The following is a 57,671-nucleotide window of genomic DNA, read 5'->3' as shown; positions in this document are numbered from 1 at the left end:
CATCGGGACAAGCCCCAACTGTTAGATATGCCCTTGTAAACAGTCGCAAATTTAGTATCTCGCTTTCAAGTTTGCTCAATATTGACTATGAATAAGTCACCGTTTTCGTAAATTAAAGACTTCAAAATGAAGCGCATGCCCATAAAACGCAATAGCAATACCGCACAAGCCGCCATCCGCAGCAATCAAACAGCCAGCGGCTTTAGCCTTAGCATTTGCGCGCACGTTTTCATGGCTAGCCCTTCAACACCTGCATCTGCCGCATCATGGCTGACTATCTTGTCAGCATGCGCCGATACCCCCTTCACCACCGCAGGATGCAAGCAATGGCCATAACACACAGCATGAATGATGAGCTTTGCACCATCTCAATCAGCGGGGAAATATCGCTTTATACGGCAAAATTAACTCAGGAAGCACTGCTAGAGCTGCTGCAATCTGAAAAGAAAATTAACCTCGATTTATCAGAAGTGCATGAAATTGATAGTGCAGGCATTCAGCTATTAATCAGCTTAAAAAAATATGCCTATGCAAAAGACATTGCACTGCAATTTCATGGGCATAGCCAGTGCGTACTAGATGTGATTGATCTTTACGATATTGCCGCCGAACTGGGTGACCCCTTAGTGCTCACCCAGCGTTAGGAGTAAAGCATGGATTTAGATAGCGCCAGAGGAGCACTCATCGAAGAAGCACGTGATTTACTCAATTCGATGGAATCTGCCCTACTCACAATTGAAGGCAATAACGCCAGTAGCGAGGAGATTGACGCGCTTTTCCGTGTAGCACACACCATTAAGGGCTCCGCAGCACTGTTTTCACTCGACTATATTGTTATCTTTACCCATAGCATGGAAAGCTTGCTTGATTTAGTCAGAAGTAAAGAAATCGAGATCAATGAAAAAATGATTTCTATGCTGCTCGATTGTAAAGATTATCTCAGTTTATTAATTAACTCAGTCGAAAATAGAACAGAAAATATAGACCCGGATGAAACCAATCGCGCACGCCTGCTTGGCCTGCTCGACGAATATTTATTAAAATCAACCGAAGTGCAAACAATTGCCTCAAGTGACCGGATTGAAAAAGACGAAAAAAAACATCATGGCGACACCCACTGGCACTTATCCTTGCGCTTTAATAAAAATAATTTAATCAATGGCATGGATCCCTTTGAATTTATCCGCTATTTAGGTACGCTGGGTGAAATAAGCTATATCTACACCATAACCGATAAAATACCGCCTCTGGATGAAATTGATAGTGAACAATGCTATTTAGGATTTGAAATTGATTTAGAATCATCCCAAGACAAAGAAGCAATAGAAAGCGCTTTCGATTTTATTCGCCAAGACAGCACCATACGCATTTTACCGCCGCACGCTAAAATTCAAGAATATATAGATCTTATTAATTCTCTGCCTGAGCCCCCTCAACTATTAGGCGAAATCCTTCTAAAAGGCGGATCAATCACGCCTTTAGAGCTAAAAGAAATATTGCACATTCAAAAAGAAGACCCCAGCCGGCAACTCGGTAGTATTTTTGTAGAAGAAAAAGTAGTGGCGGCCCCAGTTGTAGCCGCTGCGCTCAAAAAACAGAAACAAAGCGAAGACAAAAAAAATAATGAACTAAAATTTATAAAAGTAGAAGCAGGCAAGCTGGATACCTTAATTAATATGGTAGGCGAGCTTGTCATTGCTGGCGCTGCGGCCAATTTGATTTCCAAAAGAAATAGTGACCCTAGCATGAGTGAAGCATGCGCTACACTCTCTGATCTGGTGGAACAAATCAGAGATAGCGCACTTAATTTAAGAATGGTGCAAATCAAAGAAGTGTTTGAGCGCTTTCCTCGTGTGATACGTGATGCAACTAAAGATTTAAACAAAAAAATAAACCTTAAGCTAATAGGAACAGAGACCGAACTAGATAAAAGCATGATAGAAAAACTAAGTGATCCCTTAATGCACATTGTACGCAATGCAATTGATCACGGCATTGAAACACCACAGGATAGAATAGCCAAAGGAAAGCCCGCCCAGGGCGAGATCATATTGAATGCTTTTCATGATTCTGGCAGTGTTGTGATAGAAATAAGTGACGATGGCGCAGGTTTAAATAAAGAGCGTATTATAAAAAAAGCCGTAGAAAGAAACCTAATTAGTCCGGATGCCGTATTAAGTGAATATGAGATATACCAGCTTATTTTTGAGGCGGGCTTTTCAACTGCAGAAAAAGTCACTCACTTATCAGGCCGGGGTGTTGGTATGGATGTTGTAAAACGCAATATTGAGCATTTACGCGGCGAAGTGGAGGTGATCTCAGAAGAAGGCACTGGCAGTATTTTTAGAATCAGACTTCCCCTCACCATGGCCATTATTGACGGCTTCCAAGTCATGGTGGCCGATTCTACTTTTGTAATTCCTCTCGATCTGGTCCTTGAATGCACTGAACTAACTTCGAATGATGAGCAACACAATTTTGTTAATCTTCGTGGCAAGGTATTACCTTTTGTTCGCTTGCGCAGCCTGTTTGATCTTCCTGAGCACAGCATAAGCAAAGAAAATATTGTTGTTATCCAATACGGGCAAAACCGTGCCGGACTGGTTGTTGATAAGCTGATTGGCGAATTTCAGGCTGTCATTAAACCACTAGGCCCTTTATTTAAAGACTTAAAAGGAATTAGCGGATCAACCATTTTAGGAACCGGGCAGGTTGCTTTGATTTTAGATGTAGCACAGCTTATCCAATATGCGTATAAAAAAACAGATCCTTTATATAAAGGAAACAGCCTTTTTAAAGCAACGCTTCCTCCTTCTGCTTCTATTTCAGCAATAACAAGCAATACCCTTGGGGGATAAAATAATGGACTGGATTAAAAATTCAAAAATAGGTAGCAAACTCATTCTATCGTTTATCATTACTGCAAGCTTTACTCTATTAATTGGCGTATTGAGCATCAATAAAATCAACCAGCTTAATTCTCTTTTAAAAGAAATGTATAGTGATCAGCTAGTGCCAATCAGAGACAATGCAAATGCCCATATACAGGCGATTTATATTACAAGACGGCTCAGTTTTTACGTATTCGCTAACGATAAAAATATGCACAAGGAAATCATCAACGAGATAAATGGCTACGAAGAAAAAATGTTTGATCTAATTGGAAAATTTAACGACACCCAGCAAACAGAAGACGCAAAAAAAATAATAAATGAGCTACCAAGTTACTGGCATAATTTTACTTTAGCCAAAAAGAAACTTATTGATTCCGTAGATCAGGGCAAAGAAACTGAGGTTTCAAAATTAATCATTATCAACGAGGTCCGCCCTACATTTCAAAAATTTGATGATGCTCTCAGCGCATTGCTCGACATCAAAGAAGTCAACAGTAACAAAACATTTGAGCGCGCAAATAGCATAGCATCACAAATAGTTGCGCTTATGTCATCTATTATTTTTGTTTCTTTTGTTTTGTCCATCTTCATCGCTTTTTTTATTACCCGGCAAATCACCCGACAAATCGGTGGGGAACCCAGCTTTGCCGTGAATATTGCAAATAAAGTAGCATCAGGCGACTTAACCATTAATGCTTCATTAATGAAAGGTGATGAATCAAGTATTATTTTTTCATTACAAAGAATGGCGCACACCCTCAATCAGGTAATGGGTGATATTTATTCCACATCCAACTCGCTGGCTAGTTCCTCCGAGCAAGTCAACGCATCATCACAAAACCTGTCTCAAAACGCGTCCGAGCAAGCGGCCAGCATTGAGGAAACCAGCTCGTCCCTTGAAGAAATCACCGCAACGGTTTCACAAAACAGTGAAAACGCAAAAGTCACCGAAGGCATCGCCAGCAAAGCATCACACAAGGCCTCCGAAGGCGGTACGGCGGTTAAAGCCACTATCCTCGCCATGCAGCAGATCGCCGGTAAAATCAAAATTATCGATGACATTGCCTATCAAACCAATCTGCTGGCACTTAACGCGGCGATTGAAGCCGCACGCGCGGGCGAGCACGGCAAAGGTTTTGCTGTTGTTGCGGCAGAAGTACGTAAGCTTGCCGAACGCAGCCAAATTGCAGCTCAAGAAATCAGCGAACTGGCAGGGAGCAGTGTGAATCAAGCTGCCAGTGCGGGGGAAAGGCTGGGTGAAATTGTGCCTTTAATTAAGAAAACAGCCGATTTGGTTGAGGAAATCTCGGCGGCATCTCAAGAGCAAGCCAGTGGCATTGAGCAAATCAACGCGGCAATGAGCCAAATCTCTCAAGTAACCCAAGGCAATGCCGCGGCAGCAGAGCAGCTCAATTCAACCGCTGAAGAGCTCTCTATTCATGCTTCACGCCTGCAAGAAATGATTGGTTTTTTCCAGACAGAAAAAACATCAAAAAACAACCATAAGCACTCCGCAGCGAGCGTCTCACCCCGCTTCCCGTCTTAGATACTGACTGATTTGCTGAATATTACTCAAGGAAACTCGTCATGGATATTCGTAGTCTGAGGAAAAACAAGGAAAGTCATTTGGCTGCGGCACCGGCAGAAGAAAAACAATACCTTACCTTTACATTAAACCAAGAGCTGTTTGCCGTGGTGATTCACAATATCAAAGAGATTATTGAATATGCAGGTGTCACCGAAGTGCCGCTTATGCCGCGCTTTATACATGGTGTTATCAATATGCGCGGAGCGGTTGTGCCGGTCATTGATCTGGCTGTGCGCCTAGGCAAGGGAAGCAGCCAGATTGGGCGACGCTCTTGTGTTGTGATTTTGGAGGTATTTTTTGCCAATGAATATCATGATATTGGCGTGCTGGTTGATTCCGTTAACGAAGTGATCGAAATTGCTGCGGCAAAAATAGAGTCTCCTCCTGAATTTGGCGCTAAAGTGCGCAGTGAGTTTATAGCGGGCATTGGCAGCATCAATGAACAATTCGTCATTATCCTCGATGTAAACCATGCCCTTTCTTTGGGTGAAATGGCCGAGCTGGTTGATGAGCCATTAAAATTATCGCTGGAACACTACCCTACTCATGATATGCATGAGCAATAAACGCCTGATCATGGCAGGCAAACGCATTATCTTGCTGCCGGGGGACGTTCGCTTTGCTCAAGCGCCCGATCAGCTCTGCACACTGCTAGGCTCCTGCCTTGCCATTACCGCATGGCACCCACAACGCCAGCTTGGCGGCATGTGCCACTTTCTCTTACCCCAAGCACACCGGCCTTCTGCTCCGGATGGGCGCTATGGCAGCGACGCCTTTAAGCTCCTTTGCCAACTGATGCAGCAGCATGCCTCCGCTCCCGATCAATACCACTATCAAATTTATGGTGGTAGCCAGATTTTGCAGCCAAACAGCAAAGAATCCTCAATTGGCAGCAGAAATATCAAAGCGGCCAAGCAACTATTGCTGAATGCCTCACTTAATATTGAATACGAAGACACGGGTGGCGGTTACTCCCGAAAAGTGATTCTTGATTTAAGCACTGGCAAAATAGGTGTAAAGCGCTTTCTGCGTTAAGTCCAATCGAATTACCCCCTTTAAAAAATAAAACCTCTTTAATATTATTTACCCGCAAAAAAAGAAACACCAAAAGCATAATCATTATTAACCCCCTATAACTAAGATTATGTCCTCTCAGCAAGGTTAAACCATGGCCATTAAAGTCATGATCGTTGATGATTCTGCGGTAGTGCGGCAAGTCATGCTCGACACGCTCTCCAAGGCCAGCGATATCGTCGTTATCGGCTCTGCACCCGACCCCATCTTTGCCCGCGAAAAGATGGAAAAAGAATGGCCGGATGTCATTGTGCTGGATATCGAAATGCCCCGCATGGACGGCCTCACTTTTCTAAAAAAAATCATGGTCGAACGCCCGACACCGGTTGTTATCTGCTCATCACTTACGGAAAAAGGAGCCGAAATCACCATGCAGGCCCTGTCCGCAGGGGCGCTCGCGATTATCACAAAACCTTCCCTAGGGGTTCGGGACTTTATTCAAGATAGCTCGGCAGACTTACTGCACGCCATTCGGGCCGCCTCGATGGCCAAGCTGCAAAGACTACGCCCCCGCACCACACCCATATCACCGGCATCACCACTACCCATTGCAAACCACACCTCAACGGGCAACGGCTCCTCCACCAGCATCATGCAAGAAAGGATGAGCTCTCCTAAATTATCAGCTGATGCCATTTTACAAGCCACAGCAGGCCAAAGCACGATTCAAACCACACAAAAAATCATTGCCATTGGCACATCAACAGGAGGCACTCAAGCACTGGAATCCATCTTGCCAGAGCTACCCAAAACATCACCAGGCATCGTGATTGTTCAGCATATGCCAGAGAAATTCACAGCCACCTTTGCGGCTCGTCTTAATAGTTTGTCGCAAATTGAAGTCCGGGAAGCCAAGAGCAATGATCGTATTCTGCCGGGGCTGGCGCTGATTGCACCGGGAGGCAAACATATGCTGGTTAAGCGTAATGGCACTCAGTATCACGTTGATGTGATTGACGGCCCTATGGTCAGCCGCCATCGCCCCTCTGTAGATGTTTTATTCCGATCGGTCGCCAATTCAGCGGGGCGTAATGCCATTGGTTTTATTCTGACCGGCATGGGGGATGATGGTGCTAGAGGTTTAAAAGAGCTCCACGACACCGGCGCCCGAACTTATGCGCAGGACGAGGCCAGCTGCGTGGTTTTTGGCATGCCTAAAGAAGCGATTAAGCTTGAAGCCAATGATGAAATCATTGCCCTTGAACGCATACCGGATGTCATTGCCAAACTTTCTAATCGGTGAATCTTATGCCATTCGAACTCAATGTTTTTATTGTGGAAGACAGCCTGATCCAAAGAATGCATGCCGCAGCCATTTGCACCGAGCTGGGGCTGCACGTCATGGGTGAAGCTTCAGATGGCAATGAGGCCCTGCTGTTATTACAAAACTCACCCCTGCCCGATGTCATGCTGATTGATTTAGAAATGCCGGGCATGGATGGTATTGAGCTAATTCAAGAGCTGGCGCACAGGTCGATACCTGTTTCTGTCATCGTTTCCAGCGCCAAAGAAGATGCTTTGATTTCATCGGTAGAAACCATGCTACAAGCGTATGGACTGCCCGTTCTCGGCGCGATCAAAAAGCCACTGACACTGCTTCAGCTCAGCAAAGCACTCGACCACTTTAAGCCCATTACCAAAGAAAACATTCAAACGCGACCAGAAGTCGTGATGGCCGCATCTGAAATCACCAAAGCGCTGATAGAGCATCAGTTTGTTGCCTACTTTCAGCCCAAAATCTCAATTAAAACAGGGGTTATTAAAGGCGTTGAAACGCTCATTCGCTGGCAGCACCCGGAAAAAGGTCTGGTGATGCCTTCGCAGTTTATTTCTATTGCCGAAGAATATGGCTTAATTAATGAATTAACCATGGAGATTTTAGATTTAGCGCTGCAACAATGCCGTCACTGGCACGAGCGTGGATTAAAAATCACCGTGGCGATTAATTTATCCATGCTGTCTTTATCCAACTCGACTTTTGCCGAGCATATCGCCCAAAAAGTAGCCAGCTACGCAATTGACCCTAGCTTTATTGTGCTGGAAATCACCGAAACCGCCGTTATGGGTGATGTGGGCAATGCACTTGGCACACTAGCAAGACTGAGGCTTAAAGGCTTTGGTTTATCGATTGACGATTACGGCACGGGGTTTTCCTCGATGCAGCAACTTTCCCGTATCCCGTTTACCGAGCTAAAACTCGATCGCTCTTTTGTCGATGGCGCGCATACCAAGCCTCACCTGCGGGCTATTTTGGCCAGCGCCATTGAAATCGCCAAAAAGCTAGAGCTCAGAAGTGTGGCTGAAGGCGTTGAATGCATAGAAGACCTTGTGGTTTTACAAGAATTAGGCTGCGATATTGTGCAAGGCTACCTCACCGCCAAACCCATGCCAGGCGATGAAATCGTACCTTGGCTCAAAAGTAACAATCAACGCCTAAGAGAGCTATGCAAGCCCGCCTCTTAAGCCACAAATACCCCATACGCCACCTTTTGCAGGTGGCGTTTATCATTATTACTCTGCTAAAAGCGGCTCAGGATCGCCCTCCAGCTTCACTTGTTCGATCTCTACAAAGCGGCGGGAAATTTTATCGCTGGTAATGCTCACCTGCTGCACATCGTCGTTCACTTGCCGGATATGCGTGGCAAGCTTTTTCATTCTGTCATCAAAGCGAGTGAATTCCTGCCCCAGCTTACCCAGCGCCTCTTTGATAATGTGCACTTGCTTGCGTGTTTCTACGTCTTTAATCACTGCTCTGGCGGTATTAAGCACGGCCATTAAGGTGGTTGGCGACACAATCCAGACGCGCTTAGTCATGGCGTGCTGCACTAGCTCGGGGTGATACGCGTGAATTTCGGCAAACACCGCTTCGGCAGGGATAAACATGACCGCGCCATCTGCCGTTTCATTCGGAATAATATATTTGCTGGAAATATCGTCGATATGCTTTTTAATATCGCCTCTGAAGGCTTTAGACGCCACCGCTCTATCGATCGTGCCATCAAACATACGATGATAATTTTCAAGTGGAAACTTGGCATCCACCGCTACCGTGCCTGTTGGCTCGGGCAGGCGCAAGATACAATCGGCGCGTGTGCCGTTGCTTAAAGTCGATTGAAATTCATACACCTGATTAGGCAACACATTACGGATCAGGTGCTCTAACTGCACCTCGCCAAACGCACCACGGCTGCGCTTGTCCCCGAGCAATTCTTGCAAGCTCACCACATTGGTGGTTAAACCATCAATTTTCTTCTGCGCTTCATCAATCGTTGCCAACCGCGCCATCACATTGGCAAAGGTTTCATTGGTCTTTTTAAACCCTTCATCTAAGCGTTCGGTGACTTTGCCAGAAATCTCGCCCAGCTTAGCGTCAGCCGTTTTGGTCAGCTCACCCACCGTGGCCGTCAGCTGGGTGGTGGTCAGTGCTAAAGCGTTTTGGATTTGCTCCATTTCGCGCACCGATTGCTCAGCCAGCATTTGCGAGAGTTTTAATAAGATTTCTTCCCGCAAGGCATCTTGCTTGCCCGAAAGCTGGCTGGAAATATCACCAAGCTGCTTAAGCACCAACTCTCGCGTTTCAGACAAAGTGGTGGTTAAAGATAGCCGCATGGTCGAGAGTGATTCGGTTTGTGCTGTTTGTAAACGCGTCAGCGATTCACGCGTTTCTTTTAGCTCATGCCCTACGCCGCTCCGTACCCGCTCAAAAGCCTCGGTCATGGTGTCGCGCAGGCGCTCGCCCGATCGCGTTACCGCATCAGAAAGCTGAGCGCCCTGCTGAGTTAAGGCAGCATGAGTGCTTTCTGTTTGCCGGCTTAAGCCCTGGTGCAGGTCAGAAAGCATCTCTCTGTGCTTGGCCTCCAAGTCTTGTGTCAGCGTATCTAAGACATCTCTTTGCGACTGAGCAAGCTGCTGCAAACGCGCAACCACCAAAGCACCCGCCAGCAAAACCACCAGCGTTGTAATTCCAAACAATAGATCTAACATAACTTTCCACTTAACCTGCGACGCCACGATTGTAGGCGATGTATGGCAATACGCCTATAATCCATTCTATGAAATCAATGCTATTTATTGCGCTGTTTGCCAGCGCCGCCCACGCCACAGATACCGCCGCCATTCAACGTGCAGCGCAACAATGGCTGGATCAATCCCTCGCCAACAGCAACGGCGTGCCCAGCTATCAGCTTAGTAAAATAGATAGCCGCATCCAGCTGCCCCCCTGCAAGCAATACGATGTGGGCCTGCCCAGCGGCTACCGACTATTGGGCAATACCATGCTTAGAGTGCAATGTGTGGATGGGGCCAGCTGGGGTATTAATCTGCCTGTGAAAGTTTCTTTACTCATCACTTACTATGTAGCAGCACGGCCCTTATCAGGCAATCAGGAAGTCGGCGCGGGCGATTTAAGCGCCCAGCAAGGCGATCTAGGCACCCTGCCTGGCAGCGTTATTCTGGACCCCGTCCAAGCAGTAGGCCGCACACTAAATACCGCAGTTGCCGCAGGCAAGCCCCTGCGCAGCGAAATGCTCAGGGCTGCAATAGTGATTCAGCAAAATCAAAAGGTACGCATTATTTATCGCGACAATGGGATCGAAGTCGCCAATGAAGGCATTGCCATGAATAATGCAGCTGAAGGGCAATCTGTGCGCGTGCGAGTGGGTACAAGGCAAATAATCCAAGGTCTTGCCACCTCCACAGGTAGTGTGGATGTGAGCAATTAAACGGCCCGATCTCCTTGTACTGCCTTTATCTATGCAGGCGGCTACAGCATATGCAGCAATAAAACAGCCAGAAACAACAGCAAATATCAGCCATATTCACAAGCGAACTGACAAATCGCTCGCTTGCCGCTACAATTTACGGCTTTGTAAAGTCCGCCCAAGCGCTTAAGCATGCAAGTTTTCAGAAGCGTTTCCAACGCTCACCTTCCCCCTACGGCCATCACCATCGGTAATTTTGATGGGCTGCACGCTGGCCACGAAGCGATGTTGTCCGAATTAAAGTCGGCAGCGGCACTGCACGGACTAAAAACCTGTGTACTGACCTTTGAGCCGCACCCGCGCGAATTTTTTGCGCCAGACGCTGCGCCCGCCCGTCTCACCAGCCTGCGCGAAAAGCTGGAGCTACTGGCAGCAAGAGAGATTGATTACGTGATTGTGCAGCGTTTTGATCGCAAATTTTCATCTTTAAGCGCGCTGGATTTTAGAGACCAGATTCTGGCTAAAGATTTAAATGCACGGCATGTGATTGTGGGGGACGATTTTTGCTTTGGAGCCAAACGCGCAGGTGATTTTGCGCTACTGCAAGACAGCAAAGACTTTAGCACCTGTAGCCTTGCCACCGTTGCGGATGGCAATCTGCGGATCTCTTCCACCGCCGTGCGCACTGCTTTAGCTGCAGGCAATATGGATTTAGCCACACATTACTTAGGACGGCCGTACTCGATTGCTGGCCGTGTGGTAGATGGCGATAAAATTGGCAGAACACTTGGTTTTCCTACGGCAAATATTCAAATCAAGCACAATCGCCCGCCTTTATTTGGCATTTTTGTGGTTGAAGTGCACGGGCTTGAGCAGCCTTATCAAGGCGTAGCCAGCCTAGGATTTCGCCCCACCATCCACGGCGGCGATCTCTATCCCAAATTAGAAGCACATTTATTTGATTTTAATCGACAAATATACCGCCAACATCTGCGTGTAGACTTTCTGCATAAGCTGCGCGATGAAGAAAAATACATTGATTTACCGACTTTAGTCGCGCAAATCGAAAAAGATTGCATCGCAGCCAAAGAATGGTTTGCGGTAAATAGATAGCCAAATAGATAAAAACCACCCTAATTACAATGATGCTTCAGCTTAAACACAGGACGCAAAATCTCGAACCACAGAGAGCACAGAGTTTCACAGAGGAACGCAATAGATTTGATACTTTTCTCTGTGGGATCGAGGTCCTCGTTTTACTCTGCGGTTCAGGGTGTAGCTCTCTATCAAGCCTCGCTAAAGAATCTTGCTAATCAGGAAAACCATTGAGAGATCACCATGTCAGAAAAACCAACTAATAAGTACCCAGTCAACTTACTCGACACGCCATTTCCTATGCGTGGTGATCTGGCTAAACGCGAACCGGCCTTTTTAAAAGACTGGCAAGACAATGCGCTCTACCAAGCGATTCGCAGCAAGGCAAAAAAAGAAAACCGCCCTCAGTTTATGCTGCACGACGGCCCGCCGTATGCCAATGGCGATATTCATATTGGCCACGCGGTTAATAAAATTCTGAAAGACATCATTATCAAAGCCAAAACGCTTGATGGCTTTGACGCGCCTTATGTGCCGGGCTGGGATTGCCACGGTCTGCCGATTGAACATCAGATTGAAAAAATCGTTAAATTTGACAAGCAAGCACTGGCTGCCAATCCGAGTATTTTTGAGCGCGTGCAAGAATATCGTAAAGCCAACGGCCTTGATCCTAAGGAAACACGTCTGCCTGCGGCATTTATCCGCGAGCTATGCCGCGATTACGCCGCCATCCAGATCGAACGCCAGAAAGCCGACTTTATTCGCCTGGGCGTTTTGGGTGACTGGAATAATCCTTACCGCACCATGGATTTCAAAACAGAGGCCGATATTGTTCGCACCTTGGGTAAAGTACACGCCAATGGTTATCTGATCCGTGGCCAAAAGCCCGTTCACTGGTGTGTAGACTGTGCATCCGCCTTGGCTGAAGCCGAAGTTGAATACGAAGACAAAGTCTCCCCTGCCATCGACGTGGGTTTCCGTGTCGTCGATAGCGCGGCCCTATCTAAAGCCTTTGGCGGCGTTAGCGTGGGCGATGTACCCGCGTTTGCGCTGATCTGGACCACCACCCCGTGGACCCTCCCCGCCAACCAAGCGGTATCAGTGCACCCTGACTTTATCTACGACTTAATCGCCACGCCTAAGGGCCTGTTGATTTTGGCGCGGGATTTGGCCGAGGCCACCATCAAGCGCTACGACATCGAAACCACCGAAGTGATCGCCCAAGCCAAGGGTGCTGCGCTGGAATTCCTACAGCTGCAACACCCTTTCTTAGAACGCGTGGTGCCGATTATTTGCGGCGACCATGTCACCACCGAAGCGGGTACGGGTTTGGTACACACCGCGCCAGCCCACGGTTTAGAAGACTATGTGGTTGGTTGCAAATATAAGCTTCCAACTGACAATCCTGTTGGCAATGACGGCCGTTTCTATAGCAACATCGAGTTTTTTGCTAATAAAACAGTTTGGGAAGCCAATCCAATGGTGCTTGCGCTCTTGGAAGAGCGTGGTGCGCTGTTTTCCAGCAAAAAACTAGAACACAGCTACCCACACTGCTGGCGTCATAAAACCCCAATTATTTTCCGCGCCACCAGCCAATGGTTTATCGGCATGGAAACCGCAGGCGTTGAGGGAAAAACCCTCAGATCGCAAGCCAATACCGCCGTTGATACAACTGAATTTTTTCCGGCTTGGGGCCGTGCACGCCTAGAAGCCATGATTAAAAACCGCCCAGACTGGTGTGTTTCACGCCAACGTAACTGGGGCGTACCAATGACTTTCTTTGTGCACAAAGAAACCGGCGAATTACACCCTAATTCGGGCGAGCTGCTCGAGATTGTTGCCAAACGCATCGAGCAAGAGGGGATCGAAGCATGGTTCAGGCTTGACGCCACTGAATTGCTCGGCAAAGACGCGGTTTATTACGACAAGCTCAAAGACACACTGGATGTATGGTTTGATTCTGGCTCCACCCACTACGCGGTATTGCGTCAGCGGCCGGAGCTGAGCTGGCCTGCTGACTTGTATCTGGAAGGCTCCGATCAGCACCGTGGCTGGTTCCAGTCGTCCTTGCTCACAGGCTGCGCAACGGCAGGCCGTGCGCCTTACAAGCAATTGCTCACCCACGGCTTTGTGGTGGATGGCAAAGGCTTAAAGATGTCCAAATCCAAAGGCAATGTGATTGCGCCACAAACCGTGATTAACCAGCTGGGCGCGGATATGTTGCGCCTTTGGACTGCATCCACAGATTACTCTGGCGAGCTAACCATTTCTGACGAGATTCTGAAACGCACCGCTGATTCCTATCGCCGCATTCGCAATACGCTGCGCTTCTTGCTGGCCAACATTTCTGACTTTGGTGCAGACAACCTGCTGCCCGCCGAAGAACTACTCCAGCTTGATCGCTACGCCTTGGTTGAGCTGGCCGCATTCCAGCAAAAAATCACCGCGCTGTACGATAAATACGAGTTTCACCTTGCGGTGCAAGAAATCCACGCTTACTGCTCTGAAGGCTTGGGCTCTTTCTACCTCGATATTATCAAAGACCGCCTCTACACCATGGGTGCCGATAGCCGTGGCCGTCGCTCTGCGCAAACTGCGCTCTGGCATATCAGCCAGGCACTGGTTCGTCTGCTTGCACCGATTTTGTCTTTCACCGCACATGAAGCATGGGGCGCGCTCAAAAACGAAGAAAACGTGTTTTTATCGGTCTGGCACACCGTGCCTGCGATCACTGATGCAGAGCAACTGAATGCCCGCTTTGTGCTGGTTCGTGAAGTTCGCGCCGCGGCACAAAAAGAAATCGAGCTGCAACGAGCAGACGGCAAACTAGGCTCCAGTTTACAGGCTGAAGTTGAAATCACCGCCGCAGGCGATACTTACACTGCATTGGCAGATTTAGGCGACGAGCTAAAATTTGTGCTGATTACTTCGCAAGCCCGCTTAGTGAAGGGCGACGCCACCCAAATCAGCGTCAGCGCGTCTACTGCAGCTAAATGTGATCGCTGCTGGCATTACACCGCCAGCGTAGGCACACACGCCGAGCACAGCACGCTGTGTAGCCGTTGCAATGACAATCTATTCAAGCAAGGCGAGGTTCGAGTCCATGCTTAAAAGCGGCTTAGGGCGCTGGCTTGCCATCGCCCTTCTGGTGCTGATCCTCGATCAAGCCAGCAAACATACGATAGAGGCGCTGTTTCAGTTTGGCGAGCAGCGCGCCATTATTCCGGGATTCTTTAACCTGACACTGGCTTATAACCCGGGTGCAGCGTTTAGTTTTCTGGCCGATGCGGGCGGCTGGCAGCGCTATTTCTTTACGGCACTGGCGCTGGGTGTATCGGTGTTTATTGTGTTTTTACTTAAAAAACACCACGCAGAAACCCGCTACGCACTGGCCATGTCGCTGATTCTGGGTGGCGCGCTCGGCAATGCCATTGATAGAATGTTACTAGGCCATGTGATCGATTTTATTCAGGTTCACTATCAGCAACGCTGGTACTACCCAGCCTTTAATATTGCGGATTCAGCGATTTGTATTGGTGCAGTATTAATGGTGATCGATTCATTCCGCCGTGAAACCCCATCGGAGAAAACAGTATGACGATGCAAATTATTTTGGCTCAACCACGGGGGTTTTGCGCAGGGGTAGACCGTGCCATTGCCATCGTTGAAAAAGCCTTAGAGAAATTCGGCGCGCCGATTTATGTACGCCACGAAGTGGTTCACAATAAATTTGTGATTGAAGACCTAAAGAAAAAAGGCGCGATTTTTGTTGAAGATCTGGCCGATGTGCCTGCTGGCAATACGCTGATTTTCTCGGCACATGGCGTTTCACAGGCGGTGCGCGCCGAAGCGGCTGAGCGTGGCCTGTCTATTTTTGATGCCACCTGCCCACTGGTCACCAAGGTTCACCTCGAAGTCAAACGCATGCGCGAGCAAGACTTCGAAATCGTGATGATCGGCCATAAAGGCCATCCTGAAGTGGAAGGTACGATGGGCCAAGCTCAGGGCGGCATGTATCTGGTAGAAGAAGTCAGTGATGTAGCCACTTTACAAGTGGCCAGTGAAAAGCTCGCTTATGTCACCCAAACCACGCTATCTGTTGATGATGCGCAAATTGTGATTGATGCATTGCGCGCAAAATTCCCTAGCATCGTTGGTCCGAAAAAAGACGATATCTGCTACGCCACACAAAACCGTCAGGATGCGGTCAAGCATTTAGCCAAAGAAGTCGATGTGGTCGTCGTCGTTGGCTCGCCGAACAGCTCTAATTCCAACCGTCTGCGCGAAGTCGCCGCCAACCTGGGGATTGACTCCTATATGGTCGACAACGCCAGCGAGCTGAAAGCCGAGTGGTTTACAGGCAAGCAAAATGTCGGGGTGACCGCTGGTGCTTCTGCGCCGGATATTTTGGTACAGCAGGTAATTGCGCAGGTAGAACAATTTGGCGCAGGCAATATTCGCCAAATGGACGGAATCGAAGAAAACGTCATCTTCTCGCTACCTAAGGGCTTGGTGTAAACCAAACCTAGGCTAAGAGCTTACATCTTTCAAAAAAGATCTGTAGGCACAGAGCTAAATAAGAACACAGAGCGCACAGAGAAAAAAATTAAGGTGGTGCAGGCTGGCTTTTACCGCTGCGTTGTAAGCAGCAACGCATCGCCAATCAAATTCACCCCCATTTCTCTGTGCTCTCGATTTGCCTCAGTGTTCTCTGTGTCTACAGATCTTAGGGTTAATGTTTTTATCATTTCTAAGGCCTCCCACGCCGCATGACCTCTCGCACCGACTGCTTCCACTGTGGCGAAACACTTAGCCCAGAATCCTTCCCGATTATTTATCGCAATATCGAGCAGCCCACTTGCTGCGCCGGATGCCAGGCGGTTGCCAATACCATTATTCAAAGCGGGCTGGAGAGCTACTACAGCCAGCGAGATCAACCTGCGGATCGTGCCAAGCCCCTGCCTGACGAGCTACTCGCTCAGCTACACCTCTTCGATGACGTCAGCTTGCAAGCCAGCTTTGTGCTCAATGTAGATGCAGATATTCGTGAAGCCTCACTCATTATTGAGGGCATCAGCTGCGCCGCCTGTATCTGGCTGAATGAGCGCCATATCCAGCGCTTACCGGGTGTGCTGTCCGCCAGCATCAACTACAGCACCCACCGCGCCCGCGTGCGCTGGGATGAGCGAGAGATTCAGCTATCCACCATTTTGCAAGCCGTTGCCGCCATCGGCTACCGCGCCCAGCCTTATGATCAAGCCAAGCAAGAAGAAGGCTGGCAGAAGCAGCGTAAAAGTGCGCTCTTCCGGCTTTGGGTAGCAGGGCTATCCATGATGCAAGTTATGATGTTTTCTGTGCCGATTTATATGTCGAAAGCGGGTGAGATTGCGCCAGAGTGGCTGTATCTCATGCACTGGGCGAGTTTAATCCTTACCCTGCCCGTAGTGCTTTACTCTGCCACCCCCTTTTATATTTCCAGCTGGCGCGATTTAAAACGCCGCCGTACCGGCATGGATTTACCGATTGCCATAGGCGTACTCGCCACATTTATTGCCAGCAGCTATTCGCTGATTACAGATCACGGCGAAATCTATTTTGATTCGGTATCGATGTTTGTCTTTTTGCTGCTGACAGGCCGCTATCTGGAAATGAGCGCAAGACGCAAAGCAGGCGCGGCAACCGAGCAGCTAGTTAAGCTGATCCCTGCTTTTGCCCACAAAATAGACGCGCAAGGCACGATTGAAGTCACCGTAAACAGTCTGCAAATTGGCGAACAGATTTTAGTTAAATCCGGCGAAACCATTCCGGTCGATGGCATTATTCGGCAAGGCTCAGGTGAAGTCAGCGAAGCGCTGCTTACCGGCGAAAGCCTTGCGATTTCCAAATCGGCAGGTATGCAGGTCACGGGGGGCACGCTTAATTTAGCCTCCCCTCTGCATATCGAAGTCAGCCAGGTTGGCGAAAATACCCGCCTTGCCGCCATTGTGCGTTTGCTCGATCAGGCCCTTGCACAAAAACCGCACCTTGCCCTCTTAGCCGAACAGGTATCTGGCTGGTTTGTCAGCATTTTACTGATCACCGCAGCGCTGGCTTGGCTGTACTGGCACTGGCACGACCCGATCCACGCCCTGCCCATTATGGTGTCGGTACTTGTGATCTCCTGCCCCTGCGCACTGGCGCTGGCTACGCCTGTAGCCCTAACTGCCACCACAGGGCACTTAGCCCAGCTCGGGCTCATGGTGGCGCGTAGCCCCGCCTTAGAGACGCTGGCGCAAATCAGCGATGTGATGCTCGACAAAACCGGCACACTCACCCACGGCGAGCCCCGTATCCAGCAATACATCACCAGCCATGCTTCAGAAGAAAACGCACGCGCCATTGCCGCATCGCTGGAAGCGGCCTCGGCTCACCCCTTAGCCCGCGCCTTTCTCATGCCAGAGGCGCCTCTCGCACAAGAAATGCAAACCTACCCTGGCGGTGGCTTAAGCGGCCTTGTAAATGGCGAGCTGTATTTTATTGGCCACCCTGATTTTGTAAACCGCCAATGCGCCATGCTGATGCCAGAGGCCATCCGGCAAGCAGAAGGCAGCATAATTGCACTCGCCAGCAGTCGCACATGGCTGGGTGCGTTTATTGTGGCAGACACATTGCGAGACGATGCAGCCGCTTCAATTCAAGCGCTACGCGATGCGGGCTTACGTTTGCACCTTGTATCGGGCGATAGCAACGCTACCGTGCAAGCTTTGGCTTTGAACATGCATATTGAAAACGCTGTCGGCAGAGCAACCCCCGGCGATAAGTTGGCTTACATCAACACCCTGCAACAGCAGGGGCGCCGAGTTTTGATGATTGGGGATGGTGTCAACGATGCCCCCGTTTTAGCAAAAGCCGATGTATCCATGGCCATGGGGGCGGGTGTCGATGTCGCCCATGCAGCAGGCGATATGGTGCTGCTTAATAATCAGCTGGATCGCCTCCCCAAAGCACTGGCTTTAGCCAAAAAGACACGCAATATTATTCGTCAGAATTTAATTTGGGCCATTGCTTACAATCTTGCCGCATTGCCACTGGCCGTTACCGGTCAGATTACTCCGTGGCTGGCCAGCTTAGGCATGGCGTGCAGCTCGCTGCTGGTAGTGCTTAATGCGCTACGCCTTAAGGGGAAATTCTAGATGGAAAGCCTTTATTTACTGATTCCGCTTTCTGTCTTACTGGTGTTTTTTATCGGAATTATTTTTTGGTGGTCAGTAAAAGGGGGGCAATTTGATGATATGGAGGGACCCGGCTGGCAGATTTTGCAAGACGATGACAGCATGCAAGCGGAAAAAACATCCAAAGACGAAAGAAAAAACAAGGAATTTAAGTCTAACGGAGTGTAAAATGCCGCGATCTGATGAAAGGCATTGATGTTCGTCAATAAGACGGCCAACTGAAGCAGCTAAAGTTCAGTCGGCATAATTACAAAAGAAATATTCACAACTAACAGTAAAGCCATTCATTGCTTACTGATGGCTATGTGCTGGCATGTTGTTCATTTTTAAAGTCACACATTTTAAAGTCCAAGCTGTTGGAGATCAATCGGAGCTCGCATGGAACACCTAGGTACATACAACTACAAAGTGGTGCGGCAATTTGCCATCATGACCGTCATTTGGGGGATTGTCGGGATGCTGGTTGGCGTGATCATCGCCGCCCAGATGTACTGGCCGGAACTTAATTTTGGCCCTTACTTTCATTTTGGCCGCTTGCGCCCATTGCATACTAACGCGGTTATTTTTGCGTTTGGTGGTAGCGGTTTATTCGCGACCTCGTATTACGTGGTTCAACGCACCTGTAATGTGCGTTTGATCTCCGACAAACTGGCCGCCTTCCATTTCTGGGGCTGGCAGTTAGTGATTGTTCTAGCCGCAATCACCTTACCCATGGGTTATACCCGTGGTAAAGAGTATGCCGAGCTGGAATGGCCGATTACATGGCTGATCGCCGTGATCTGGGTTGCTTACGCGATTGTGTTTTTCGGCACGATTGCCAAGCGTAAAGTAAAGCATATCTATGTAGCTAACTGGTTTTATGGCGCGTTTATTCTAGCCGTTGCCCTGCTGCATATTATTAACGGCTTAGCGATTCCTGTTTCTGCCACCAAGTCCTACTCGGTTTATTCCGGTGCGGTTGATGCCATGGTGCAATGGTGGTACGGCCACAATGCCGTCGGCTTCTTCCTGACTGCAGGCTTCTTGGGCATGATGTATTACTTTGTGCCAAAGCAAGCGGGTCGTCCGGTTTACTCCTATCGCCTGTCTGTTGTGCACTTCTGGGCGCTGTCGTTCACCTATATGTGGGCTGGCCCGCACCATCTGCACTACACCGCGCTGCCTGACTGGACTCAATCACTGGGCATGGTGTTCTCTTTGATTCTACTGGCACCAAGCTGGGGCGGGATGATCAACGGGATTATGACGCTGTCAGGTGCATGGCATAAGCTGCGTACTGATCCAATCTTGAAATTCCTCGTGACCGCATTGTCGTTCTACGGCATGTCTACTTTTGAAGGCCCGATGATGGCCATCAAAACAGTTAATGCCCTCTCGCACTACACAGACTGGACTATTGGTCACGTTCATTCCGGCGCATTAGGCTGGGTGGCGATGATTACCATCGGCTCGATTTACTACCTGATTCCGCGCTTATTTAATAAAGAAGAAATGTATTCGGTGAAGCTGATCGATACCCACTTCTGGATCGCAACCATCGGCGTAGTGCTCTACATCTCTTCCATGTGGATTGCCGGTGTAACGCAAGGCCTGATGTGGCGCGCAGTCAATACAGACGGCACTTTAACTTATGCATTTATTGATTCAGTTAAAGCATCGTACCCGTATTACTTTATCCGTTTCTTAGGTGGCCTGTGCTTCTTGTCGGGCATGTTCTTAATGCTTTACAACGTGCTGCGTACCGCTTTTTCGGGCCAAGCCGTCGATGCCAAAATTCCGGCCATCGCCCAACACGCCTGATCGAGGGGAGAAAAAATCATGAAAAACTTTATGAACCAGCTGCAAGCGCGGGTTGAACAAAACGTTGCTTATCTGATTGTTTTAACGCTGCTAACACTCAGCGTTGCCATGCTGGTAGAAATTTTACCGCTGATGTTTAGCAACTCCACGACCAAACCCATTGCCGGGGTAAAGCCTTACACCGCACTGGCACTGGCTGGGCGCGATATCTATGTGCGTGAAGGTTGTTACAACTGCCACTCACAAATGATTCGCCCTTTCCGTGCAGAAACAGAGCGTTATGGCCATTACTCAGTAGCGGGTGAGTCGGTTTATGATCGTCCATTTCAGTGGGGCTCTAAGCGTACAGGGCCTGACCTAGCACGCGTTGGCGCTCGCTACTCTGATGAATGGCATCGTGCTCACTTGATGAACCCACGTGATGTTGTGCCTGAATCCAATATGCCCGCCTTCCCATGGTTGGCTGCAAACAAAGTGGATTCTGCCGCGCTGCCCGCCAAAATGATCGCGCTGCGTAAGCTGGGTGATCCTTACACCGATGCGGATATCAAAGGCTCGATCGCCGCAACGGAAGGCAAAACAGAAATGGAAGCAGTGATTTTCTACCTACAAGGCTTGGGTCTTGCACTCAAGAACAAGAGGTAATTCATCATGGAAATACTAAACGATCTACGCGTGCTTTCTACCGTAGCCAGTTTTATCTGCTTTGTTGGCATCATCATTTGGGCCTATAGCAAAAATAGCAAAGCATCCTTTGATGAAGCGGCCAACCAGCCGCTCCTTGATGATGATCTGCCCTCATCAAACAAGACCTCCTGATTTCTAGAGGATATAAAAAATGACAGATTTTCAAAGTATCTTTTGGAATTATTGGATCGCGATCATTGTGATCGGCGGTATTGTAGCGATGACTTTGCTCCTGATGAGCCAAGGCGTTGTTAAGCTTAAAAAAGGTGAAAACGCCGATGTAACCGGCCACAAATGGGATGACGATCTAGAGGAATACAACAACCCGCTGCCAGGCTGGTGGGTCATGATGTTCTATATGACCATTGTTTTTAGCGTAGTTTACCTTGTACTCTACCCAGGCATTTGGGGTGGCGTCTGGAAATGGACTTCCACCAATCAGTACGGCAAAGAAGTTGTACAAGCCGATTCTAAATATCAGCACTTGTACGATAAGTACTCCAAAATGCCGATTGCCAGCATTTCAAACAGCCAAGAAGCCATGGATATGGGTAAGCGCCTGTATCTGACTTACTGTATCCAGTGCCATGGCGCAGATGCACGCGGTGCAAAAGGTTTTCCTAACCTGACTGATGGCGAATGGCTGCACGGTGGCTCACCAGAAAAAATCCTGGAAACCATTGCCAAGGGCCGCCACGGGCAAATGCCTGCGTTTGGTGCTGTTTTTGGTGAAGAAAAAGTAAAAGACGCGGCCAACTATGTATTACAACTGGCAGGCAAACCACGTAATGAATTGCGTGCCAGCCGTGGCGCAGAGACATTCAAACAAGTCTGTGTGGCATGTCATGGTGTGGAAGGCAAAGGCAATCAGGATTTAGGTGCGCCTAATCTGACTGACAACAACTGGCTGTATGGCGGCTCTGAAGCCGTCATTATTGAGACCATCACCAATGGTCGCAGCAATGTGATGCCTGCCTGGAAAGAATTCCTAGGCGATGCCAAAGTGCATTTACTGGCTGGCTATGTTTACGGTCTTTCCAACAAGGAAAAAGCAAAGTAAAGAAACATCTAGGGTGGGCAGGTGTGTGTGCCCCCTGATGCTTTAAACGGGCGGGCTTATCCCGCCCGTTTTTCCTTGATCGAAATGCTTTGCGCGAGCGCTACGCTGCCGCAAGCCATTTTGCCTGGAGTAGTCAAAATGAGTAAAAAATTACGTGATATTCCCGTCACTGTGATCCAGGACGATGGTGAATATGAAGAAATCCACCTTTATAGCAAGCATAAAAAAATCTACCCTCGCTGGGTAAACGGTTTATTTAATCGCTGGCGCATTCTATTTGTTGTGATCACTCAGCTGTTTTTTTACGGCATGCCCTGGATTCAAATGAATGGCCGCCAGGCGCTGCTGTTTAATTTGAACGAACACATTTTTTACATTTATGGCTTTGTATTTCTGCCACAAGACTTTATCTACCTCACCGCCCTACTCTTAGCCAGCGCCATTGGTCTTTTTGCCTGGACCACCGCAGGCGGGCGGCTTTGGTGTGGTTACGCCTGTCCGCAGACTGTCTACACCGAGATTTTTCTCTGGATAGAAAAATGGGTAGAAGGCGATCGGATGGCCCGTATCAAGCTCGATACCGCACCGCTCAGCGCAAGAAAAATCCGTTTAAAAGTAAGCAAACACAGCATCTGGATTTTGCTATCGCTCTGGACAGGCTTCACTTTTGTTGGCTATTTCACGCCGATTATGGATCTGTGGGCAGAAGCAAGCCGGTTTAATCTCAGCGCGTGGGAAACCTTTTGGGTTTGCTTTTATGGCTTCGCCACTTATGGCAATGCCGGCTGGATGCGTGAGCAAGTCTGTAAATACATGTGCCCCTATGCGCGCTTTCAAAGCACGATGTTTGATGCAGATACCCTGATTATTTCTTACGATGCCGAACGCGGCGACCCTCGCGGCAGCCGTAAGAAAGAAACGGACTACAAAGCCGCCGGCCTTGGCGACTGCATCGATTGCACGGTGTGCGTGCAGGTTTGCCCAGTGGGGATTGATATCCGCGATGGCTTACAATACGAGTGCATCGGCTGTGCGGCCTGTATTGATGCCTGTGACGAAATTATGGATAAAATGCAATATCCACGCGGGCTGATACGCTACACCACCGAAAACGCACTGGAGCATAAATACCCGGAACGCGACATCATCAAAAAAATCACTCGTCCACGGGTAATGATGTATGTGCTGGTGCTGATTATCATTCTGGGCATTACCGTTGGCTCCTTGGTCATGCGTAAGCCGATCAAAGTGAATATCTCTCGTGACCGGGTCGCCATGGTGCGAGAAGCTGACGATGGCTGGCTGGAAAACAGCTATCGCTTACAAATTCAAAATGCCGATGAAAAAGCCCATAGCTATATCATCACCACCGATGGCTTACCCAACTCAAGAACCATTGTGGAAGGCAGCGGTCAGATCTTTGTTGAAGCCACAGCCAGCCAAGATATTGGTGTGCGCGTACAAGTAGAGCCAGGCAAAGCTGGCCCCGGCGGCCATGAAATGCACTTCATTATTACCGCAACGGATAACCCGGCTATCACGGCACGAGAAAAATCTAGTTTTATAGGAAGATAAAATGCAAGTAGAAACAATTGAACCTTGGTACAAGCACCGTCATGTATGGCTACTGATTCTTTTTCCTGCGGTGGCCGTCATCGGCGGGATCAACTTGTTTTTTCAGGCGGTACAAAGTGACGATGGCTTGGTCAGCGATGATTACTACAAAGAAGGCCAGGAAATTAACAGCCAGATTCATCGGGATAGCAAAGCAGCAGCGCTAGGCTTAAGCGGCAAGCTGATGCTGGGCGCTGATGGTAAATCAATCCGTATTCAGCTAAATAAAGCGGTCAACGATAATCTGGTACTCAAGCTGATGCACCCCACCCGTGCAGGAAAAGATCAGACCATTATCTTAAGCAAAGAAGCGCCGCAGTTTTATGTGGGCAAGCTAGAAAATGCCCTCACCCAGCCGCGCTGGCAAGTAGAGCTGGCGGATACGCAAAAGCATTGGCGCTTAAAAGCCGAATGGACCATTAGCGATGCCGAAGCCCTAGCGCTTACCCCTACTTTGTAAGCATCACCCCATAGCCCGCCTGCACCGCGGGCTATTTTTTTGCCTCCACCTGATAAGCCATTACACATTCTCCTTGCCCGCCGACAAACTATGCAAACAGGCTGTTAAATGTCATACAATTGGCCATTGTCTTTGGGCCAAGCTCTGTGCGCGAATTTATTCTTAATACTCAGTGGCATGAAATTATGGGCGTTGGCGTGCTATTTTTTGCCGCCCTGTATTTTGGCTTTGGCGCACTCACCTGGTTTTTAAGCCATCAACTGCTGCCAAAAATCGCCTATGGCCATGTGCTTGATCCTCGTCCACAAGGCCCACATCAGCTCACCCGCGAGCTAAGCCAATCAATACTCGCCATTATTTTATTTGGCACAGGGATGATTTTCCCCTGGGGCATGTTGCAACTGGGCTGGGCGCAGCTCGCCATCCATGCTTCAGGCATGCAGATAGCTACCGAAATCTTCGTCTTAGTGGTCTGGAATGAAATCCACTTCTATATTAACCACCGTCTGCTACACACCCGCTGGCTAAAGCGCTTTCATCTGCCCCATCATCGCTCGATAGTGACCACACCTTGGTCGACCTATAGCTTTCACCCTGTTGAAGCCATCATGCTGGGCAATGTGATTATGCTACCAATGCTGGTGCATGATTTCTCGATTTACTCGCTCGCTGCCGTTCCTGTTTTTAGTATTATTTTTAATAATATCGGTCATTCCAATTACGACTTTTTGCCTGATGCCGATCATGATCGCTGGTGGCTCAATGGTGCACGCCGCCATCATCTGCACCATGCCTGTTACCACGGCAATTACGGCTTTATGTTTCCGTTTATGGATCGCCTCTTAAACACCGCCCTGCCCGCTGACGCCGCCAATAAGCAGATCGAGCGCAATGCTTAGCAGTCTGCCGGATAAGCTGCTTAGAAATAAACGCGATTGGCAAAGCCTGCTCTATCTCATCTTGCAGCCGCTGCTGGTGATTTGGCTATGGCGCACTGGGCTATCCTCGCTGATCAATCAAATCCTCTTTGCCATCGTGCTGTTTCTGACCCTCGGCATTGGCGTGATTCACCACAATCACACCCATTTGCGGATGTGGCACTGTAAACGCTTCAATCGAATCAGCGATTTCTGGATCACGCTCTTGCAAGGCCACCCTACTTTTGTGTTTTATCCGGCGCATATCCGTAATCACCACCGCTATCGCCACGGCCCTAAAGATGTGGCGCGCACTTATCGCTTTGGTAGCGACAGTAATCATCTGATCGGCTATCTTTTACACCCATTGCAAGCCACGATCGTACTTTATCCACTGTTTATAGACTGGCTGCTGTGCTTAAAGCAGCGGCACGCCGGCGTGTTTTATTACTGCCTGCGTCAATACGTAATAGTGCTCTTACTCTGGGGTATTTTGGCTTGGATTAACTGGCAAAAATTTCTTATTTTTGTCTTACTGCCCCAGCTCTATGGCCTGCACTGGCTGCTGGCGACCAATTACCTGCAACATGCCCATGCCAATGGCAACTCAAATATTAATTTTGCTCGCAACTTTGAAGGCTGGGTCAACCCGCTGCTGTTTAATATCGGCCTGCATACAGCGCACCATCGCCACCCGCGTGCACACTGGTCGGCGCTCACCCAACTCCACCTGCAATACCAAGATCAAGTCGATCCGCGCCTCAATGCCGGCCCGCTACTTTGGTATATGTGCCGCAGCTATTTTCTAAGCCCCATCTGGCCACGCTGGCGTAGCCAGAGCTTGATGAGCCATACCAAGGAATCCTGATGCCTATTCAGTTTGAACATGTTTACCTTGCCGCAGCGGGGCTGCATCTACCCGGGCCAGCTATCAACAATGAAGAGATGGATGCCTTTATTGCCCCCATCAATCGTATTTCTATGCGGATCAAAAGCCGGATTCTGGCGGAGAATGGCATCCAAACACGGCATTATGGCATTGATGCACAGGGCCAGACCGTTGAAAACCACGCCCAAATGTCCGCAGCCGCAGTACATCAGTGCTTAGATCGGGCACAGACATCTCTCAGCGACGTAACTTTATTGGCCGTTGGCTCATCGGGGGGCGACGCGCTCATGCCGGGCTTTGCCAATATGATTCAGGGCGAGCTGGCTGCGCCGCCGATGCAAACTATTTCCTGCCAAGGCGTATGTGCGGCAGGCGTCAGTGCGATTGAATTTGCCGCGCAAGCCATCGAGCTTGGTTCGCACCAACAAGCGCTGGCTGTGGCCGCCGAAATGCCATCACGCATGTTCAAAAAAAGCCGCTTTGCCCCGCGTGGCTATCAAAGTGATTTTGACGCGCACTTTTTGCGCTGGATGCTATCCGATGGTGCCGGTGCGCTGCTACTCAGCCGCCAGCCCAAGGCAGGGCTAAATATCAAGCTTAAATGGATTCATCAAAAGAGCTTTTCTGGTGATTACCCAGTGTGTATGCAGCTGGGCCTGACGGAAGATCGCAGCCAGTCTTTTCTAGATTTTGCTTCTTCTAGCGAGGCCGAAGCGGCTGGCGCAATGTCGCTACGCCAAGATATCCGCATGTTGCCGCAGCTATTTGATGTGTGTATCCATGAGTATGTAAAATTGGTTGATGAAGGCTGGATTAAATCGACCGACATCGACCATTTTCTTTGCCATTACTCATCGGCCAAATTTATGCCCGTCGTCGAAGACCTACTCGCCAAAGCGGGGCTTAGCATCCCGCCAGAGCGCTGGTATAGCAATCTGGCTACACGCGGCAACACGGGCGCTGCATCTATTTTTATTATGCTGGCTGATTTCTTACAAACCAAGCCGCTTAAGGCTGGTGAAAAGATTTTCTGTTTTATCCCGGAATCAGGGCGGATCAGCGCAGCGTATATGCTATTTGAAGTAGTCGATGAGGACACCAGCAGCCCACCTATCGCTCCAGCCGCCGCCCCTACTGACACCTTCGAGCCCAATATCCCAGCGCCACATCAGGCGGAAAATGCCCCGCTTGCGCTGCAACCTCTGCTCACTCAACTCGCCAGCCTATGGCAAGATTATCGCTCGCAAGTCTGGCGCAGCCCTGTGATCTCGCAACTGGTGAGCCAGCGTTTTGATGTGGCAAGCTACCGCAACTGGACTGCCGCCTGGGTGCCGCAAGTGCGCGAAGGCAGCTTGTGGATGAGGGAAGCAGCCGCCTCGCTAAGTGGCGACTTTGCCCCGCTCGCCAGCCTGATCGAGCTGCACGCTAATGACGAGCAACACGATTTCGAAATCCTCTATCAGGACTACCAAGCTGCCGGTGGCCAGCTGCCACTCACCGCGCTCAAACGTAACCCAGGTGGCGAAGCACTTAATAGCTATCTACATGCACTCGCCGCAACACCCAACCCTATTGGCCTCTTGGGCGCAATTTATATTATTGAAGGCACAGGCCAGCGCATCGTGCCTGCGCTCTTGCCCATGCTGCGTCAGCAAGTAGCCCTGCCACCGCAAGCCTTCAAATTCTTGGAATACCACGGAGCCAACGACGAACACCATCTAGCCCGCTGGCTTGCCGCCGTAGAAATCACTCTCGCCATCGACCCCAAAGCAGCTACAGCCATACTCAACACCGCCAAACGCTGCGCACAACTTTATTTAATGCAGTTTGAGCATATTTAAAAAATGATGTTATGCCGCCAAACCCAAATCTTGAACCACAGAGAACACGGAGGACACAGCGTTTCATAGAGAAAAGCAGGCTTTGAATTAAGAGATTTTCCATTGGGTTTTAAGGGTTTTTGAAGCCCAGATAATCTGGACTTTAATCACGGCTAGTAGCATAGGGCTTAAATCTCCCCTTGAAGAACGCCGAAGCGAGGAACAAGCGGGGCGGGGTTTCTTTGATGCCTGTTTGAGCGAAGCAAGTTCCGCAGCCGCCAACTCGATTGTCCGCAGTGAGGGGATTTCGTGCTGGTCGGCGTAAAGATCAGGTAACACTTTAGTGGCGACACCACGATTGATGACGGCAAAGTGCAGCTGAACGGCACACTGGTCAGCAAAACCGCCCATGTCACCAAAGGCACCATGACACTGGGTTCGGCAGAGCGTGCTGGACACCCGTGATATGACCGTCGATGACAAGCTGTCGGGAATCCAGCGGCGCTGCTGGATTACCGGTAAACACACTAGGGGATGATGGGCCGGCCATTTGGGAAAGTTAATACAAAGTAAGCCATAAGCCATCTTACGCAGGGAGCCATACTCCCTGTTTTTACGTCAAGATCTCCTCCATGACTTGCTTGGGTTTTACCACCTTAAACACCGCCACCGCAGTTAATCCAGAGCCAATATTGATAATGAGCAAGCCAAAGCTAAACCACAGATACCAGCGGGAAGACATTAATAATTTAATCATCATGATTCCAATAGCGTACGCACGCCTGCCTTACCAGAAATAGGCAATGGCATACGAGCAAGAAAGGGGATTTATCCCGTGATGATTTATTGGGCGCGAAGCTGTAGGGCGCACTCGAAGCGTTTCGCTTAGCGATTGCGCAGCATCGAAAAGTGAGACGCGCAGTGCGCCATCAAGCTACGCCATACACGGCAAAGCCCATGCTCAAATAAGACATCAATGGATTGGGTAATACGCAGGCGTTCGTAACCTGCCAAGCTAGGAGGCTAGTGGGGTGTCATCAGAAATACATCAGCAGAGCGGGCTGCTGAAGAAAGGCTCGCACGAAACATTCGTGGATATCTCTTGTTAGGGTGAGCGGCTAATTTATCAAACTGAAAACATATCGTAAATATAATCCCAATACGTCTGAATAAGATGCACGCTTTTACAACAAAATCTTCCATCCTCGCAAAAAAAACGGACATCCGAAGGTGCCCGTTTTTACATATCAAACCAAGGAAATTTAAGCCCTCATCATAGAAAGAGTCGGTATTTATAGGATGTACAGCCGACCCTCCCTTGGCTTTCTCCGTAAAACTCCGTACTCCGTGGTTCAAGGTTTGGGTTTTACTGCGTCCCGGCAATCTCTTCTTCACTCGCGCTTTCTGCCTTAGGGATTGCAGCTTTAGGGGGCACGGGGTGCATCACTTCCGGGCTAACACCTTTGCCATCTGGCCCTACGTTTTGATTAACAGCAGGCAGGTGGTGAGCGATGCCTTTGTGGCAGTCGATACAGGTCATACCTTCAGACAGGCCTTTTTGATGGGCATTGGCCGAGCGAGTGTTTTGCTCCATATAGTCAAAATACTCGTAGTTATGGCAGTTACGGCAGGCTTTGGAATCGTTGGCCTTCATCCTTGCCCATTCGTGTTGCGCCAGCTCGATACGCTTATCCAAGAATTTCTCACGCGTATCAATATAGCCTGTGAGCTTGCCCCAAACTTCTTTAGAAGCCTCAAGCTTGCGCCACATTTTTGGGCCCCATTCATGCGGCACATGGCAATCCGGACAGGTTGCACGCACACCGGAGCGATTGGTGTAGTGCACGGTTTCTTGGTATTCCGGATACACATTACTCGCCATTTCATGGCAACTTAAACAGAATTTCTCGGTATTGGTCATTTCCAGCGCGGTGTTAAAACCGCCCCAAAAGATAATCCCCACAATAAACGCCACAATCACACCGACATAGCCAATGCGTAAGCTGCGTAATTTTTGCAGCAAGGCACAAAGACGCGCCTTCAGTGAGGGCTTGGTTTCATCGCTCATTATTCAATCCTTTTACTTAACCAAGCCATCCGCTGGCTTAAAGGTATTGCCAACCAAAGGCTTGGCATCCGTTTGCGGCACATGGCATTGCTGACAGAAATAACGGCGTGGCGAGATATTGGTAAGCTCAGTACCGCCACGGGTTTTAAAATGGGTAATCGATACCTTGGTCGCGCCGGTATCTGCCGTGCGATCCCAACTATGGCAATCAAGGCATTTATTAAACTCTTTGGTAATGAGATAGCCCTTGGTGGTGTGTGGAATCAGCGGTGGCTGCTGCACAAACTGGCGAGGCAATGGTTTGCGATCTTTTTCCCAGCGATAGTTTTCAGAAGGCGCATCGCCTTTAACCGCTTCAGTACCGCGCAAAGACTTCAAGGTTTCCGCCTGCGCCACGGGAGCGCAGAGCATACAGAAGCTCAGAAACAGCGCCAGCATCGGCATTAATTTTTTCATTTTTTTCTCCTTTGGATGAATAAATGGCCCGATCACTAAGCGCCATTTATCCCTAACCCCATTCGTAGGGCGGGTGCAACCCGCCATTTATTCCAAGTAATTTGGCGGGCTTGCACCCGCCCTACACGCCTAAGCTTTAACCACTTTTACCGCACATTTTTTGTAGTCGGTTTGCTTAGAAATCGGGCAAGTCGCATCCAGCGTCAACTTGTTCACCAAGCGGCCTTCGTCAAAGAAGGGGATAAAAATCAGCCCCATCGGCGGCTTATTCCGGCCACGTGTTTCTAAGCGCGCTTTAATATCCCCACGGCGTGACGATACTTTCACCAGCATGCCGCGCTGTAAGCCGCGTTTTTGAGCGTCATTCGGGTTCATAAACACCATCGCTTCCGGCACGGCTTTATGCAGCTCAGGCACACGACGCGTCATGGTGCCGGTATGCCAATGCTCCAAGACACGGCCAGTACAGAGCCACATATCAAAGTTAGCGTCAGGCATTTCTGGCGGGGCTTGGTAAGGCAAGGCGATAATATTGGCGCGGCCATCTTTATTGCCGTAGAAACGCACGCCCTCGCCTTTTTTCACGTAAGTATCGTAGCCTTCGCGATAGCGCCATTTGGTTTCCTTGCCATTCACCACAGGCCAGCGTAAGCCGCGTGCTTGGTGATACATATCAAAGGGCGCTAAATCGTGGCCATGGCCGCGACCAAACTGGGCGTACTCTTCAAACAAGCCTTTCTGGATATAAAAACCAGCCAGCTTGGCTTCAACATTATCAAAGCCCTTGTACTGATCGGCGGCTTTAAATTTATCTACATTGCCATTCACATACAGCACGTCGTAGAGCGTTTTGCCTTTAACCGCAGGCTGTTTGGCGATCAAATCGGCAGGCCAAACGTCTTCCACCTTAAAGCGCTTAGCAAATTGCATTAGTTGCCACAAATCTGATTTTGCTTCACCAGGTGCATTCACCTGCTGACGCCAAAGCTGAGTACGGCGCTCGGCATTGCCAAAGCCGCCCTCTTTCTCTACCCACATCGCGGTTGGCAGTACCAGATCGGCCGCCAGCGTTGATGCGGTTGGATAAGGATCAGACACCACAATAAAGGTATCCGGCCTGCGCCAGCCCGGATACAGCTCTTCATTAATATTGGGGCCCGCTTGCATATTGTTATTACACATCTGCCAATAGACTTTAATCTTGCCGTCTTTAATCGCCCGTGCCATTGCGACTGCATGCAGGCCAATTTTGGCAGGCACGGTGCCTTCAGGAATGCGCCAGATTTCTTCGGCGTGTTTGCGGTGTTCTGGATTGGCGACCATCATATCGGCAGGCAGGCGATGAGCAAAAACACCCACTTCACGCGCCGTACCACAGGCGGAAGGCTGGCCGGTCAGTGAAAACGGGCTATTACCCGGCTCGGCGATTTTGCCGGTCAGCAAATGGATGTTGTAAATCATATTGTTCGCCCAAGTGCCACGGGTGTGCTGATTAAAGCCCATAGTCCAGAACGAAGTGACTTTGATTTTAGGATCGGCGTAGAGCTCGGCCAGTGCAATCAGCCGGTCTTCTGGAATACCGCAAAGCTTGCTAACTTTATCTACCGTGTAATCGGATACAAATTTTGAAAACTGCTCAAACGAGCCGTCTTTCATATCATTCGGATTGTTTTTTGGCTTGCCCGAAGCATCAGGATAGCCATTAAATTTAGCATTCACTTCTAGCGGATTATTGGGGCGCAGGCCATAACCAATATCCGTTTCACCAATTTTGAAATTACAGTGATCTTTTACAAACTTCTGATTGACGCGGCCGGTTTTGATGATGTGATGGCAAATAAAATTCATCATCGCCAAATCGGTTTGCGGGGTAAATACCAAGCCATAGCCGATATCGGCCAACTCAAAAGAGCGGTGCTCATAAGTCGATAACACCGCGACTTTTACTTTGGGATTAGATAGGCGTCGATCGGTAATCCGGCTCCATAAAATCGGGTGCATTTCGGCCATATTAGAGCCCCAAAGCACAAAGGCATCGGCCACTTCAATATCGTCATAGCACCCCATAGGCTCATCCATACCAAAGGTACGCATAAAGCCGCCTACCGCGCTGGCCATACAGTGACGTGCATTACAGTCTAGATTGTTCGAACGAAAGCCCGCTTTCATTAATTTAACGCCGGCATAACCTTCATAAATCGTCCATTGGCCCGAGCCAAACATCGCGATGGATTCTGGCCCGCTGGTTTTAAGCGCTTCTTTCCATTTTTTTTCCATAATGGCAAACGCTTCATCCCAGCTAATTGGGGTGAATTCGCCGTCTTTATCATATTGACCATTTTTCTTGCGCAGCAAAGGCTGGGTTAAACGATCTTCGCCGTACATGATTTTGGAAAGAAAATACCCTTTCACGCAGTTCAAGCCCCGATTCACTTCTGCATCAGGGTCGCCTTGGGTCGCCACTACACGGCCATTTTGTGTGCCCACCAGCACCGCGCAACCCGTACCGCAGAATCGACAGGGTGCTTTATCCCAGCGAATAGCGCTTTTGCCCTCACCTGCCGTTGCAGGCATGGTTTTAGGTGCTGCACCGGCCAGCGGGATGCCTGCACTGGCTACCGCAGCAGCGACGGCAGATATTTTAATAAACTCACGGCGATCCAGGCTCATGATAAGCGCTCCTCAGATTTTTTTGATTTCAATAAAGGGGGTGGTGGCATTTCTTCGTCACAATATTCATAAGCCAGCGTGGCCGATGCAACATGGGGAATGTCTTGAATTTGTTTGAGTAGATCGGATGATCGAATCCCTGGCACATCCTCGATGGTGATAATCAGCCGCCCCTCATGCTCAAGATGTAACTCCACCCCTTGCACAGCGAGCACCGCCGCTTTTACTTCTTCTAAATAATCGGGCACCGCCCGAATCACTAAGCTAAAGATATTCATACTGTCAGCTCCAACAAACGAATGCTCTGGCTTGGGCACGATGCGGCGCAAGCTCCACAGCCATTACACTGATCCGGGTTTACAAAGGGACGTGCTACTTTGCCAATGGCAAGCTGAAAGCGAATCGCCTGCTCATCACAGGATTCGCCGCAAATACGGCATTCAACGCCCCGCTCTGCAAGGCAGCTTTCATTAATTTTCGCCTTGATTTGCCAAGGCGGGTTGATGCGCGAATCTAAAGCATTACTAGAGCAGGCACTCACGCAATCACCACAGAAAGTGCATTCGGCCTGAGTAAAATCCACCACCGGAAATCCGCCGTCGCCCACTTTGATAATTTGCGTGGGGCAAGCCGCCGCGCAATCGCCACAGCGCGTACAGCAATCAAGAAAATCAGGCACAGCCCAAGGCGGGCGAAGCGCCGCTGAAGCACGGCGGCGCCCAAAAAGTAAATTGCGGCGTGAAGGATCCACTACAGCGGCCAGTTTATTTGTAAGGATTTCTAAGACTAGGCTGCACAGGCAATAGATACAATGCCTCTTTAGGGGGTATACGCCACAGGCCGCGGCAACAGCTACCTACTTAGAGATAGGCGGCAGGCCGCCATGATTTGCATCAGGCAAACAGGGCATGGTGTACTACGGCGCGAAGATAAAGGCATAAAATAAAACGCAAGGAACAAGCAAGCAGCAAGAGCACTCAATACAAGCCAAGCACAAAGGCCGGGGTATAAGCCATTAGAGCCACCGACCCATGTGCATGATGCTCACACTTAGAATAATAATGATGCAGCAGGCTCGCTCTTTCCGATGGCAAGCTGTAACAAACGCATTCACAACATCATCAAAACCCGTACCCACGCGCATCCTATTTAAGCACCACGAAGGAAATTTGGAGGTAGACCGTGTTACGTATCGGAAACTCTTTCCGTGAAACATCTATTTTGCGCTTTATCGCCCATGCTTTATTGCTAATAGTGTTGCCTGCTTTTCTGGCTTTTTTAATGAGCTGGAGCAGCGTTGCAAGCTCCAGTGGTGAGGGTGCGGCCATCAATCTGGCGGGCTCCTTACGTAAGCAAGTATATTTAATTGTGGCCACCCATTACGCACCGCCCGCCCCTGTGCCAGGCAGCCGCCCTCTCTTGCAGCAAGTCATCGCCGACTTTGAACAACGCCTCTACCACCCCATCCTGCTTAGCAACCTGCCCTCAGCCGCCGATGACCCGGTGCGCGTCAGCTACAACATCATGGAAACAAACTGGCGCACCGCCATCAAAAATGATTTAGCCCAATTAAACACCGAGCGCGACGGCAATATCCTACCCAGAGCCATTCAATTTGTGGCCCTGATTGATGCCTATGTCGTGGCCATCGAAGCCCGGCACGAAAGCCGCCTGCTCTGGCTGGGGCGTATTCAATGGATCACCCTGGGTATTATGATTTTGGTGCTGATTCTGACTTTGCGATGGCTCTCCCTTCGCGTCACCCAACCCCTGATTGCGATGGCAAAAGCCGCCAAAAAAATCAGAAATGGTGATTTAAGTGTGCGCTCGCCCGAAGAAGGCGCGGGGGAGATCACCCAGCTGGGCCAAGCTATCAACCATATGGTGGCCGAATTAGCGCAGGGTATTAGCGAGCTGGAATCCCGCGTCACAGAAAAAACCAAAGCGCTCTCGCAAAACCAGCGCAGCTTAGAGCTTTTGTACCGCACCAAACAACGCCTCTCCGACCAGGAGCCCAACAAAGCCACATTCGATCAGGTTTTAAGTGATCTGGGCAGCGTGGTCGATCTGGAACACGCCGCTATTTGCATCACAGAAACAGAACAGGCCCCCTTGGCATTTCGCTTTGCCGTCATGCCTAATCGGCCCAGCGAATATTGCGACCGAAACGCCTGCCAGTCTTGCGCCTCTGCCGCCAACACGCCCCGCCAGCACCCCAGCCAAGTGGTTTTTCACCTCACTGAAGGACTCAAAAACTACGGCATTATGCCGGTTAGGCTAAAAGCCAAGCAGGAACTTGCCCCCTGGCAAAGACAATTACTGGAAGCCATTGCCCAGCAAATTGGTACGGCCCTAGCCAATGCCAAGCGTAAACAAGAGCTGCACCGCTTGGCTCTCCACGAAGAGCGCTCTGTGATTGCCCGCGAGCTGCATGATTCGCTGGCGCAATCTTTATCCTATTTAAAGATTCAAGTGGTGCGCTTACAAACACAATTTCCTGAGGAAGCACGCAGCGATACCGCCCAAGCCGCCCTGACTGAACTACGCGAAGGCCTGAGTGATGCTTACCGCCAGCTGCGCGAGCTACTCAATACCTTTCGCTTGCAAATGCACGAGCGAGGCCTAGCCGCTGCGCTTGAACAAACCGTGCAAGAATTCACTGAACGCGGCGCTCATCCTGTCATTTTAGAAAATCACTTAATGGGGGTAGAGCTGAGCGCGCACGAAGAAATCCATATTCTGCAAATTGTGCGCGAAGCCCTTGTCAATATCGAGCGCCACGCCCATGCAGAGCATGCATGGATCACCCTTGCATGGCTGAACAACACGATTCTGGTAACGATTGCCGACGACGGCTGCGGCATCGCCGATCATCCGGATAAACAGCAACATTACGGACTCAGCATTATGCGTGATCGCGCCCACAGCCTGAAAGGCCAGCTCACCTTCAGGCGCCAGACACCCAGCGGCACTTTGGTCTCTTTGCAATTCACCCCCAACACCCCATTTGCTGCTTAGCTGCCAAGATGGCCCAATACGCTCCGCCACCGCCAAAGGAAAACATAATGAGTCATAGATATACCGTCGTTGTCATCGACGATCACCCCCTATTTCGCAAAGGCGTAGTGCAGCTTTTGGCCTTGGATGAGCGATTTAATGTCATCGGCGAAGCCGCCAGCGGCGCGGAAGGCCTTGTGCTGGTTGAGGCTCAAAATCCAGATTTAGTGATCTTAGATTTAAATATGAAAGAAATGGATGGCATTGCCACGCTGCGCGCTATCAAAGAGCTTGATCTGGACTCACGGGTGGTAATGCTCACCGTTTCCGATCAATCATCCGACTTAGTCGCCGCAGTGCGGGCTGGGGCTGATGGTTATTTGCTCAAAGATATGGAGCCGGAAGAAATCGTTGCCAGCCTAGCCGAAGCGCTAGACGGCCAAATGGCGATCCCCGAACGCTTGGGCCGCGTACTCGCCCTAGCGATGCGCGAAGACGACGGCAGCGAGCGCAACGCCATGATGGCATCCTTAACCGAGCGAGAACGAGAAATACTAGGCTGCCTTGCCAATGGCTTATCCAACAAACTGGTCGGCAGGGAGCTAGGCATTGCAGAAGGCACAGTAAAAGTACACGTCAAAAGCCTACTGCGAAAACTAAACTTCCGCTCACGGCTAGAAGCGGCAATTTGGGCAGTGGAGCAGGGAATAAAACTGGGATAGTGGCTATTTCTAAAAAGTTCTGTAGACACAGAGTACGGGGAGAACACAGAGCACACAGAGAAACCCTTGTTGGCACACCGCTTTATCGTATCCATGCGGAGAACACAAACAGCGCGGGCATAAAAACTTGCCCACCCTACATAGAAGTGGCAATTTGAACCTCTATATAAAGCTGAGCCAAGAGCGCTGCAAACAAAAAAACACAGAGCACACAAAGAAAACCTAAACTCAGTTTTTTTTCTCTGTGTGCTCTGTGTTCTTATTTAGCTCTGTGTCTACAGAACTTTTAAAAACTCACCCACCCGTTTGTGACATAAAGCGGATGATTTTGCCTGGTTGCTCTTTAAACTCGTGGCGTTCTGGTTTTAGCTCGATGGCGGATTTGAGTGCGGTGAGGATTTCTGCATCGCTGGCTCCGCCTCGCAGCAACGGTGCAAATTCAAATTTTTCTTCTTGGCCCAAACACATATATAAAGTGCCATCCACGGCCAGCCGGACTCGATTACAGGTAGCACAGAAGTGTTGTGAGATGGGCGTAATAAAGCCCACTCGCCCGCTGCCGTCGCTCGTTTGCCAGTAACGCGCGGGCCCACCACCTAGCTCGGCCACTTCGGGAATTAGGCCAAACTCTGCAACCAGCTGCTCACGCACAGGGTTTAAATCTAGATACTGCGCATTGCGGCCGGTGCTGCCCATGGGCATAGCTTCGATCAGACGCAAAATAAAATCATTTTCTAGGCAAAACGCCACCATGCGGTTGATTTCGTGCTCGTTCACACCGCGCATCGCCACCATATTGAGCTTAATCGGCTCAAACCCAGCCGCCTTACCCGCCATAATCCCCGCCATAATGGCATCGAAACTATCGCGTCCCGTGATGGTATTCACACAGCCTTTATCGAGCGAATCCAAGCTCACATTAATCCGCTTCACCCCTGCGGCTTTGAGTGCTACCGCATGCTTTACTAACTGAGTTGCGTTAGTAGAGAGCGATAAATCTTCCACCCCTGGCAGCGCCGATAATCTTGCCGCTAGTTCAGGCAAATTGTGGCGCAGTAAAGGCTCGCCCCCTGTAAGGCGCACACGAGAAACGCCTGCTTGGGCAAAGATGCCCACTAAGCGCGTCATTTCATCAAAACTTAACCAGTTTGCAGGCTCTTCATAGCCATTAAAGCCTTTGGGCAGACAGTAATTACAGCGCAAATCACAGCGATCCGTTACCGACAAACGCAGGTAGCGAATCGCACGGCCAAATCGATCTTGTAAGGGAGCAATCGGTGAAGCAAACATCGGGCTTCCTTAAAACGGGGAGAGAGCAGCTTTCAATGAAGCTCATCATTAGTCGCACTATATGGTGATATATGACAGCTCAACAATGTGCATTTGTAATAAACAGCGGCATGGCGGAAACACACCCCATCTTGAGCCGCAAATGCTTGTGTAGGGCAGGCAAAACGCTTTATCTTGCCCACCCCAAGCAAAGCAACAACCCAATCATCATCTGTCACCTCCCACTATAACGCCAAGCCTGTTATTTAGCCTGTTGCATTTAGGACTACCTCTTTTGAGATAGGCCCAAATACCTGTCAGCAGAAAAGCGCAAATCCGTATACTGCCAGCATGCTTTCTGTATCCAAACTTTCAGCCCATCGCGCTGATCGCCCCCTTTTTGCCAACCTATCATTTACTCTCGATACTGGGCAATGCCTGCACCTGCGCGGCGCAAATGGCGCGGGCAAGACCACCTTGCTTAAAATGTTGGCGGGACTCAGCTCGGTGCAGGCTGGCAAAATCACTTGGCAAGGCAAGGCATTGGCGGCTTGGGGCGATGATTACTACGCCGCACTGCATTATCTAGGCCATAAAGATGGCTTAAAAGATTTGCTTAGCCCATTGGCTAATTTGCGCCTTGCAACAGATTTATCAGGGCAGGCTTTAAGCGAAGCCGCAGCACTTAAAACCCTCGCTCAAGTCGGGCTGATCCACCAATGCGATCTAGCTGTACGCTCCCTTTCGCAAGGCCAGAAAAAACGCGCGGCCTTGGCAAGACTACTCGCCATTAGCCGCCCTCTTTGGTTACTTGACGAGCCTTTTGTAGGCCTCGATCAAGCTGCGCAAAATCAACTGGGTGAGTGGATTGCCCAGCACAATCGTGACGGCGGCATCGTTATTCTTACCTCGCATCAAACACTACCCAATGCCATTCAAAACATCATCGAGCTTGATTTAAAGCAGGTAGCGCAGCATGAGTAGCGCACACTTTTTTGCAGCCATCGTTCGCCGTGATTTATTACTGGCGTGGCAGCAGCGTGGCGATTTGCTGGTCGGCGTGGTGTTCTTTGTTTTAGTCGCCTGTTTGTTCCCACTCGCCATCGGCCCCGAGCCTAAGTTACTCGCCCGCATCGGCCCCGGCGTGCTGTGGGTGGCGGTGATTCTTGCCAATTTACTCGCCCTGCCTCGGCTGTTTAATAACGATTGGCAAGATGGCAGCTTAGAGCAATTACTCATCGCCCCTGCCCCCGCCAGCGTGATGGTGGCAGGCAAGCTGGTCGCTCATTGGTTAACGACCGGCATTCCACTTACCCTAATCGCCCCTCTTTTAGGCATTCAATACGGATTAGAAAGCGACACCCTGTTCATGCTGATGGCCAGCTTACTACTCGGCACACCCACACTGAGCGCGCTGGGCAGCATCGGCGCAGCGCTCACCCTTGGCGTGCGTCAAGGCGAAATGTTATTGGCTCTTTTAGTATTACCGCTCTACGCCCCCGTGTTGATTTTTGGCAGCGGCGCGGTCGCCGCCGTGGCTGGCGGGTTATCCGGCATGGCCGAGCTATCCTTACTTGCCGCCATCCTCTGCGGAACGCTATTTTTAGCGCCTTGGCTGGCTGCGATGTCGGTGAGATTGGCTATTGAATAGCTTTGCTTAATGCTGAGAAAAGCGGATGTTTTGTAGGGCGGGTGCAACCCGCCAATATTTAATATAAAAGACGAAAACGGCGGGTTTCACCCGCCCTACGCATGGCAGCCCACACAAAGAAACATCCAGGGAAACAATGAAACCAAGCCATAACGGCCCGCGCTGGCTGAATTTATTTTCTTTTGCCTCCCCCATGCAGTTTTACCCGCTGGCTGGGCGGCTAATCCCGCTATTTATGGCTGTAGCCCTTCTGCTCTGTGCTGTGGGGCTGTGGCTAGGCTTTGCCATTGCGCCTAGCGACGCCCAGCAGGGGGAAGGCTATCGAATTATTTTTCTGCATGTGCCTACCAGCTGGATGGCGATGTTTATTTATATCGTCATGGCGGTTTGGTCGGTGATGCATCTGATTTTGCGCACACGCTTATCGGCAATGATGGCGCAAGCCTTGGCCCCAACGGGTGCTTTGATGGCGTTTCTGTCGCTCTTAACGGGCGCACTTTGGGGCAAGCCAATGTGGGGAACTTGGTGGGTGTGGGATGCACGGCTTACCTCGATGCTGCTGCTGTTTTTTCTGTATTTAGGCTTTATCGCCCTCACCCGCAGCATTGATGAGCCCGATCGCGCCGACAAGGCGGGATCAGTGCTGGCGATCGTCGGGGTATTTAATGTGCCGGTGATTTATTTCTCAGTTAAATGGTGGAATACCCTGCACCAAGGCGCGTCGATCTCGATGGAAAACGGCAGCAGCATGGCCAGTACGATGCTCATTGCGATGCTGTTGATGTCGCTGGCGGCGTGGATGTACAGCATCGCCACTTGCCTATCCCGCGTTCGCACGCTTATTTTGCAAAGAGAAAGCCGCACTCGCTGGGTAAAAGAGCGCATCGCCCAAGGAGAGAAATAATGTTCTCAACTATCTACTGGGCCAGCTTCAGCGATTTTATTCATATGGGTGGATACGGCTTTTATGTTTGGGGATCTTTCATCGCCTGTGTTTTAGGGCTGGGCATAGAGTGGCTATTGATTAAGCAGCAACGCAAGCAAGTGATTCAGCATTTAAGAAGGATGGCTTTGGCACAAGAGATGGAGGATGAGGGATATGAGCATTCATCACTATCGTAGGGCGGGTAAAACTCCATATGCGCTAGCCAAATTGTTTTTTCATTAGCAAACAGCGAAAAAGCATAACAACCACGCTCTTTGCACAGGGCTTTTAAAGTCCCCTTGAAACACGCCGGAGCGAGGAACAAGCGGGGCGGGGTTTCGGCCAGGGAGCGAGGAACGAGCCAATCCCGCCTGCCGCCGACTCGATTGTCCGCAGCGCAGGGGCTTTCGTGTTTCGTGGGGTCGCCTTCTTTGCTTACTTTCTTGGCGAAGCAAGAAAGTGAGGCCCACGCGGGGGATTCCCGCACCTAAACACTGTGCCGAAGGCACTAAAAAGGTCTTTTTGACTTTGGTTAGCACTTACGGGGTGAAACCCGCGAGCGATACTGAAAAATACGCGGGTTTCACCCGCATTACGAAAACCCATCAAGAATCATCAAGGAGAAACCCATGACACCCAGACGTAAACGTATATTTTGGATTGTGGGTGCTTTAATTACGCTGGCTTTAGTCACTTTTTTTGTAGTGAATGCTTTTCGCCAAAACTTGGTGTTTTTCTATTCCCCAACACAAATCATCAATGGCGAAGCGCCGCATGGCAGGGCTTTTAGGCTGGGCGGGATGGTGGTGGATAAAAGCCTTAAGCGCTCCAGCGATGGCGTGAGTATTCGCTTTACAGTCACCGACACCGATAAAAACATCCCCGTGCAATTTCGTGGGTTATTGCCGGATTTATTTAAAGAAGGCAAAGGCGTAGTGGCCGAAGGGAGCTGGGAAAACGGTATTTTCACCGCCACCGAAGTGCTCGCCAAACACGACGAAAACTATATGCCTCCTGAAGCACAAGATGCAGTAAACAAAGCGCATCAGAAAGCCGCGGATAAAAAGATATAAAAGTTTAAAAAGATCTGTAGACACAGAGCTAAAGGGAGAACACGGAGTACACAGAGAAAAACTTAGAGTGGGCAGGCTCTTATTCCCACAACAGGCATCACTAAAGACACAAACATAGCAAAAAAGCTGATTTCATAGGGTGTGCAAGTCGTTTTTCTTGCGTACCGTGTTCTGCGCTCCAACTGCGTCGTTGTACATCCTATGAATGGGATTAAATAGCACTCAGCAGCGAAGAATTCTTATGTTTTCTCTGTGTACTCTGTGTTCTTCATGTTCTCTGTGTCTACAGACCTTTTGCCATTAATGACCCATGCTCAGCGTTACTTCAGGAAAAACAATGATTGGTGAACTCGGTACTTTTACGCTGATTCTGGCGCTGCTGGTGGCGCTGGTGCAAGGCACGCTGGGGATTTTGGGCGGGGTTAGGCAGTGGCTGCCCGCCATGCGCATCGCTCGTCCGGCGGCGCTATTGCAATTAGCCCTCACCACCAGCGCCTTTGCGCTGCTGGCAACGGCTTTTTTGCAAGACGATTTTTCGATTCGCTATGTGGCGCGCCAATCCAATAGTTTGCTGCCAGTCTGGTTTAAATTTGCAGCCGTCTGGGGTGGGCATGAAGGCTCGCTTCTGCTTTGGGTCTTGATGCTGGCAGGCTGGGGCGCGGCGGTGGCGGTGTTTGCGCGCAATTTGCCACTTTCGGTGCAATCTTTGGTGAGCGGCGTATTGGCTTGGGTAGGCAGTGGCTTATATCTGTTTATTTTGCTCACTTCCAGCCCTTTTATTCGCCAACTTCCCGCGCCAAGCAATGGCGCAGATTTAAATCCGCTGCTGCAAGACTTGGGCCTCATCTTTCACCCGCCCTTGCTTTACATGGGCTATGTCGGCTTTTCGGTCGCTTTCGCCTTTGCTGTAGCCGCGCTGATTTCTGGTCGATTGGATGCCAGCTGGGCGCGCTGGAGCCGCCCCTGGACTGCCGCCGCATGGGTTTCACTGACGCTGGGCATTATGCTGGGCAGTGCATGGGCTTATTACGAATTAGGCTGGGGTGGCTGGTGGTTTTGGGATCCGGTTGAAAACGCCTCCTTTATGCCTTGGCTGGCCGGAACGGCGCTAATTCACTCGCTGGCAGTGGCCGAAAAACGCAATGCCTTTAAACACTGGACGGTATTGCTAGCGATTGGCACCTTCTCGCTCTCACTCTTAGGCACGTTTTTAGTGCGATCTGGCGTACTGACTTCGGTACACGCCTTTGCCACCGATCCGGCTCGCGGCTTATTTATTTTGATTTTCCTCTGCATCGTGATCGGCGTATCGCTGGCACTGTATGCCTGGCGCGCGCCCTTGCTAGAAGGTGGCGGTGCGTTCAACTGGTGCTCACGCGAGGCACTGCTGCTTGCCAATAATGTAATTTTAGTCGTCGCCTGTGCCACGGTTTTCCTTGGCACGCTTTACCCGCTACTCATCGACGCACTCGGCCAAGGCAAGCTCTCCGTCGGCCCGCCTTATTTCAACAGCGTGTTTATTCCTCTGATGATGCCCGCCATGTTGCTCATGGGTTTAAGTGGCAGCGTGCGCTGGAAAAACCAAGATGGCCACGGCCTATGGCTGGCTTATTACGGCCCAATGATTTTGGCGATTGTAGGTGGCGTCTTGCTGCCACTTTGCTGGGGGCAATGGAAATGGGGCGTAGCCGTCGCACTCGCCGTCGCCCTTTGGGTGGCAATCACCTCGCTACGTGACTGGAGCCGCCGCTTAATTAGTAACCGCCGTAATGGCAACACATGGTGGAGAGCGCTCTGCAATGTACCTGCGGCTTTTTCTGGCATGCACATCGCCCACTTTGGCATTGCGGTATTTGTAGCCGGTGTTACCGTGGTATCGAGCTATGAGCACGAAGACGACTTACGCATGGCCTTTGGCGACACGCACAATATTGCGGGCTACACCCTCCGCTTTGACTCTGTGAAATCAACCCGCGCCAGCAATTACGCTGCGCTCACAGGCCAACTTACACTTAGCCAAAACGGCAAGGCGATTAGCGTAATGCAGCCTGAAAAGCGCCAGTATTTCTCTAGCCAAATGCCGATGACCGAAGCGGCCATTCACCACACGGCAATCAAAGATATCTACGTATCCCTCGGCGAGCCGCTAGGCGATAACCCATTTACCGGCGACTGGCTGGTGCGTATCCATTACAAACCAATGGTTGGCTGGATCTGGTACGGCTGCCTGCTAATGGCCTTGGGCGGAGCCATCGCCCTATCCGACCGCCGCTATCGGCAGAAGCGCTTGGCTGCTAAGGATGTAAAACCCTAAACTTGTAGACACAGAGCTAAATGAGAACACGGAGAACACAGAGAAAAACAAACCTATCTTTGGGGTTTCTCTCTGTGCTCTGTGTCCTTCCCATTCTCTGTGTCTACAGAACTTTCACCGCTTAGGAAGTTTTAATGAAACGCTTTGCTCCTTTAATTATTTTTGCGGCACTGGCGCTGTTGCTGGCGGCGGGTTTGACGCTTAATCCGCGCGAAATACCTTCCGTGCTGATCGGCAAGCCTGCACCGCAATTTAAGCTTGATCGCTTAGACGCCACAGGGCAGTTTTCGCCTGCCAGCCTCAAGGGCCAAGCATGGCTGCTCAATGTGTGGGCCTCATGGTGCAGCGCCTGTATACAGGAGCATCCGGTGCTCAATAGCATTGCCTCAGAGCACAAAGTCACCATCGTTGGCTTGGCTTATAAAGATTTAGATAAAGACGCCAAACAATGGCTACAAAGCCGTGGCAACCCTTACAACGTAGTGGTGGCGGATAGGGATGGCCGTGTAGGCATTGATTACGGCGTATACGGCGTGCCAGAGACTTTTGTGATCGATAAAAACGGCAATATTGCTTACAAACACATCGGCGCAGTCACCCCCGACATCTTTAAAAACATCTTACTGCCTGAACTGCAAAAGGCACGGCTATGAATAACTACCGCTTATTGGCATATTTTAAAACACAAAATATTAAAACCCAGGTCCTGAACCACGGAGGACACAGAGAACACGGAGTTACACAGAGAAATCCTTGCTTTTCTCCGTGGCTCTCTGTGCCCTCCTTTTCCTCCGTGGTTCAAGGTTTGGGTTTTAGCACTCTGGCCATATGTGGATTATGGCTTGCACTGATGCTACAGCCCGCAGCGGCCAAGGTAGCTGCGCCTGCCGCCAGCGATGTGGCCGCGAATGCGCGTTTGCTTGAGCTGTCTGCCGAGCTACGCTGTCTGGTTTGCCAAAATGAAAGCCTAGCCAGCTCGCGTGCACCGCTGGCCGAAGATTTACGCCGCGAAGTGCGAGAGCGCATTGCCGCTGGCGATAGCAACCCGCAAATCATTAGCCACCTCACCGATCGCTACGGTGACTTTGTCACTTACCGCCCACCATTCAAGGCCAGAACGCTATTGCTATGGCTCCTACCGCCCCTGCTGCTCTTGATTGGTTTGTTTCTGTTGCTGCGGCAAATCCGCCGCCGCAAATCCACGCCCAGCGAGGTCGATCCAGCCCAGCTGGCCGCTTTGCGAAAAGAGTTTGATGGCACAAGCAATACTCAATAGTGCATATACAGAACAGCCAACAGGCACTTTGTAGGAGCGGCTTTAGCCGCGAAAGCTTGGCTTATTAAAAACATTCGCGGCTAAAGCCGCTCCTACGAAACGTTGCTGATAGGCCCAAACCCGCTTATCTTTTATGAAAAATACGCGGCTTGCCCCGCCCTAAGAAAGATGAAAAACAATGAACACATCGCACTTTGGCTTATTTACCCTGATCTGCGCACTGATGGTGGTCATCACACTGGCCGCGCTGGTTTGGCCTTTGCTACGGGGCCGCTCGCAAGCCGGTGATATTCGCCGCGCGCGCTATGCCCTGCACGACACGATTTTGGCCGAACTGGATGAAGATTTACACTATGGCCGTTTAAGCGAAGCTGATCATGTCATCGCCCGACAAGAAGCCGAAAGCCGCCTCATCAACGAAGTCGGCAACGCCAGCCCAACGCTCAACGAGCGATCTGCGCGCGGCTTAGTCATCACCCTATTGCTGCTACTGCCTTTAGCCGCAGGCGGGTTGTATTTCAAACTGGGCACGCCCACCGCCCTCGACCCAAGCACGCGCCAGCGCCCGAATATCGGCCCAAATGAAATCGCCGCCATGGTCAAAAAGCTTGAAGCGCGGATGGTTTTAGAGCCGAACGATCAACAAGGCTGGCTGATGCTGGCACGCAGCTATCGATCGCAAGCCCGCTACGCGGAAGCCATCAGCGCTTACGAAAAAGCATGGCCCGCCATTGAAAAAGACGCAGGAGAAATCGCCCGTTTTGCAGGCGTACTCGCCATCGAGCAGAAAAGTTTCAAAGGCAAACCAACCGACCTACTCGTTAAATCACTATCCGTCAACGCCAGCGAGCCTGATGCCCTGATGCTAGCGGGCAGCGCCGCCGTCGAGCGCGGCGACAAAGCCGCAGCTAAAGAGTGGTGGAATAAACTACTGATTTTGCTGGAAGTTGGCTCTGAGGATGAGCAATGGCTAAAAGAAGAAATCCGCTTATTGGATAAGCCTAAGGATGCGGTGAAGTAGCTCTGTTCCGTATTACAACCCAACTCTTGAACCACGGAGAACACGGAGTTTCACGGAGAAAAAAAGATTTGAACTAAGGTGCTTTATGGTGGCAAGGGTGCTGCTTTAGCCTGAAATAAAAGCTTTAGCGAAATAGAGCCAGAATCCGGCATAGCACCTTCACCGAGCACTCCAGAGCAGGAGGGCTCTGGCTTTACCCTATGCGCATCAAGCCATACTTACATCAATACCAAACCGTAGGGCGCAATAAGTCTGAGGCTTTATTCAGACGCATTGCGCCGTATGTGGCAAACCACCATGCGGCGTAATGCAGCCAAGCAAAAAACGCTTGGCTTTATTAACGCCCTACGAATTACATGATGAAATGGCTAATTGGCACATGACAAAAGCCTTAGTGATACCTATAGCTAGGGTGCTGGCCTTACCCTACCAACTGAGCGGCGGCTTGCGGCGAGTGTGAAATACCCTAAGTACATGCAATTCATTACCCACTACGCGATAGGGCACCAGCAAGGGATATCGGTCAATGATCAGCTCACGCGTACTAGGTACGCGCCCCGGCCTGCCCGATGCTGGGAAATTAGCCAAGCCTTCAACTTTGGCTTTCACATAGGCAAACATCTCGGCTGCGGCTTGCGGGTTTTGCTGCGCGATATATTCCGCCTCGGCATCCAGATTGGAGAGCGCCTTGCGCAGCCACCTAAGCCGCAGGGTGTGGGGATGATTCAAAGCGGCTGCCACTTTGCGCTTAGCTCAGCCACTTCCTCGTCACTGGCAAAATCACCTACATCGGCCTCTTGCAGCGCAGCTTTAATTTCCTTGATCTGCCAAGCTTCCTGCTCGACAAAAGCCCGGATGGCCTGCCCGGCCAGATAAGATTTGCTACGCCCGGTCGCCACAGCCAGCGCTTCCAGCTGCTGGCTTAACTCATCCGGCAAACGCATCGACATCATGCTCATGATTAAGCTCCCATGCATTGCAATGTTTTCATTGTAATACATCAACAAGCCATCACCCAAGAAAAAGCCCCAGCTCGCATACTTCAGCTCAATCACGGAGCCAAAAGCACTCCATAAATCCCCATATACAATAGCCCCCCAAAAAAAACCTAAGTATCTACACAAGTTGAAATGAATAAGAATGTATCCGTAGGGTGGGTTAGGCCAGAAAATGTATTAAATATGGGCGCTGCCCTATCTAGGCCGTAACCCACCGCAGCGCAGTGTCATGGTGGGTTACGCGCGACATAGATCAGCGCCCTAATGAGCATCAAGAGCGGCCTAACCCACCCTACGGTGACCTTTTTCTTCTACAAGACTTGTGTAGATACTTATGCCCCCAAACTAACCTTCACCCGCCCCCAAGTGATATTTCTTCACTTTGTCATACAGCGTTTTACGCGGCAGGCCGAGGGATAGGCTGGCGGCGGTGATTTGGCCTCCGGCGCGCAGTAGGGCATCTTCGATGAGGTTTTTTTCGAAGCGCTCCACCAGCGAGGGCAAATCAAGTGCGGCTTCGCTGGCGGGCAGATCATCCAGCAGCGCCAGCACAAAGCGATCAGCCACATTGCGCAGCTCACGCACATTACCGGGCCAACTTTGCAACATCAGCTCCCGCATCCGGGCAGGGGCCACGATAGGCGCGGGGCGGTGGTAGCGCAGCGCGGCTTGCAGTACAAAATGCTCAAATAAAAGTGGAATATCTTCGCGCCGCTCCCGCAAGGGCAGTAAATTTAGCGTGGCGACATTCAAGCGGTAGTAAAGATCCAGCCGAAACTGCTGCTGATCGCTTAGCAGCTTTAAATCGCTTTTGCTGGCGGCAATCACCCGGCAATTGACGGGGATGCTGACATTGCCGCCAAGGCGCTCCAGCTGCCGCTCTTGCAAGACCCGCAGCAACTTCACTTGCAGCGTTAGCGGCATACTTTCCAGCTCGTCCAGAAACAGCGTGCCGCCATTTGCGTATTCAATTTTGCCGATCCGCAGCTTGCTTGCGCCGGTGAATGCGCCTGCTTCATGGCCGAAGATTTCACTTTCAAACAATTGCTCGGGTAGCGCGCCGCAATTAAGCGCCACAAAGGGATGCGCTGCACGATAGCTGTGTTCGTGCAGGCAACGCGCCACCAGCTCTTTACCCGTGCCGGTTTCGCCTATAATCAGCACATCGGCATCGGTATCGGCGATATTCATAATGCGGCGGCGCAATTGCTCTATGCCTGCGCCGCGGCCAAGCAAGCGTCCTTCTATGCCGGATCTGCGCTCTAGTTCACGCCGCAGTTGGCGGTTTTCCAGCACCAGCTTGCGTTTTTCCTCTGCCCGCCGCACTACTTCGATCAGTTGCTCGGATGAAAAAGGTTTTTCGATAAAATCATAAGCGCCATCCCGCATCGCCTGCACCGCCATCGCCACATCGCCATGGCCAGTAATCAGCACCACGGGCAGCTCGGCGTCCCGCTGCACGCTTTTAGCCAGCAGCTGCAAACCGTCCAGCCCCGGCAAGCACACATCGCACACCACTACACCCGCAAAATCAGTTTGCAAGAGTGGTAGGGCCGATTCGGCGTCGGCAAAGGTTTCTACCTCAAAGCCAGCCAGCTCCAGCGTTTGGCTGCCTGCATGGCGAATCATCGCTTCATCGTCGATCAATAGCACTTTCATTGCTGCTCCTGAGGTACGAGCAATTCCAGTTCAAAACAAGCCCCGCCTTCAGGGCGATTGCTGGCCTGCAAATTGCCACCAAAATCACGCACAATCGATAGCGAAATCGCCAACCCTAGGCCCAAGCCTTCAGCGTCGCCCTTGGTGGTAAAAAAAGGATCAAACACATTAGACAACTGCTCTGCAGCAATGCCGGGGCCATTATCGAGTACGCTTATTTTTACTTTGTCCTGCACCTGCTGCACCGCCAGCAGAATCTGGGCATCGGGCTGATTTTTTACTGCATCTAGGGCGTTTCTGAGCAAATTAATCAGCACTTGCTCTAGCCGTACCGCATTGCACAGCACCCAAACCTGATCGGGCTGCTCGATATTTAATACCACCCTTTGCTGGCGCAAGCGTTGCTCCAGTAAAAGCAGGGCATTGGCAATGGATTGCGTCAGCAGTACCGGCTCGGCGCGATTATCGCTTTTTCGGGCAAAAGAGCGCAGCTGGCCAGTGATTTTGCCCATGCGCTCGGTTAGCTGGCTGATATACACCAGATTGCCCGCTACCTCAGTGGTATTGCCGCGCTCCAGCAGCAATTTGGCATTGTCGGCCAAGGCACGCATAGCAGTCAGGGGTTGGTTGAGTTCATGCGTTACACCAGCGACCATCTGGCCCAGCACGGCCATTTTGCCTGCTTGCACCAGCTCATTTTGCGCCGCACGCAGATCAAGCTCGGTGCGAATACGCTCGGCAATTTCGCGTTGCAACTGGGTATTGGCCCCCAGTAAATCATCAGTACGCGCAGCGACTTTTTGCTCTAGCTGATCATGGGCCTGTTTGAGTGCCTGACTGGCACGCAGATTGTCGCGAATACGCCGCCGCCTTTGCCGCCAGAATAAATACCATGCCAGCAAAGCCAATAAACCAAGGCTGGTACCGAGCAAGACGCGGCTCACGCCCTGCCGGATCGAGGTGAGATCCGTAAAGAGCACAATTTGCCAGCCCAGATCAGGCACTTGGGCGGTTTGCACCAGCAGATCGGCTTGATCGTTGCCTGTTTTAAAACGCGCCAATTGGGTATTGCCATCTAAGCGCTGCCGTTTTAGCAAACCCAGCTCTGGAAAAACATTGCGGCCATATTGGCGGCTCTCTTTAATATATCGCAGCGTATAGCTGGGCAAAGGGACTAGCGTGTGCCATTTCCAAGCCGGATCGGTGGCTAAAAATGCAATGCCGTCTTTATCACTCACCAGCATGCGCTCGCCAGTCTCGCGCCAATTGCTCTCCAGTGCATCGAGGCTCACTTTGGCCACCACCACACCCAGCACCCGCTCGCCATCTCTGATTGGATAAGATAAAAAATAACCGGGTTGTTGCGTGGTAAAGCCCACGCCATAAAAGCGCCCTGCGTAGCCCAAGCGGGCTTGCTGATAATAGGGCCGAAACGCATAGTTATTGCCGATATAGCTCTGCGGGCTATCCCAGTTACTGGATGCCAGCGCCAAGCCTTCGGCATTTAATACATAAATCGCCGAGGCCTGCGCCGCGTCGTTCACTGCTTTTAGATGGCGATTCACCCGCTCCAAGAGCATCGCATCCTGCGGGGTACGCAGTAAATCAGCTAGATCACGCTGGCTGGATAAAACAAAGGGTAGCCATGTGTAACGCTCTACCGCATTACGCAAGCTGCCGGTGTAAACATCGAGGCGATGCTGACCAGCAGTGCGCAATTGCGCCAGCGCGTTGCGCTCACTCCACTGGGCGGCCAGCCACAACAGGCTGCCCGCCAAGCAAAGTGTCGCCAATATCCAGAAATATCGCGCTGGTTTAAGCATCTTTAATCAGAGCTCGATCCGCACAGCTCGGCCTGCTGATGACGCTGCTGCTCTTCCATCACCAAGGCACCAAGCTCACGTTTAAGCGCGTTAAATTCGGCCGAGCTAGGGTCACGCGGCCTTGGAATATCCACCAGCACATCGCGCTTTACCGTACCGGGGCGATAAGTAAGCACAATGATGCGATCGGCCAGATAAATCGATTCCTCGATGCTGTGGGTGACAAACAGAATGGTTTTTTTATGCTCCTGCCATATTTTAAGCAGCTCATCTTGCAAACTGCGGCGGGTGAGCGCATCCAGCGCGCCAAAAGGCTCATCCATCAGCATAATCGGCGAATTAAGCGCCAAAATACGCGCAATGGCCACGCGTTGGCGCATGCCGCCAGACAAATCCTTAGGAAAACGCTTGCGAAACTCCACCAGCTTTAGCGTTTCTAAAAGCTCGGCCACTTTGCTATCGATCTGTTCCTGCGGCATATTTTGGATAGTCAGGCCAAAGGCAATATTCTGCTCAACCGTCATCCAAGGGAACAGCGCATATTCCTGAAACACCATGCCGCGATCTGGCCCAGTGTCTTTAATCAGCGTGCCATCCACGGTGATGCTGCCGCTTGTTGGGTGAGAAAACCCAGCCACCGCGTTGAGCAAGGTTGATTTGCCACAGCCCGATGGCCCAAGCAGGCAAACAAACTGCCCATTGGGGATCTCCAGATTAATATCCCTCAAGGCCACCACATCGTCGCCAGGCGTTTTAAAAATCTTATTTACCTGCTCTATTTTGATTTGTGCCGTCATGATTAGTGCTCCAAGCCGCGGTGCCAGCGCAACAAGTGGTTATTGAGTTTATTCATCGCCATATCGATCGCAAGGCCCAATAAGCCGATCGTCAACATACCCGCAATGATTTTGTCTGACCAAAAATACTCACGCGCTTCCAATATTCTGAAGCCCAGCCCGTTATTCACCGCAATCATTTCTGAAACGATCACCACAATAAACGCCGTGCCCACCCCAATACGTGCACCGGCCAAAATATACGGTGTGGCCGCCGGTAAGATCACTTTCAGAAACAAGGTGCTCTGGCCTGCGCCTAAATTACGCGCCGCACGCAGATAAATAGAATCGACCTGACGAACCCCGGCAATGGTATTCATCAAAACAGGGAAAAACGCACCAATTACAATCAGAAAAATCGCCGGTGCATTGCCAAGACCAAACCATAAGATAGAGAGCGGAATATAGGCAATCGGTGGAATCGGCCTTAACACCTGAATCAAGGGATTAAACCAGCTATACACTCGCGGGCTGGCCCCCATTAACAGCCCCAAAGGCAAAGCCAGCCCCGCGCCAATCGCAAAGCCCACAATTACCCGATACAGCGTGCCGATGGCATCGTGGATCATCTCCCCAGAAAACAACCAAGCGACATAGCTGCTCTGGCTGGCGTCATAGGCCTCCATCGGCAATAAATACGCATACCAGCGCACCACCACCTGCCACGGTGAAGGCAAAATCTGTGGATTTAACCAACCCGCCATCGCCGCAGCCTGCCAAAGCGCAATCAATAAAACAGGCACCCAAAGGCCGGTTGCGATACGGCCCACTATTGCTTTATTCATCGGATGGCCCTTATTTCACGTTTAAAGATTTCTTGGCCTGATCAAGCAGATCAAGCTTGACCCACTCTTTAGCCACCGGCGGTTTCACCATCTTGCCCACGCCATACTTCACCATAAAATCAGTGGTGATCTGCATATGCTCAACGCTCAGGTTGTAATAAAACGGCGAATTAGCGATGGCGTCCTGATAATCATCCACCGTAATCTGGCCTTTAAACATATTGCTACGCACATAGTTTTCGGCAAGCTTAGGATCGTCCATAAAAGCTTTGGTGGCTTGCACAAAGCATTTCATAAACTTTTCAGCCAGCGGGCGATTACTGCTGTAAAGCTTCTCGCTCATCACAAGGGTACGAATCGGCTCGCCCATCGGGCTATCGTAAGGCTTTAGCAATTCCACACCAAAACCTTTATTAATCGCTTGCGAAGCCTGTGGCTCAGATTGCGACATAGCATCAATCTGCTTTTGCATCAGCGCTTGGTTTAAATCTGCAAACGGCAGGTAAACGATTTTGACATCCTTGCCCGGCTTTTCAGACCAGCTCAGATTCGCCTTAGCCAGCTCCGCCAACAGCGCCAGCTCCTGCGCGCCGCCACGTGCCACCCCTACCGATTTACCTTTAAAATCCGCCACGTTTTTAATGGCTGAACCCGGCTGCACCACAATCCTGATGCCGCCTTTGGCAAAACCTGCCACCGCATACACCGGCACGCCGCCTGCACGCCCAGCAATCGCCGCGTCCGCCGCACTGGCCGCCACATCAATCTCGCCCGCAATAATGGCCGGCATAATATCCAGCCCCTTGGCAAACATCCGCTCCTCTACCTTAATCCCGCATTTAGGCGCGATTTCCTTGATATACGATACCGCACCGTAATGGGCGAACTTGAGATTACCAAGACGAATGACATCTTCTGCGGCATAGACAGAAAAGGAAGTCATGGCTAGTGATGCGATCAAAGTGAATTTCATCATTGCAACTCCGTAGCTAAAAGACGAGGGCAAAATCAATCAAAGCCTGATTGGCTTACGTCTAATAATGAGCAATTAGCTTGCCAGCTAGCCCATGCAAAGTAACTACATTGCAAACCCTTGCCTACAAAGAGAAAAGTAAGGCGTGCTAGAAATAGGCATGAGCTGTTTTATGGCGAAACTACAGAATCACATACAGTTTAGCGGCGGGAAACCGCCATCATTCAGAAGAAAACCCACCGCTTGCATCAGCCGACATAGGAAATACGCCAGTGGCAAAAAAAGGGCCGGATGTAGCAAGAGAAGAAGAGACAACGAAACCCAAATCAGAAAAATACCGGACCACAATAATCCAAAACGAGAGCCCCGCGTAAATTCTAAAACAACCTGGCCATAGCTGTGCTGAACATAACAAAACAGCGATTAACCACTTATTAAAATACGGTGGGCTTCCTGCCTCTGCTCAGTTAAAATAATAGCCAGAATTGAGGGCCTAAAGAAGCTATGATTTATTCACCTTCGTCACTTTGGCTTAAAGTCTGCCCTCAAGTACTGTAGTCAGTAAAGGGGGCCCAGCATTTTTACTGGGCCCCCAAAAGCCTGGAAAATGAAGGCCCAATCAAAGCAACATTTATTTTAAAAAAACATACCTTAATAGATTATGGCGAAATAGCGATGCCGAACCCTAATACATTTTGGCGTCTATTGTAATCAAGCAAGTTATCGCCATAGCCACTAAAAACTTGCACATACGCTTTCAAATTGCCCGTCAGTGGGTACGTCCAGTCCAGCTGTACCCCACCATTGCCCGTGCGAAAATTTTGACGCACCAATGCGCTTAATTCTTGTCCTGAATCAAATCGATAACGCGCAGTTACATCCCCATGGCCCATAAAATCCAGCAAATCCGGATTATCATCGGTTCCATCCTGCTCTTTGAACCGATACCATGGGCGAATTTCTAGTGAGAAATTGTTTTTTTCAAAGCCAAAATCAGCATATGCACGATTCCAGCTACGCGATAATGGATTGCTGCGTCCATTTGACTGGTGTGCCAAACCCAGATTCAAAAAACGCCATTTTATAAAGCCTAAATCTAAATCTGTTCGAATAGATAAAATGGCTTCTGGCTCATAATTTGTCTCACGAAATGGTGCAGAATAATCGCTATTATACAATTGCCAATAGCTTTTTTGCGTGTAGGCTAGCCATAGATCTGCTCTATCAGAAAAAATACTTTCCAACGCTTTTACTTTAAAACTCAATTGGAATTTAGCTTCAGCATCATTAACAGCACCTATTCCCGGCGCCAATGGAAGTTGCTCCCCTGTCGAAGCCGATGAGCTGGGATGCTGATTACGGTTGTCGCTATAACTTAGCGGTAGGAAATAATTCGTTTTATAAGTGCGTAAGGCAAAAGTGCCTTTTTTTTGATCCAGCTCCCATTGATCACCTAAAGCCGAAGGTGCCGATTGATTAATATCGGCAATAGGCGAAGGGCGTGGTTCCGAGCTTGATTTTTCGACCGCCTCAACGCTGAGCTCAGGTGCTGTTACACCTCCCCCTGCATGATCGATGCTGTCATAACAAGCCAGCCTAGCTTTGGCATCTGCGATGGCTTTGCAATGCTGCAATGTGCCCGTAGCTGCCGTAACATGGGCAGCAGTGACCGCCAAGCCAAGAGCCAGTATTTTTGAGTAATGCATAAGCAACTTTCCTTGCTAAAAATTTAATCTGCTGCATAACAAGTGACAATGACCCACTATGCAAAATAGATACAAATCAAAAGTCCAGACAAAACAATAATGTTGAATCAAATTGAAGGCGTAGTACTACTAATTACAGCAGCACATCATTTTCTATCATTTCAAGCGGTATAAGCTCATCTTTCTGCGCCGCTCTGTGCTTTTACGCAAGTTTACGCTCCCCACAAACAAACCACGGCTTTATGCAATCTCTCATTAAGCCTTCTTGCCTGTTTTTATCCGGCAGGCTTTTCTGCCAACGCTCAATATGCCAAATAAATGGCAATATAAACTGGCAAACTCTTAATCATTTTCCCCTCTATTCAGCATCACCGAAAACAGAGAAACACCGCTACTGGAATCAGCGCAGTGAGCGCAAAGGTTTTTTATTTAAAAAAATTAATCAATGCCCGCATCGCTAAAGACCAATTTATAGCGCAGGGGAAATAAAATTAAAAGCGTGTTTTTTACCGTGCAAACACGGCTACCGCTCCTGAAAGACGGTGGAAATATCGTACTGAAAGTCTCGATTGCCGCAAGGCTTAAGCAATTTAAGCGTATACAACGCATCCAAAGCCGCAGTCTGCCCTTTTACCCGCACTTGGGCTAATGATTTAAATAAGCGGCAGGTAAATCAGGTGCAGCTTGATAAAAAATACTGCTTATTTATGCCCTTGAATTTGCTTGAGTGCCTGTTGATGGCGCAGCAATTCTTCCTGCCTTTGCTGCTGATTAATACGCGAAAACTCCGACATATCCTTCCCTAACTGCTGTTGCTTAGCCGCCCCCACTCGCTGCCCTTCCAAGCTTCTCATTCTGGCCTCGTGCGTGATGCGCTCATTATCCAACTGCACCTGTTTATTCTTTTCAAGACGCTGCACATGCTCTGAATCATCTATCTTTTCTGCCGTTTGAGAAGCGGCTTTTCCATCGGCTAAATAAATCTTCCGCCAGCGCAAATAGCCCCACATTCTGTATGGCTCTAATCCAAACCATGCTTTTGAATCATGCATCAGCGTTTCAAATAGCGGCACCAGCGCTGGGATCAAGACTTCCTGATCCCATATGTATTGAATAGATGAATCCCATTGGGCCTGTTTTTCACCCTGAATCATCGTGGCCCTACTCCTTAAAAGCTCAAGCTCTTTGGCTAAATTAACATCCTCTCTTTGAAAATCATTTATATCCCGGGCCTTTGAAGAATAAAAACTATTTTGCAATTCGGGCAATAAATGAATTCGCCCTAACCTTTGCTTTCGCCAAGCCAAAAATTGCCCGTAATGCCTGCGGCTTAATACTTGAAGAGATTCACTCGGCTGCGTTTCTGTTAACCACATTCCGCCCGTGGGTTTTATTTTCGCAGCTTTTGTGCTTTCTATATATTGGTTAAATATTTTGATTGTTTCCGGATGAATCGCAAAATTACGCATTCTAATTGCCCGCAATTCTGAGGAGGGAATCAAGGGCACACCAGCAATTAAAGCTTCCCTATACATTTGAGCTAAAGGGATTTGCGATAATTTTTTACTATCACCTGTAACAGCAAATTCAGCAAGACACTTAGCCTTATCCTCTGCAGGGATGACCCCTGCGTATGGCGAGTTTTCGTCTTCAACATACAGCTCTTTTTGCGTAGCCTTTAACCTTTGTGCTGTAGCACTCTCTCCGATCGATCGCCCCTGCTCCAACGGCTCATAGCCCCCGCCCACATCAGAATGCACCCCTGGATACATCACTTCTTTATGCAGTGCGCCGCTGCCTATTGCATCCAAAGGGAAAGAGCCCCTTACCTCATGGGCCGCCACCAGATGCACGCACCTAACATCATCAGCGACTTTTAAATTTTCAGCGCTCGCCCAGCCGCTATGCCCATCTTGAGTGGGCGCAGACTGAGCCAAGCCCACCGAGGCAACCGTATCAAAAATACCTAGGAAATCAACTTTCAATTCAAGCCCGGCAATCTCTGAGCCATACGCTTGCTTTAGCCAAGTCACAAACACGCGCGCCGCAGCCGCCCCACGGGAAAAGCCAAAAACAGCAATTCTCACCCTTTTAATTTTTGGCTTACCCTGCACCCGGCCCTGAATAAATGGCGCAATAAGTGGGCGTAGTTGTTCTGATCGCTCTCTAAGCGTTTTATTGCGATCAATGCGTTGATCAAAAAGAATTCGAGCCATGGGATTAGTTAAGCGGACAACATCACTCATCGCAGCGCTTGCTGAGCTGATCATTTTCTGCGCCAATTTGCCATCCGCTTTCAGCGCGCTTGAAGGATGAGGTGAACCAAGAATGGCTTCATGCAAATGATTAGTAAGCTGCAACAAAGCCCAATTAATCCTGACTTCACCAAATAATGCGGCGACTTCACCGCCCTTATTGGAAACACGATCAACTGAATATTCAGCGACCTTGGCATACGCAGCAGAAAGCATTGAGCTTTTTTTAGCAGACGGAGTGATATCGCCTAGCTCTACAAATGGCGTACCCACGCCAGGAATATAGGTTTTTCGATAAAAACACCGCTCACCCTGCGGAACCGCCTTAGGCCAATCTTTATCTTCATCCTTCTTAATGTCCTTTAGCTTTTGCGCTTTAAGCTCC

53 protein-coding genes are annotated in these 57,671 nt (G+C 50.1%); 35 read left to right on the top strand and 18 right to left on the bottom strand.

All coding sequences use genetic code 11. The features are described from left to right. Window positions 1-126: 126 nt before the first annotated feature. From ACFQNF_RS15800 to ACFQNF_RS15765, 8 genes are all read left to right on the top strand, one after another. Complete coding sequence (locus ACFQNF_RS15800) at window positions 127-336, top strand: hypothetical protein (protein WP_380188886.1); 210 nt, start codon at window positions 127-129, stop codon at window positions 334-336. Further along, window positions 327-644, top strand: coding sequence for an STAS domain-containing protein (locus tag ACFQNF_RS15795; RefSeq protein ID WP_380188885.1), 318 nt, complete (start codon window positions 327-329; stop codon window positions 642-644). Before ACFQNF_RS15800 ends, ACFQNF_RS15795 begins: the two co-directional genes overlap by 10 nt. Before the next feature lie 9 nt (window positions 645-653). Then, window positions 654-2,858, top strand: a complete 2,205-nt coding sequence (locus tag ACFQNF_RS15790) for a chemotaxis protein CheA (RefSeq protein ID WP_380188884.1) — start codon at window positions 654-656, stop codon at window positions 2,856-2,858. A 4-nt stretch (window positions 2,859-2,862) separates the two neighbouring features. Further along, window positions 2,863-4,440: a methyl-accepting chemotaxis protein gene (locus tag ACFQNF_RS15785; RefSeq protein ID WP_380188883.1), complete on the top strand. Its 1,578-nt coding sequence runs from the start codon at window positions 2,863-2,865 to the stop codon at window positions 4,438-4,440. Between the two features lie 41 nt (window positions 4,441-4,481). Beyond that, window positions 4,482-5,048, top strand: a complete 567-nt coding sequence (locus ACFQNF_RS15780) for a chemotaxis protein CheW (RefSeq protein WP_380188882.1) — start codon at window positions 4,482-4,484, stop codon at window positions 5,046-5,048. Further along, window positions 5,038-5,517 (top strand): chemotaxis protein CheD, encoded by a 480-nt coding sequence (locus tag ACFQNF_RS15775; protein ID WP_380188881.1) that lies wholly within the window; start codon window positions 5,038-5,040, stop codon window positions 5,515-5,517. Before ACFQNF_RS15780 ends, ACFQNF_RS15775 begins: the two co-directional genes overlap by 11 nt. 133 nt (window positions 5,518-5,650) lie before the next feature. Beyond that, the gene (locus ACFQNF_RS15770; protein ID WP_380188880.1) at window positions 5,651-6,799 is read left to right on the top strand and encodes a protein-glutamate methylesterase/protein-glutamine glutaminase; all 1,149 of its coding nucleotides are present in this window, start codon (window positions 5,651-5,653) and stop codon (window positions 6,797-6,799) included. A 5-nt stretch (window positions 6,800-6,804) separates the two neighbouring features. Continuing rightward, on the top strand, window positions 6,805-8,019 hold the full coding sequence (locus tag ACFQNF_RS15765; protein ID WP_380188879.1) for an EAL domain-containing response regulator: 1,215 nt from the start codon (window positions 6,805-6,807) through the stop codon (window positions 8,017-8,019). 48 nt (window positions 8,020-8,067) lie between these two features. Here the strand turns inward: ACFQNF_RS15765 and ACFQNF_RS15760 are convergent, their stop codons facing one another. After that, window positions 8,068-9,540: a DNA recombination protein RmuC gene (locus tag ACFQNF_RS15760; protein ID WP_380188878.1), complete on the bottom strand. Its 1,473-nt coding sequence runs from the start codon at window positions 9,538-9,540 to the stop codon at window positions 8,068-8,070. A 68-nt stretch (window positions 9,541-9,608) separates the two neighbouring features. Here ACFQNF_RS15760 and flgA point away from each other — a divergent pair, with 68 nt between their 5' ends. From flgA to ACFQNF_RS15680, 16 genes are all read left to right on the top strand, one after another. Continuing rightward, window positions 9,609-10,277 carry a flagellar basal body P-ring formation chaperone FlgA gene (gene flgA / locus ACFQNF_RS15755; protein WP_380188877.1) on the top strand — a complete coding sequence of 223 codons (669 nt, stop codon included), beginning with the start codon at window positions 9,609-9,611 and terminating at the stop codon, window positions 10,275-10,277. A 171-nt stretch (window positions 10,278-10,448) separates the two neighbouring features. Next, window positions 10,449-11,369 carry a bifunctional riboflavin kinase/FAD synthetase gene (locus ACFQNF_RS15750; RefSeq protein WP_380188876.1) on the top strand — a complete coding sequence of 307 codons (921 nt, stop codon included), beginning with the start codon at window positions 10,449-10,451 and terminating at the stop codon, window positions 11,367-11,369. A 225-nt stretch (window positions 11,370-11,594) separates the two neighbouring features. Continuing rightward, on the top strand, window positions 11,595-14,462 hold the full coding sequence (gene ileS / locus ACFQNF_RS15745; protein ID WP_380188875.1) for an isoleucine--tRNA ligase: 2,868 nt from the start codon (window positions 11,595-11,597) through the stop codon (window positions 14,460-14,462). After that, the gene (gene lspA, locus ACFQNF_RS15740) at window positions 14,455-14,949 is read left to right on the top strand and encodes a signal peptidase II (RefSeq protein ID WP_046349949.1); all 495 of its coding nucleotides are present in this window, start codon (window positions 14,455-14,457) and stop codon (window positions 14,947-14,949) included. Before ileS ends, lspA begins: the two co-directional genes overlap by 8 nt. Further along, complete coding sequence (ispH, locus tag ACFQNF_RS15735) at window positions 14,946-15,869, top strand: 4-hydroxy-3-methylbut-2-enyl diphosphate reductase (protein WP_380188874.1); 924 nt, start codon at window positions 14,946-14,948, stop codon at window positions 15,867-15,869. The genes lspA and ispH overlap by 4 nt, the downstream gene beginning before the upstream one ends. A 251-nt stretch (window positions 15,870-16,120) precedes the next feature. Further along, window positions 16,121-18,523 carry a heavy metal translocating P-type ATPase gene (locus ACFQNF_RS15730; RefSeq protein WP_380188873.1) on the top strand — a complete coding sequence of 801 codons (2,403 nt, stop codon included), beginning with the start codon at window positions 16,121-16,123 and terminating at the stop codon, window positions 18,521-18,523. Then, window positions 18,524-18,730 carry a cbb3-type cytochrome oxidase assembly protein CcoS gene (gene ccoS, locus ACFQNF_RS15725; RefSeq protein WP_380188872.1) on the top strand — a complete coding sequence of 69 codons (207 nt, stop codon included), beginning with the start codon at window positions 18,524-18,526 and terminating at the stop codon, window positions 18,728-18,730. Between the two features lie 210 nt (window positions 18,731-18,940). Beyond that, window positions 18,941-20,362 carry a cytochrome-c oxidase, cbb3-type subunit I gene (gene ccoN / locus ACFQNF_RS15720; RefSeq protein WP_046349946.1) on the top strand — a complete coding sequence of 474 codons (1,422 nt, stop codon included), beginning with the start codon at window positions 18,941-18,943 and terminating at the stop codon, window positions 20,360-20,362. A gap of 30 nt (window positions 20,363-20,392) precedes the next feature. Further along, window positions 20,393-21,007: a cytochrome-c oxidase, cbb3-type subunit II gene (ccoO, locus tag ACFQNF_RS15715; protein ID WP_380188961.1), complete on the top strand. Its 615-nt coding sequence runs from the start codon at window positions 20,393-20,395 to the stop codon at window positions 21,005-21,007. A 6-nt stretch (window positions 21,008-21,013) separates the two neighbouring features. Beyond that, the gene (locus ACFQNF_RS15710) at window positions 21,014-21,181 is read left to right on the top strand and encodes a cbb3-type cytochrome oxidase subunit 3 (protein ID WP_380188871.1); all 168 of its coding nucleotides are present in this window, start codon (window positions 21,014-21,016) and stop codon (window positions 21,179-21,181) included. A gap of 19 nt (window positions 21,182-21,200) precedes the next feature. After that, window positions 21,201-22,109 (top strand): cytochrome-c oxidase, cbb3-type subunit III, encoded by a 909-nt coding sequence (ccoP, locus tag ACFQNF_RS15705; protein ID WP_380188870.1) that lies wholly within the window; start codon window positions 21,201-21,203, stop codon window positions 22,107-22,109. Between the two features lie 138 nt (window positions 22,110-22,247). Continuing rightward, window positions 22,248-23,684 carry a cytochrome c oxidase accessory protein CcoG gene (gene ccoG, locus ACFQNF_RS15700; RefSeq protein ID WP_380188869.1) on the top strand — a complete coding sequence of 479 codons (1,437 nt, stop codon included), beginning with the start codon at window positions 22,248-22,250 and terminating at the stop codon, window positions 23,682-23,684. A gap of 1 nt (window position 23,685) precedes the next feature. Beyond that, window positions 23,686-24,183 (top strand): FixH family protein, encoded by a 498-nt coding sequence (locus tag ACFQNF_RS15695; protein WP_380188868.1) that lies wholly within the window; start codon window positions 23,686-23,688, stop codon window positions 24,181-24,183. 146 nt (window positions 24,184-24,329) lie between these two features. Further along, window positions 24,330-25,082 (top strand): sterol desaturase family protein, encoded by a 753-nt coding sequence (locus ACFQNF_RS15690; RefSeq protein WP_380188867.1) that lies wholly within the window; start codon window positions 24,330-24,332, stop codon window positions 25,080-25,082. Continuing rightward, a complete protein-coding gene (locus tag ACFQNF_RS15685; RefSeq protein ID WP_380188866.1) occupies window positions 25,075-25,968 on the top strand; it encodes a fatty acid desaturase in 894 nt (297 codons plus the stop codon). The genes ACFQNF_RS15690 and ACFQNF_RS15685 overlap by 8 nt, the downstream gene beginning before the upstream one ends. Next, a complete protein-coding gene (locus ACFQNF_RS15680; RefSeq protein WP_380188865.1) occupies window positions 25,968-27,830 on the top strand; it encodes an iron-containing redox enzyme family protein in 1,863 nt (620 codons plus the stop codon). The genes ACFQNF_RS15685 and ACFQNF_RS15680 overlap by 1 nt, the downstream gene beginning before the upstream one ends. An 87-nt stretch (window positions 27,831-27,917) precedes the next feature. Here ACFQNF_RS15680 and ACFQNF_RS15675 read toward each other — a convergent pair whose 3' ends face one another. The 7 genes from ACFQNF_RS15675 to napF all read right to left on the bottom strand — a co-directional run bounded on the left by ACFQNF_RS15675 (window position 27,918) and on the right by napF (window position 33,754). Then, window positions 27,918-28,394 (bottom strand): hypothetical protein, encoded by a 477-nt coding sequence (locus tag ACFQNF_RS15675; protein ID WP_380188864.1) that lies wholly within the window; start codon window positions 28,392-28,394, stop codon window positions 27,918-27,920. A gap of 28 nt (window positions 28,395-28,422) precedes the next feature. Beyond that, entirely contained in the window at window positions 28,423-28,569 is a 147-nt protein-coding gene (locus tag ACFQNF_RS15670) for a hypothetical protein (protein WP_380188863.1), read from the bottom strand. Between the two features lie 606 nt (window positions 28,570-29,175). Beyond that, complete coding sequence (locus ACFQNF_RS15665; RefSeq protein WP_380188862.1) at window positions 29,176-29,877, bottom strand: NapC/NirT family cytochrome c; 702 nt, start codon at window positions 29,875-29,877, stop codon at window positions 29,176-29,178. Between the two features lie 12 nt (window positions 29,878-29,889). Continuing rightward, the gene (locus ACFQNF_RS15660; RefSeq protein WP_293935986.1) at window positions 29,890-30,333 is read right to left on the bottom strand and encodes a nitrate reductase cytochrome c-type subunit; all 444 of its coding nucleotides are present in this window, start codon (window positions 30,331-30,333) and stop codon (window positions 29,890-29,892) included. 129 nt (window positions 30,334-30,462) lie between these two features. Further along, window positions 30,463-33,003, bottom strand: coding sequence for a nitrate reductase catalytic subunit NapA (gene napA / locus ACFQNF_RS15655; protein WP_380188861.1), 2,541 nt, complete (start codon window positions 33,001-33,003; stop codon window positions 30,463-30,465). Then, window positions 33,000-33,281, bottom strand: coding sequence for a chaperone NapD (locus ACFQNF_RS15650; protein WP_380188860.1), 282 nt, complete (start codon window positions 33,279-33,281; stop codon window positions 33,000-33,002). Before ACFQNF_RS15650 ends, napA begins: the two co-directional genes overlap by 4 nt. Beyond that, window positions 33,278-33,754, bottom strand: coding sequence for a ferredoxin-type protein NapF (gene napF / locus ACFQNF_RS15645; RefSeq protein WP_380188859.1), 477 nt, complete (start codon window positions 33,752-33,754; stop codon window positions 33,278-33,280). The genes ACFQNF_RS15650 and napF overlap by 4 nt, the downstream gene beginning before the upstream one ends. A 431-nt stretch (window positions 33,755-34,185) precedes the next feature. Between napF and ACFQNF_RS15640 the strand changes: the two genes are divergently transcribed. Then, window positions 34,186-36,021 carry a histidine kinase gene (locus tag ACFQNF_RS15640; RefSeq protein WP_380188858.1) on the top strand — a complete coding sequence of 612 codons (1,836 nt, stop codon included), beginning with the start codon at window positions 34,186-34,188 and terminating at the stop codon, window positions 36,019-36,021. Window positions 36,022-36,068: 47 nt separating this feature from the next. After that, on the top strand, window positions 36,069-36,722 hold the full coding sequence (gene narL / locus ACFQNF_RS15635; RefSeq protein WP_380188857.1) for a two-component system response regulator NarL: 654 nt from the start codon (window positions 36,069-36,071) through the stop codon (window positions 36,720-36,722). Window positions 36,723-37,016: 294 nt separating this feature from the next. Here narL and moaA read toward each other — a convergent pair whose 3' ends face one another. Continuing rightward, window positions 37,017-38,012, bottom strand: coding sequence for a GTP 3',8-cyclase MoaA (moaA, locus tag ACFQNF_RS15630; RefSeq protein WP_380188856.1), 996 nt, complete (start codon window positions 38,010-38,012; stop codon window positions 37,017-37,019). Between the two features lie 330 nt (window positions 38,013-38,342). On the opposite strand from moaA, the gene ccmA reads away from it, so the two are divergent. The 9 genes from ccmA (at window position 38,343) to ccmI (ending at window position 46,251) form a co-directional block, all read left to right on the top strand. Beyond that, window positions 38,343-38,975 (top strand): cytochrome c biogenesis heme-transporting ATPase CcmA, encoded by a 633-nt coding sequence (gene ccmA, locus ACFQNF_RS15625; protein ID WP_380188855.1) that lies wholly within the window; start codon window positions 38,343-38,345, stop codon window positions 38,973-38,975. Continuing rightward, window positions 38,968-39,642, top strand: a complete 675-nt coding sequence (gene ccmB, locus ACFQNF_RS15620; RefSeq protein WP_380188854.1) for a heme exporter protein CcmB — start codon at window positions 38,968-38,970, stop codon at window positions 39,640-39,642. Before ccmA ends, ccmB begins: the two co-directional genes overlap by 8 nt. A 136-nt stretch (window positions 39,643-39,778) precedes the next feature. Next, entirely contained in the window at window positions 39,779-40,546 is a 768-nt protein-coding gene (ccmC, locus tag ACFQNF_RS15615; protein ID WP_380188853.1) for a heme ABC transporter permease CcmC, read from the top strand. Further along, the gene (gene ccmD / locus ACFQNF_RS15610; protein WP_380188852.1) at window positions 40,546-40,764 is read left to right on the top strand and encodes a heme exporter protein CcmD; all 219 of its coding nucleotides are present in this window, start codon (window positions 40,546-40,548) and stop codon (window positions 40,762-40,764) included. Before ccmC ends, ccmD begins: the two co-directional genes overlap by 1 nt. A 432-nt stretch (window positions 40,765-41,196) precedes the next feature. Further along, window positions 41,197-41,640 carry a cytochrome c maturation protein CcmE gene (ccmE, locus tag ACFQNF_RS15605; protein ID WP_380188851.1) on the top strand — a complete coding sequence of 148 codons (444 nt, stop codon included), beginning with the start codon at window positions 41,197-41,199 and terminating at the stop codon, window positions 41,638-41,640. A 337-nt stretch (window positions 41,641-41,977) separates the two neighbouring features. Then, window positions 41,978-43,954, top strand: a complete 1,977-nt coding sequence (locus ACFQNF_RS15600) for a heme lyase CcmF/NrfE family subunit (protein WP_380188850.1) — start codon at window positions 41,978-41,980, stop codon at window positions 43,952-43,954. Window positions 43,955-44,088: 134 nt separating this feature from the next. Then, window positions 44,089-44,607 carry a DsbE family thiol:disulfide interchange protein gene (locus tag ACFQNF_RS15595; RefSeq protein ID WP_380188849.1) on the top strand — a complete coding sequence of 173 codons (519 nt, stop codon included), beginning with the start codon at window positions 44,089-44,091 and terminating at the stop codon, window positions 44,605-44,607. A 197-nt stretch (window positions 44,608-44,804) separates the two neighbouring features. Next, window positions 44,805-45,230 (top strand): cytochrome c-type biogenesis protein, encoded by a 426-nt coding sequence (locus ACFQNF_RS15590; RefSeq protein ID WP_380188848.1) that lies wholly within the window; start codon window positions 44,805-44,807, stop codon window positions 45,228-45,230. Between the two features lie 178 nt (window positions 45,231-45,408). Beyond that, window positions 45,409-46,251 (top strand): c-type cytochrome biogenesis protein CcmI, encoded by an 843-nt coding sequence (ccmI, locus tag ACFQNF_RS15585; RefSeq protein WP_380188847.1) that lies wholly within the window; start codon window positions 45,409-45,411, stop codon window positions 46,249-46,251. A gap of 426 nt (window positions 46,252-46,677) precedes the next feature. Here ccmI and ACFQNF_RS15580 read toward each other — a convergent pair whose 3' ends face one another. The 9 genes from ACFQNF_RS15580 to ACFQNF_RS15540 all read right to left on the bottom strand — a co-directional run. Beyond that, a complete protein-coding gene (locus ACFQNF_RS15580) occupies window positions 46,678-46,980 on the bottom strand; it encodes a type II toxin-antitoxin system RelE/ParE family toxin (protein WP_380188846.1) in 303 nt (100 codons plus the stop codon). Then, on the bottom strand, window positions 46,977-47,306 hold the full coding sequence (locus tag ACFQNF_RS15575) for a CopG family ribbon-helix-helix protein (RefSeq protein ID WP_380188845.1): 330 nt from the start codon (window positions 47,304-47,306) through the stop codon (window positions 46,977-46,979). The genes ACFQNF_RS15580 and ACFQNF_RS15575 overlap by 4 nt, the downstream gene beginning before the upstream one ends. 288 nt (window positions 47,307-47,594) lie before the next feature. Next, window positions 47,595-48,908, bottom strand: a complete 1,314-nt coding sequence (locus ACFQNF_RS15570) for a sigma-54-dependent transcriptional regulator (protein ID WP_380188844.1) — start codon at window positions 48,906-48,908, stop codon at window positions 47,595-47,597. Beyond that, window positions 48,905-50,731: an ATP-binding protein gene (locus ACFQNF_RS15565; RefSeq protein WP_380188843.1), complete on the bottom strand. Its 1,827-nt coding sequence runs from the start codon at window positions 50,729-50,731 to the stop codon at window positions 48,905-48,907. Before ACFQNF_RS15565 ends, ACFQNF_RS15570 begins: the two co-directional genes overlap by 4 nt. Window positions 50,732-50,733: 2 nt before the next feature. Next, the gene (locus tag ACFQNF_RS15560; RefSeq protein ID WP_380188842.1) at window positions 50,734-51,528 is read right to left on the bottom strand and encodes an ABC transporter ATP-binding protein; all 795 of its coding nucleotides are present in this window, start codon (window positions 51,526-51,528) and stop codon (window positions 50,734-50,736) included. A gap of 2 nt (window positions 51,529-51,530) precedes the next feature. Beyond that, window positions 51,531-52,352: an ABC transporter permease gene (locus tag ACFQNF_RS15555; protein ID WP_380188841.1), complete on the bottom strand. Its 822-nt coding sequence runs from the start codon at window positions 52,350-52,352 to the stop codon at window positions 51,531-51,533. 10 nt (window positions 52,353-52,362) lie between these two features. Further along, the gene (locus ACFQNF_RS15550; protein WP_380188840.1) at window positions 52,363-53,328 is read right to left on the bottom strand and encodes an ABC transporter substrate-binding protein; all 966 of its coding nucleotides are present in this window, start codon (window positions 53,326-53,328) and stop codon (window positions 52,363-52,365) included. 656 nt (window positions 53,329-53,984) lie between these two features. Then, window positions 53,985-55,031, bottom strand: a complete 1,047-nt coding sequence (locus tag ACFQNF_RS15545; protein WP_380188839.1) for a phospholipase A — start codon at window positions 55,029-55,031, stop codon at window positions 53,985-53,987. A 701-nt stretch (window positions 55,032-55,732) separates the two neighbouring features. After that, on the bottom strand, window positions 55,733-57,671 hold a 1,939-nt coding region (locus ACFQNF_RS15540), incomplete at its 5' end, for a T6SS phospholipase effector Tle1-like catalytic domain-containing protein (RefSeq protein WP_380188838.1).

It is taken from the genome of Iodobacter arcticus (genome assembly GCF_042664895.1).
GTDB lineage: Bacteria > Pseudomonadota > Gammaproteobacteria > Burkholderiales > Chitinibacteraceae > Iodobacter > Iodobacter arcticus.
The sequence above is the reverse complement of the archived record's forward strand: the minus strand, read 5'-3'. Positions and strand labels throughout refer to the sequence as shown.

Excerpts from the sequence above, each read along its gene's own strand:
- lspA (WP_046349949.1), top strand. The coding sequence starts at position 14,455 with ATGCTTAAAAGCGGCTTAGGGCGCTGGCTTGCCATCGCCCTTCTGGTG.
- ACFQNF_RS15545 (WP_380188839.1), bottom strand. The coding sequence starts at position 55,031 with ATGCATTACTCAAAAATACTGGCTCTTGGCTTGGCGGTCACTGCTGCC.
- ACFQNF_RS15680 (WP_380188865.1), top strand. The coding sequence starts at position 25,968 with ATGCCTATTCAGTTTGAACATGTTTACCTTGCCGCAGCGGGGCTGCAT.
- ACFQNF_RS15590 (WP_380188848.1), top strand. The coding sequence starts at position 44,805 with ATGCTACAGCCCGCAGCGGCCAAGGTAGCTGCGCCTGCCGCCAGCGAT.
- ACFQNF_RS15750 (WP_380188876.1), top strand. The coding sequence starts at position 10,449 with ATGCAAGTTTTCAGAAGCGTTTCCAACGCTCACCTTCCCCCTACGGCC.
- ileS (WP_380188875.1), top strand. The coding sequence starts at position 11,595 with ATGTCAGAAAAACCAACTAATAAGTACCCAGTCAACTTACTCGACACG.
- ccmB (WP_380188854.1), top strand. The coding sequence starts at position 38,968 with ATGAGTAGCGCACACTTTTTTGCAGCCATCGTTCGCCGTGATTTATTA.
- ccoN (WP_046349946.1), top strand. The coding sequence starts at position 18,941 with ATGGAACACCTAGGTACATACAACTACAAAGTGGTGCGGCAATTTGCC.
- ispH (WP_380188874.1), top strand. The coding sequence starts at position 14,946 with ATGACGATGCAAATTATTTTGGCTCAACCACGGGGGTTTTGCGCAGGG.
- ccoG (WP_380188869.1), top strand. The coding sequence starts at position 22,248 with ATGAGTAAAAAATTACGTGATATTCCCGTCACTGTGATCCAGGACGAT.
- ccoO (WP_380188961.1), top strand. The coding sequence starts at position 20,393 with ATGAACCAGCTGCAAGCGCGGGTTGAACAAAACGTTGCTTATCTGATT.
- ACFQNF_RS15570 (WP_380188844.1), bottom strand. The coding sequence starts at position 48,908 with ATGAAAGTGCTATTGATCGACGATGAAGCGATGATTCGCCATGCAGGC.
- ccoS (WP_380188872.1), top strand. The coding sequence starts at position 18,524 with ATGGAAAGCCTTTATTTACTGATTCCGCTTTCTGTCTTACTGGTGTTT.
- ACFQNF_RS15765 (WP_380188879.1), top strand. The coding sequence starts at position 6,805 with ATGCCATTCGAACTCAATGTTTTTATTGTGGAAGACAGCCTGATCCAA.
- ACFQNF_RS15785 (WP_380188883.1), top strand. The coding sequence starts at position 2,863 with ATGGACTGGATTAAAAATTCAAAAATAGGTAGCAAACTCATTCTATCG.
- ccmA (WP_380188855.1), top strand. The coding sequence starts at position 38,343 with ATGCTTTCTGTATCCAAACTTTCAGCCCATCGCGCTGATCGCCCCCTT.
- ccoP (WP_380188870.1), top strand. The coding sequence starts at position 21,201 with ATGACAGATTTTCAAAGTATCTTTTGGAATTATTGGATCGCGATCATT.
- ccmC (WP_380188853.1), top strand. The coding sequence starts at position 39,779 with ATGAAACCAAGCCATAACGGCCCGCGCTGGCTGAATTTATTTTCTTTT.
- ACFQNF_RS15760 (WP_380188878.1), bottom strand. The coding sequence starts at position 9,540 with ATGTTAGATCTATTGTTTGGAATTACAACGCTGGTGGTTTTGCTGGCG.
- ACFQNF_RS15550 (WP_380188840.1), bottom strand. The coding sequence starts at position 53,328 with ATGATGAAATTCACTTTGATCGCATCACTAGCCATGACTTCCTTTTCT.
- ACFQNF_RS15670 (WP_380188863.1), bottom strand. The coding sequence starts at position 28,569 with ATGATGATTAAATTATTAATGTCTTCCCGCTGGTATCTGTGGTTTAGC.
- ACFQNF_RS15675 (WP_380188864.1), bottom strand. The coding sequence starts at position 28,394 with ATGGCTTATGGCTTACTTTGTATTAACTTTCCCAAATGGCCGGCCCAT.
- ACFQNF_RS15775 (WP_380188881.1), top strand. The coding sequence starts at position 5,038 with ATGAGCAATAAACGCCTGATCATGGCAGGCAAACGCATTATCTTGCTG.
- napA (WP_380188861.1), bottom strand. The coding sequence starts at position 33,003 with ATGAGCCTGGATCGCCGTGAGTTTATTAAAATATCTGCCGTCGCTGCT.
- ACFQNF_RS15800 (WP_380188886.1), top strand. The coding sequence starts at position 127 with ATGAAGCGCATGCCCATAAAACGCAATAGCAATACCGCACAAGCCGCC.
- ACFQNF_RS15710 (WP_380188871.1), top strand. The coding sequence starts at position 21,014 with ATGGAAATACTAAACGATCTACGCGTGCTTTCTACCGTAGCCAGTTTT.
- ccmI (WP_380188847.1), top strand. The coding sequence starts at position 45,409 with ATGAACACATCGCACTTTGGCTTATTTACCCTGATCTGCGCACTGATG.
- ACFQNF_RS15780 (WP_380188882.1), top strand. The coding sequence starts at position 4,482 with ATGGATATTCGTAGTCTGAGGAAAAACAAGGAAAGTCATTTGGCTGCG.
- flgA (WP_380188877.1), top strand. The coding sequence starts at position 9,609 with ATGAAATCAATGCTATTTATTGCGCTGTTTGCCAGCGCCGCCCACGCC.
- moaA (WP_380188856.1), bottom strand. The coding sequence starts at position 38,012 with ATGTTTGCTTCACCGATTGCTCCCTTACAAGATCGATTTGGCCGTGCG.
- ACFQNF_RS15685 (WP_380188866.1), top strand. The coding sequence starts at position 25,075 with ATGCTTAGCAGTCTGCCGGATAAGCTGCTTAGAAATAAACGCGATTGG.
- ACFQNF_RS15695 (WP_380188868.1), top strand. The coding sequence starts at position 23,686 with ATGCAAGTAGAAACAATTGAACCTTGGTACAAGCACCGTCATGTATGG.
- ccmD (WP_380188852.1), top strand. The coding sequence starts at position 40,546 with ATGTTCTCAACTATCTACTGGGCCAGCTTCAGCGATTTTATTCATATG.
- ACFQNF_RS15660 (WP_293935986.1), bottom strand. The coding sequence starts at position 30,333 with ATGAAAAAATTAATGCCGATGCTGGCGCTGTTTCTGAGCTTCTGTATG.
- narL (WP_380188857.1), top strand. The coding sequence starts at position 36,069 with ATGAGTCATAGATATACCGTCGTTGTCATCGACGATCACCCCCTATTT.
- ACFQNF_RS15770 (WP_380188880.1), top strand. The coding sequence starts at position 5,651 with ATGGCCATTAAAGTCATGATCGTTGATGATTCTGCGGTAGTGCGGCAA.
- ACFQNF_RS15795 (WP_380188885.1), top strand. The coding sequence starts at position 327 with ATGGCCATAACACACAGCATGAATGATGAGCTTTGCACCATCTCAATC.
- ACFQNF_RS15555 (WP_380188841.1), bottom strand. The coding sequence starts at position 52,352 with ATGAATAAAGCAATAGTGGGCCGTATCGCAACCGGCCTTTGGGTGCCT.
- ACFQNF_RS15600 (WP_380188850.1), top strand. The coding sequence starts at position 41,978 with ATGATTGGTGAACTCGGTACTTTTACGCTGATTCTGGCGCTGCTGGTG.
- ccmE (WP_380188851.1), top strand. The coding sequence starts at position 41,197 with ATGACACCCAGACGTAAACGTATATTTTGGATTGTGGGTGCTTTAATT.
- ACFQNF_RS15595 (WP_380188849.1), top strand. The coding sequence starts at position 44,089 with ATGAAACGCTTTGCTCCTTTAATTATTTTTGCGGCACTGGCGCTGTTG.
- ACFQNF_RS15790 (WP_380188884.1), top strand. The coding sequence starts at position 654 with ATGGATTTAGATAGCGCCAGAGGAGCACTCATCGAAGAAGCACGTGAT.
- ACFQNF_RS15665 (WP_380188862.1), bottom strand. The coding sequence starts at position 29,877 with ATGAGCGATGAAACCAAGCCCTCACTGAAGGCGCGTCTTTGTGCCTTG.
- ACFQNF_RS15650 (WP_380188860.1), bottom strand. The coding sequence starts at position 33,281 with ATGAATATCTTTAGCTTAGTGATTCGGGCGGTGCCCGATTATTTAGAA.
- ACFQNF_RS15565 (WP_380188843.1), bottom strand. The coding sequence starts at position 50,731 with ATGCTTAAACCAGCGCGATATTTCTGGATATTGGCGACACTTTGCTTG.
- ACFQNF_RS15730 (WP_380188873.1), top strand. The coding sequence starts at position 16,121 with ATGACCTCTCGCACCGACTGCTTCCACTGTGGCGAAACACTTAGCCCA.
- ACFQNF_RS15560 (WP_380188842.1), bottom strand. The coding sequence starts at position 51,528 with ATGACGGCACAAATCAAAATAGAGCAGGTAAATAAGATTTTTAAAACG.